Here is a 54,687-nt window from a genome sequence, read left to right as displayed (position 1 = left end):
GGAAGGCGTTGGAGCGGACGCCCCACTTCTCCCAGGCCTCCAGCGACTGCATGGCCGCGGCGTACTCGGAGTCGCTGAACGCGCTGTGCGTGGCCTCGGTCGTGAAGGTCTGCACGAGGTTGTACCAACGGCCGGCCTTCGTCACGACGTCCCGATAGGCGGATTCGTGCTCCACGAACGCGGTCGGGTCGCCGATCGCGTGCACCGACAGCACCGGGATGTCGATCTTGCCGGTGAGGTCGCTGTCGTACGCCAGCTCAGCACGCGCGGCGGGGTCGGCGGCGAAGCGTTCGACACCGGCGTTCAGCGCCTTGTCGTCGTGCGAACCCTTGTACACCACACCAGCGTTGCTCCAAGGATTCCGGTCGCCCAGCCGGAGGTGCACGATGTCGCGGAACGTGAACGTCGCGAAGTTCAGGTGCGAGTTCAGCGTCTCCTCGGGGATCTTCGTGACCGAGAGGATGTCGTCGAGCTTCTGCTGCTGCTCGGGCGTGCGGCTACCTGCCACGCCAAGGCATTCCTCGATCCGGCCGCGCAGCCCGGCGGTCGTCATCGTGGAGCCGGGACGCAGGCCCTGCCACAGCGGGTACTGCGCCTCGGACGGCCGCGGGTGGTTGCCGCAGTAGTACTGGTAGACCACGCGCAGGTCGACGCGGTAGTCGTACCCGCGCGAACCACCGGCCATGACGCCACTCGTGAGCAGCGCCGCGTCATAACCCTTGTACAGCTCGATGGTCTTGGCGGCGACGTTGCCGCCCCACGACTGCCCGTGGATGTACACCTTGTGCGGCTTGAGCATCGCGCTGACCATCTCGCGCAGGTTGTCGGTGTCCTCGGCCGCCATCCGCGTCCCGTAGCCGCCGCGCCGGTACGAGGTGCCCGCCCACGCGTAGCCCTCCTTGACCATCACGGACCAGCGGTTCAGGTCGTCCCGCGTGCGCTCCGGCGTGGGCTCGCCCAGGTCGGGACCGCCGTGCGAGTGCACGACCAGCGTCTTGTTCCACTTCTTCGGCACGGCGATCGTGTAGTACGCGCCGTTGGGATCCCGGCCCTCGTAGCAGGTGGTGCCGGCGGGGACGTTCTCCGGGCACGGTGCGGTCGGAGGCAGGTGCACCGGCGACGTGAGACTCGCGGTGAGTGCGAATGCCAGCAGGACGTTCATGGCGGGAATCGTCAGTCCAGCTCGGCAAGTGGTCCAGCTCACTCACCCAAACTTGGGATTTCCCTGACGTTACGAGCGAGTCACGCGGCGGAAGCGAGCGCTGTTCAGCACGTGCCGCGCCCACGCGTGGTCGGCCGGGTCGTCGTGCACGCACGTCACGACGAGCATCTCGCCGAACCGCGCGACGTGGCCGTGGAACTCGTGCCGCGTCACGCCCTCCGAAGTGGTCGTGAGCCACAACGCGTGCCGTAGCTCGACGCCGTCGCGCACGAGGAACTGCTGGTCCTCAGGCACGGAAGGCGCGCCCTCCAGCGCGAGCTCCAGGAACTTCTCCGCCGACGTTCCGATGGCCCTGCGGACGTCCACGAACACCGCGCGGCCGGGACCGGCGAAGCGCAGGCCCTCTTCGAGCACGTGCGGGGTGAGGCCCGCGGTCCGTTCGATGCTCCACTGGCCGGGCAGCTTCTGCCGGATCGAGACCGGCAGTTCGACCAGGTAGCCGCTGAGCACCTGGTCGCGGTCCCAGGTCGTGCCGAGCAACGGGTGCTGGACGTATTCGGGCAGGTCATCGGGCTCGCGGACCTCGGCGATCACCTCGGCGCCGCGCAGGCCGTCCCACGGCTTGACGTCGTGCGCGAACGTGCCGGTGAACCTCAGCGAGGCGTAGCCGGGGCCGTCCCACGAGTCGGCCGCGTGCCGGGCGTCGTCTGGATCGACCCGCATCCAGGCGCCGAACCACAGCTCCAGGTCGCCGGTCAGCTCGACCGGAAGCACACAGCGGGCGTACGCGGCGTCGTCGGTCAGCAGCACGTTGCCGCCGGCCAGGAGCGTGGGGGAGCGGACGCCGGGAGGCAGGCCCAGGTCCAGGTCGATGGCGCCGGAGTCGTCGGTCTCGGTGCCGCAGCACGCGCAGGCCGTCACCCGATGTACCGGACGCTGTTGAGCACGTGCTGCGCCCACGCCTTGTCTGCCGGATACCGGTACACGCAGCGCACGGAGATCATCGTGCCGGGACGGACGACGTGCCCGTGGAACACCTGCTCCTCGTGGCCGTCGATCACCTCGCTGAGCCAGAACGCGTGACGCAACTCGGGGCCGTCGTGCGACACGGAGTGCTCGGCGCTCGCGGGGTAGCCGTCGAGGACCGCGCCCAGGAAGTCGCTCACGCTGCCACCGGTGAGGTCGGCGTAGACGTCGAGCGCCACCCGGCGGTCCGGGCTCGTGAACCTGACCGTGCGGCCGTCGACCACGCAGCGCATGCCGTCGGTGCGTTCGATGGTCCAGACCTCGCCGAGCGTCTCGCGGACGGGGATCGGCAACGGGTGCCGGATGCGGCACAGCACCTCGTCGCGGTCCCATTCCCGCTCCAGCACGGGGTGCGAGGTGAAGTACGGCAGCTCGTCGGTGTTGAGCACCGCCGCCTCGACCGGGACACCGAGCAGGTCCCACGGCTTGATCACGTTCGCGAACGTGCCGGAGATCCGCAGGTTCGCGTACTGGTCGTCGTTGTCCCACACGGCGTGCGCGTACATCGCGTCGACTTTGCTGATCTGTGTCCACGCGCCGAACACGATCTCGGTTCCGCCGGTCAGCCGAACCGGGAGCAGGCAACGGATGTAGGAGTCGCCGTCCGGTCCGACGAGCAGCCCGCCCGTGGGCGCGCCGAGTTGCTCGCCGGGCACGCCGAGCAGTTGCTCCGGACGGTTGAGCCTGTAGTCGATGCGGTCCGTAGAGGTGATCTCGGCTCCGCAGCATCCGCATTGGACGGTCATGCGGCCACATGCTAGAGCTCGTCGTCCGCCAGCAGTCGAGAGCGCACCAGAAAACGTATTCCAAGCGGTGCCTCCAGTGAGAAACCGCTCCCACGGCCGGGCACGACGTCGATCGTCAGGTGCGTGTGGCTCCAGTACTCGAACTGCGCCGCGGACATCCACACAGGAATGACGAACCCGTCCACCGCGAGGTCCCCGAGGTGGACGTCGGACGAGCCGGTGCGGAACTCCCCGGCCAGGTAGCACATCGGGGCCGAGCCGTCGCAGCAGCCGCCGGACTGGTGGAACATCAGGTCGCCGTGCTCGGCCCTGAGGCCGCGGAGCACGTCCGCGGCCTCAGAGGTCAGTGCGACGCGGGGCATCAGAAGAAGCCCAGGGCGTTCGGGGAGTAGCTGACGAGCAGGTTCTTGGTCTGCTGGTAGTGGTCGAGCATCATCTTGTGGTTCTCGCGGCCGATGCCGGACTGCTTGTAGCCGCCGAACGCCGCGTGCGCCGGGTAGGCGTGGTAGTTGTTCACCCACACGCGGCCCGCCTGGATGTCGCGGCCCGCGCGGTAGGCGACGGAACCGTCGCGGGACCACACGCCGGCGCCCAGGCCGTACAGGGTGTCGTTGGCGGTCTTCATGGCGTCGTCGTAGTCGGAGAACCGGGTGACCGAGACGACCGGGCCGAAGATCTCCTCCTGGAAGATCCGCATCTTGTTGTCGCCCTCGAAGATCGTCGGCGTCACGTAGTAGCCGCCGGACAACTCGCCACCGAGGTCGGCGCGCTCGCCGCCGGTGAGCACGCGGGCGCCTTCCTGCTTGCCGATGTCGATGTAGGACAGGATCTTCTCGAGCTGGTCGTTGGACGCCTGGGCGCCCATCATCGTCGCGGTGTCGAGCGGGTGGCCCTGCTTGATCGCGCGGGTCCGTTCCACGGCGTCGCCCATGAAGCCGTCGTAGATGTCGCTCTGGACCAACGCCCGCGACGGGCACGTGCAGACCTCGCCCTGGTTCAGCGCGAACATCGTGAAGCCTTCGAGTGCCTTGTCGTAGAAGGCATCCCGCTGCGAAGCCACGTCGGAGAAGAACACGTTCGGCGACTTGCCGCCGAGCTCCAGCGTGACGGGGATGATGTTCTCGCTGGCGTACTGCATGATCAACCGGCCGGTGGTCGTCTCGCCGGTGAACGCCACCTTCGCCACGCGGCGCGAGGACGCGAGCGGCTTGCCCGCCTCGACGCCGAACCCGTTGACGATGTTCAGCACGCCCGGCGGGATGAGGTCGGCGATCAGTTCCATCAGGACGTGGATCGACGCCGGCGTCTGCTCGGCCGGCTTGAGCACGATCGCGTTGCCCGCGGCCAGGGCGGGCGCGAGCTTCCAGACCGCCATCAGGATCGGGAAGTTCCACGGGATGATCTGCGCGACGACGCCCAGCGGTTCGTGCAGGTGATAGGCGACCAGATCCTCGTCGATCTGCGAGATGCCGCCCTCCTGGGCACGCAGGGCGCCCGCGAAGTAGCGGAAGTGGTCGACGGCGAGCGGCAGGTCGGCGGCGAGCGTCTCGCGGACCGCCTTGCCGTTGTCCCACGTCTCCGCGACCGCGAGCATCTCCAGGTTGGCCTCGATGCGGTCGGCGATCTTGTTGAGCACGTTGGCGCGCTCCGCGACCGACGTCCTTCCCCACGCGCGGGAGGCGCCGTGGGCGGCGTCCAGCGCGCGTTCGACGTCCTCCGCGGTGCCGCGGGCGATCTCGGTGAAGTCCTCCCCGGTGACCGGGGTGGGGTTGGCGAAGTACTGGCCCCTGGCGGGCGGCACGTACTCGCCTCCGATGAAGTGGTCGTACCGGTCGCGATAGGTGATCACGCTGTCCGGTTGTCCTGGGGCCGCGTACTTCGCCATGGGGCCTGCCTTCCGCGTCGTTGCGAACAGGCGGCGAACGTAGAACCCGCAACGTTTCACCCACGTTGCATCCGATCGGAGTAGCGCCGGGCTTGCCGGTGTGGTGCTACGGGCTGCATCCTGGACCAATGGACCCAGTCGAGCTGGGTGCCGCGCGTCCGGTGATCTTCGAGTCGTGGCGGCGCTCCCTTGCCGCGCGCGTCGACCCGGACAGGCACGAGGCGCCGGTCGTCTACGCGCCGGACGAGGTCGCCGACCTGCGTGGCGCGCATCCGCTCGCGGCGACGGTCCCGCTGCTCACGCACACGTTGTCGATGGACGACACGATCATGATCGTCACCGACACCCGCGGCCACGTCCTGTGGTGCGAGGGCGACAACGGGGTCCGCCACAAGGCCGAACGCGTCCACCTCACCGAGGGGGCGCGCTGGAGCGAGGACGTCATCGGCACGAACGCGATGGGCACCGCGCTGGCGACCGGCAGGTCCGTCACCGTGCACTCCCGCGAACACCTCGTGCGCACCTACCACGGCTGGACGTGCGCGGCGAGCCCGATCCACGACCCCCACACGGGGCTGCTGCTGGGGGTCGTCGACGTCAGCGGGCCGCTGAAGACCATGCACCCGGCCGTCGCGCAGCTCGTGTCCGCGGCCGCCCGGCTGGCCGAGCACCACCTGGGGCAGTTCGCGCCGCGGCAGCACGTGCTCACGCTGAACTTCCTGGGCGGGTTGCACGCCGATCTCGACGGACGGCCGCTGGGCCTGACGCTGCGCAACGCGGAGGTGCTGACGGCGCTCGCGCTGCACCCCAAGGGACTCACGGCCGAGCAACTCGCATTGTTGCTCTATGGTGAACGTGGGAACCCGACCACGGTCCGCGCGGAGCTGCATCGGCTGCGTGCGCAGCTCGGTGGTGTCCTGTTGACGAGGCCGTATCGGCTTGATGCGGTGGTGCGCGGCGACTTCCTCGACGTGCGGACGGCGTTGCGATCCGGCGACGCCGGTAAGGCCACCCGGCACTACAGCGGTGATCTGCTACCCCGTTCGGACGCTCCGGTGGTCCGCGAGGAACGCATAGACCTCGCCGCCGCGGTGCGCAAGGGCGTGCTGGAGCGGGGAGATCTCGACGCGCTGCTGTCGTTCGCGGACAGCGGGGAGGACGCCGAGGTGCTCGAACGCCTGCACCTGCTGCTCCCGGTCACCGATCCTCGTCACGCTCTCGTCTCCTCGCGCCTGCGAAGGGCGCTGGAATAGGCTTTCCCGCAAGGGGAGGGCAAAAGTGAAGCAGTGCATCAACTGCATGACCCGGTTGCCACGCAAGGAGGTCACCGAGGTCGCGTGGTGCGCTTTGTGCGCGCCGTGCCTGCAGGTTGTGTCCGACCAGATGAAAGTGCTGCACGACAGGCCAGGTGGTGCGCCCGTGCAGATCCAGCAGTGCGGCTGGTGCGGTGTCGCGCGCTCGTGCGGCGTCGGCTGGCGCACGAGGTGCCTGGTGTGCCTGGACGACAGGTCGGTGCCGGATCCGGCGGTGCAGAAGATCGCGCACCGGCTGGAGCTCGACGGCACCTGGCGGGAGAACTCGGAGTTCCTCGCCGCGACGACCGTGAAGGTTCGCCTGGCCAAGTACTTCCGGCCCGGCTGGACCGTGCTCGCGACGGACGTGCACGGGTTGCCGTGGACCGGATTCCGCTGGCTCACCAAGTCGCACGGCACGTGGGGACGCGATGACGAGAGCGGCGAAGTGCGGCAGCTCAAGCGCTTGCGCGGCGAGGAGAACCTGCTCTACCTGATGCGGTACGGGAAGGTGCTCAAGTTCGGGCGCGGGACCGCGGACCGGGTGGGCGCGCACGTCGCGCAGGGCGCGGTGCCGGTTCTGGTGCTGTCCGCGCCGAGCCAGCAGGTCGTCGTCGCCAGGGACCGCCTCAAGCGCGCGCATCGCAGCGAGATGGTGTCGCAGCGGACGCCGGTGGACCTGTTCGCGGTGCTGCCGGACGGCGACGACGTCACCGATCAGTTCCCGCGGAGCTGACATCAACTGATCCGCAGCGGGTAGCCCGTCGTCGTGGACGAGATCGTGGTGGTCGGACAGGTGGCGCGGGACCTGGTGCTCGTCGTGGACGAGGTACCGGGTCCCGGCGCCACGGCGCCCGTGCGGGAACGCCGGGAGATGCTCGGCGGCAAGGGCGCGAACATCGCGGTCGGCCTCGCGCAGCTGGGCGCGCCGGTCGCGCTCGTGGGCGTGGTCGGGGACGACGACGTCGGCGCACGCCTGATCGCGCGGGCGGGGGCCGACGGGATCGCCACCGATGCCGTGGTCAGGCGGCCTGGGTGTCGTACGGCGCTGTTCGTGGACGTGGTGGCCGACGGCTGGCGGTACCTGGAGGACGTTCCGGACGAGGTGCTGCTGCGCGAGGAGGATCTGCCCGCCGACCTCATCGCACGTGCGGGCACCGTCGTGGTGCAGCTGCAGCAACCGCCCGAGGTGGCGCTCAAGGCGGCACGGGCGGCGTCCGGGCGGGTGGTGCTCGACGGCGCGCCCGAACGGCTGCGAGACGAACTGCTGGCGTGTGCCGGCGTGGTGCGCGCCGATCACCGCGAGGCAGAGCTGCTGACCGGCCGGAAGATCAAGAGCGCTGACGACGCCGTGCGCGCTGCCCGCGAGCTCATGCCGAAAGAGCTCGTGGCGTTCGCCGTGGACGGTGTGGGCAATGTGTTCGTCTGGGACGGGGGAGAACTGGTGTTGCCCCTGGGGGACGCCGACGTGGTCGACACGACCGGGGGCGGGGACGCGTTCGTGGCGGGTCTGACGTTCGCTCTCACGCGTGGAGACGGCCCGGCCGAGGCGGCGAGGCTCGCCGTCGACGCCTCCGGGGCCACCGTGACGCACCCCGGCGGCCGGCCGAACCTCACCGCACGCTGATCAGGCGCGTTATCGTTGACACGTCCAGTGAGGGGAGGGGTCCGCGTGCGAGTGCTCGCCGTTGTGCTGTTGCTGCTGCTCTCGGCCACGCCCGCGCATGCCGCGACAGGCACGTACGTGCGCCTCGGGCATTTCTCGATGGACCAGGCACGGGTCGACGCCACGCTCGACGGCGTCAAGCTCGGCACCCTCGACTACGCCGAGCTCTACGAGTACCGCCGGGTCGAGGCGGGGGAGCACGTCGTCGAGTTCCGCACGGCCGGGGCCGATCCAGGGAGCCCGGTGCTGCGGTCGGTGCTCGTGCAGGCGGGCGCCGGCAAGGCGTACACGGTCATAGACATCGCGTCCTCGATGAAGGTCCTAGAGGACGACGTCAGCCTGCCGCCGAACGGGCAGGCGCGGCTGCGGGTGATCAACGCCGGTGACGCCGAGATGGACCTGCTGCGCGGCAGCGTGTTCGTGCACCGCAACGTGCAGGCGAACTCCACGACCGGCTACGTCGTGATGCTACCCGGCAAGGACGGGCTGCAGGTGCTGCCGCGCGGGAAGGACTCCACGACGCTGGAGGCCACGCTCGAACCCGGCGGCGTCTACTCGATGCTGGTCAGTGCGCGGCGGATCGAGCTGCGCACCGACGCCAAGGGCGCCGAGGTCGTGCCCGGCGGCGGGCAGGAGACCGGGTTCGGCGGCATGGCGGGCGGCTGGGACTGGCTCACCGCGCTCGTGATCGCGCTCATCGTGGGCGCCGCGATGTTCTCGGTGCGCGGCCGGCTGTTCCGGTTCGGCTGATGGCCAAGGGCAAGCTCCTGATGGGAGCGGCCGTGCTGGTCACACTGATCTACGTGGTCAAGGGTCCCGGCGCGGACGAGGCGCCGGAACCGGTCACGGTGCTGATCCCGTCGATCGGGGTCGACACCTCGCTGGAGGCGTTGAAGGTCGACTCCGCGGGGGTGCTGGAGCCGCCGACGCGCGCGGACAAGGCCGGGTGGTACGCCAAGGGCGTCGCGCCGGGCGACGCCGGTCCGGCGGTGATCGCGGGGCACGTCGACTCGAAGACCGGGCCCGGTGTGTTCTTCCGGCTGCCCGAGCTGCGGCCCGGCGCCGAGGTGCTGGTCGAACGCGAGGACGGCAGCAAGCTCACGTTCGTCGTGAGCAGCACCCGCACGACGGAGAAGACCGCGTTCCCGACGGACGCCGTGTACGGGCCGACGCCGTTGTCGGAGCTGCGGCTGGTGACGTGCGGGGGCGAGTTCGACCGGGTCGCGGGCAGCTACCGCAACAACGTCATCGTGGACGCGGTGCTGAAAGTCTGACGGTCTCGTCGGCCCACCTCGTCAGCAGCGTGGTGTCGTGCGAGATCGCGAGAACTCCCGCGTTCGATTCACGTTGGTAGGCGCGGATCACGCCGACCAGCGCGGCTGTCGTGGAGGCGTCCAGCATCGTCGTCATCTCGTCGCAGATCAGGTAGCGCGGGTTCAGCGCCAGCGCGCGGGCCAGGCAGGCGCGTTGCAACTGGCCGTCGCTGACCTCGTGCGGACGGCGGCCCAGCAGGTCGTCGGTGAGCATCACCAGCGAGGCCAGTTCGTCGACGCGGTCCTGGTTCCTCAGCGGCTCCGCGATCGCCTGGCGGAGGGTGAAACGCGGGTCGACGGACAGCCGGGGCTGCTGGAAGAGCACGCCGATCCTGGTGCGTTGAGTCGCCTGGAACCGGAACCCGGTGACGGTTTCGCCGTCGATCTCCACGGTGCCGGCGAACGGCTTGTGCAGCAACGCGAGCACACGGGCCAAGGTGGACTTCCCGGACCCGCTCGGCCCGGCCAGGCCGACGGTCTGTCCTGGCCGGACGGTGAGACTGATGTCGGTGATCACCGGGTCGCGGTAGCCGGCGGTGATGCCGTTCGCGGTCAGCACGGGCGGTGGCACGCGACGGCGTGCGGGTCGTCGGTGAGCACGGGACGGTCCTCGCAGATCGCGGTGGCCTGCTCGCAGCGCGGGGCGAACGCGCAGCCCGCGGGCAGGTCGGTGAGCAGGGGTGGCTGGCCGGGAATCGGCAGGAAGTCCCGTTCCGGCAGGGCGTTGGCGAGTCCGCGGCTGTAGGGGTGCTTCGCGTTGTCGAGCACCTCGTGGGCCGGGCCGACCTCCACGATCCGTCCCGCGTACATCACCGCGATCCGGTCGGCGATCCGGTGCGCCGCGGCGAGGTCGTGCGTGATCAGCAGGACGGCGTGGCCGTCGTCGACGAGCCTGCGGAACTCGTCCAGCAGCCCGTCCACGAGATCGCGGTCGAGGCCGGTCGTCGGTTCGTCGGCGATCAGCAGCCACGGATCACCGACGAGCGCCAGCGCGTTCGCGACGCGCTGCGCCATGCCACCGGACAGCTCGTGCGGATGGCGGTCGAGGTGTTCGGGGAGCAGACCGGCTCTTTCCGCCGCCTGAAGAGCGTTTCCCCCGAGGACCCGCGCGGCCTCTTCGAGCTGGGAACGCGCGGTGCGGACCGGCGTCAGGTGGCTCGCCGGGCTCTGCGGGATGAGGCCGATCTGCCGGCCACGGATCGTGGTCGCGAGCTCGTGGTCGGTCGCCGCGAGCAGGTCGACGTCGCCGAGCCGCGCGCTGCCGCTGGTCTCCGCGTTGCCGGGCAGGAACCCGAGCAACGCCGACGCCAGCACCGTCTTGCCGCAGCCGCTCTCGCCGACCAGCGCCACGCACTCGCCGGGCCGGATGCGCAGCGACACGTCGTTCACGGCCTCCACGGTCGCGCCCTTGAGCGCGAACCGCACCGACACCCGGTCGATCTCCAGGTTCACCACGTCAACTCCGTGCGCCGCTTGGGGTTCAGCCGATCCCGCCACACACCGCTCACCCCGGACACCGCCAGCGTCGTGATGATCAGCAGCAGTCCCGGCGCCAGGGACATCCACCAGCCGCCGATCAGCAACGAGCGCTGGGCGTCGTTGATCATGTTGCCGATGCTGGCCGCGTGGGGCGGCAGACCGAGGCCCAGGAACGACAACGCCGTCTCGTGCCACACCGCGTGCGGCACCATCAGCGTGGTCGCGAGCAGGACCTGCGGGGCGACGTTCGGCAGCAGATGCCGGGTCATCACCTGGAGTCTCGAAGCGCCACCGACGATCGCCGCGTCGATGAACGGCCGGGTCCGCAGCGACAGCACCTCCGACCGCACGATCCTGGCGGCGGTGAGCCAGTGCGTGAGCGCGATCGAGATGATCACGGCACTCAGGCTCGGCCGCAGGATCGCGACGATCACGATGCCCAGCAACAGATGCGGCACCGAGGCGATCGCGTCGACCACGCGCATCATGATCCGGTCGAACCAGCCGCCGATCGACCCCGCCAGCGCCCCGACCGCCGTGCCGACCAGTGCCGAGATCAGCGCGGCGACCACGCCGACGGTGAGGGAGACCCTGAGCGCGTAGACGCAGCGCAGCAGCACATCGCGCCCCAGCTCGTCCGTGCCGAACAGGTGCGAGGCGGACGGCGGCTGGTTGGCGATCGCGAGATCGACGTACTGCTCGTTGAGCTCCACGAACAGCGGCACGACCAGAACGGTCAGCGCGACGACCCCGAGGATGATCGCGGACGGCAGGAGTCGCCACTTCGGTGAGCGCGGCGGGCTCGCGGCGGTGAGGCGGCTGCGCGGGGCAGGACGCCAGAGCAGGTCAGCCATCGAGCGCCACCCTCGGGTCGGCCAGCGCGTACAGGACGTCGGCCAGCAGGTTCCCCAGCAGCACCACGCCCGTCGCCATCACGGTCAACGCGCCCAACAACGCGAAGTCGACGTTCAGCGCCGCCTCCACCGTCGCCCGCGCGATGCCCGGCCACGAGAACACCGTCTCCACCAGCAACGCCCCGGTGATCAGCTCGGGCAGTCGTGCGCCGAGGAGGGTCAGGAACGGCAGCAGCGAGGTGCGCAGCGCGTGCCCCGACACCACCAGGTGGTCAGGTAGCCCACGAGCCCGCGCTCCGATCACGTGGTCCTGCGTGAACGACTCGAGGAGGTTCTGCCGCACGAACAACACGAACCACGGCGCCTGCGAGATCGCGAGCACCGCCACCGGCAACACCATGTGGACCGCGACCCCGCCGACGGACGGCGGTTCGGAGCCCGTGGTCACGCCGCCACCGGGAAGCCACCGCAGCTGCAAAGCGAACACGTACAGCACCGCCAGGCCGAGCCAGAAGACCGGCGCCGCCTCGAGCGCGTAGCAGCTGCCCGTGATCGAGCGGTCGAGCCACGATCCCTGCCGCCACGCCGCGAAAGTGCCCAGCACCAGTCCGAGCACCAGCGCCAGCGTGAAGCCGACCGACACCAGCAGCACCGTCCACCCGAGACGATCGCCGATCACCGCGGACACGGGTTGCTGCAACGACAGCGAGTCGCCGAGGTCGCCCGCCAGAGCGTGCCGCAGCCACGCCCAGTACTGGGCGACGACGGGTTCGTCCACGCCCCAGTTCTCGCGCAGCTGCGCGACGCGTTCCGGGGAGGCACCGATGATCCGGACGCCGAAGTAGCGTTCGACCGGGTCGAACGGGCTGGCCTTGGCCAGCACGAACAGCGCGAAGCTGACCACGAGCAGCACCGGGACCGCGAAGGCCAGGCGCCGCAACGTGAATAGGCCGACCGACCGGGTCACGACTTCGGCGTCCAGCGTTCGAGGTTCCACCACACCGCGTGCACGAGGCCGTGGTCGTGCGGCTCGACCTGGGTCTCCTGGCCGTTCCACTTGTCGCGCAGCACGTAGGTGTGGTCGAGGAACACCAGGAACGCCCAGGCGGGATCGGCCGCGTAAGCCGTCTGGAACTCGTCGTAGGCCTTCTTGCGCGCGGCCGGGTCGAGGCTTCGGCGCGCCGTGTCGAGGGCGGTGTCCACAGTGGAGTTCTTGTACAGCGTCATGTTGACGTAACCGGACTGGCCCGCGTAACGGGAGTGCAGCAACGTGTACGCGGCCGTATCCGGGTCGTACGGGTCGCCGCCGCCCCACACCGCCGCCGCTTCCCTCTGGCGTTGCAGCATGATCTCGAACGTCGTGGCCTCGACGGGCGCGTCGATGCCGAGCTTCGCGATGTCGGAGGCCGTGGCGAGCGCCAGTTCCTTGCGCAGCACGTCCGGCGCGGGGTAGAGCACCGGCAGTTTCGCCGGCTGGCCGTCCTTCGCGCGCTTGCCGTCCGCGCCCTTGCGCCACCCGGCCTCGTCCAGCAGCTTCTCGGCCTCGGAGACGTCGTAGCCGAACGCGGAACTGTCGTCGTACCAGTCCTTCAGGTACGGCGAGATCGGTGTGGACGCGGGCTTGCCGGAGCCCGCCAGCACGGCGTCGATCATGGCCTGGCGGTTGATGCCGAGGTTGATCGCGCGCCGGACCTGCGGCGACGAGGTGAGCGGCAGTTCGGACGGGATGCCCAGACCGCGGTAGTCGGCGGACGGGTTCTGCACGATCCTGTAGCCGGACCGGTCGCGGTAGGTCTGGGCGAGCTTGGGCGGCAGCACCGTCCCGTCGAACTCGCCGGCGGCCATGCGGGTCGCGCGGGCGTTGTCGTCCGGCACGAAGACCACGGTCACGGACTTGATCGCGGGCGCGCCGCCCCAGTACTTCTCGTTGGCCTTCAACACCATCCGGTCACCCTTGCGCCACGACTCGACCGTGTACGGGCCGGTGCCGACCGGGGCGGTGTTGAACGGCGCGCTGTTGATGTCCGTGCCCGTGAGCTTCGCGGCGGGCACGATGCCGAGCGCGAGTTGCTGCGCGAACGGGGCGTACGGGTAGGAGAGCGTGAACTCGACGGTGCTCGCGTCGACCGCGTTCACCTCGGTCAGCGCGTCGAACCGGGAGGCGATCGTGGAGTTCACCTTCTTGTCCAGCACGGACCTGAAGGTGAACACGACGTCGTCGGCGGTCACCGGCGTGCCGTCCGAGAACGTGATGTCCTTGCGCAGCTTGGCCGTCCACGTCAGGCCGTCCACTGACGCCGTCGGCAGTTCCGCGGCCAGCGCCGGTTTCAGAGCCAGCGAGGCGTCCCGCGTCACGAGACCGTCGAAGATCTTCGCGGCGCCGTCCGGGGCGTAGCCGAGCACGGGGTTGAGGTTCTCCGGCTCACTGCCCGCGCCGATGACGATCGACGTGGCCGGCCCGGTCGTCGCGCCGTCGGGAGACGAGCACCCCGCCACCAGGACGAGGGCCACCAGAACAGCTCGCCGCATGAAGATCCTCCCCAGAAGTCCGTGTTGCCGGGAGCAGCTAACAGCAAAGGACTTGCAATAGGCAAGATCTTGCATCTGTGCGCTCAAGCCGGACTCATGCCAGCATCGAGACATGACCAACGGAGTGCATACCCACGAGCACAGTCACGGCGACACGACTCACACGCATCCGCATGGGGAACACGCGCACGATCACGTCGAGCATGAGCACACCCATACGCACGACGGAGAAACGCACTCACACACGCACGTGCATGACGCGGGTCACGTCGAGGAGCACTCGCACGCGCACTGAGTTCAGTGTGATTCGCGGGTGACTTCGCTACCGCTGGAGCCGATCAGGAAGTCCAGGTCGGCTCCGGTGTCGGCGCCCAGCACGTGGTCGACGTAGAGCCGTTCCCAGCCGCGCTTCGGTGCCGCGAAAGCCGAGGTCGTCGCGGCGTTCGGGGTGCGGGACAGGAAGTCCGGCGCCTCCACGTCGATGCGGCGGTTCTCCACGTCCAGCACGATGACGTCGCCCGTGCGGACCAGTCCGAGTGGCCCGCCCGCCGCGGCCTCTGGTGCCACGTGCAGGACGACCGTGCCATACGCGGTGCCGCTCATGCGTCCGTCGCAGATCCGAACCATGTCGCGCACGCCCTGTTCCAGCAGCTTCTTCGGCAACGGCATGTTCGACACCTCGGGCATGCCGGGGTAGCCACGCGGGCCGCAGCCCCGCAGCACCAGCACGGAGTCCGCGTCCACGTCGAGATCCGGGTCGTCGATGCGGGCGTGGAAGTCCTCGATGCTGTCGAACACCACGGCCCTGCCCCGGTGCTGCAACAGATGCGCCGACGCGGCCGCCGGTTTGATCAAACATCCTGATGGCGCCACATTGCCGCGCAGGACCGCGATCCCGCCCTCGGCGATGATCGGCTCCTGGCGACTCCTGATCACCTCCGGCTCCCAGATCGGCGCGTCGTCCAGGTAGTCGACGAGCGGGTTGCCGGTGACGGACAGGGCCAACGGATCCAGCAGGTCGCGGACTTCGCGCAGCACCGCCAGAAGCCCGCCCGCGCGGTGGAAGTCCTCCATCAGGAACCGGCCCGCCGGCTGGAGGTCGACCAGCAACGGCACGCCCGAGCCGATGCGGTCGAAGTCGTCCAGCGTCAGGTCGACGCCCAGCCGTCCCGCGATCGCGAGCAGGTGCACCACGGCGTTGGTCGAGCCGCCGATCGCGGCCAGCGCCACGATCGCGTTGTGGAAGTTCGCCTTGGTGAGGAACGTGCTGGGCCGCCGGTCCTTCTCGATCAGCTCGACGATCAGCCGCCCGGTGCCGTGAGAGGCTTCAAGCAGCCTGCTGTCCGGCGCCGGAGTGCCCGCCACGCCGGGCACGGTGGTCCCCATGGCCTCCGCGACCAACGCCATCGTCGAGGCCGTGCCCATGGTGTTGCAGTGGCCGCGGCTGCGGATCATCGCCGACTCGGAGCGCGCGAACGCCTCCTGCGACAACGTGCCGGCGCGCACCTCCTCCGACAGCCGCCACACGTCCGTGCCGCAGCCCAGGGGAGTGCCGCGGAACGTACCGGTCAGCATCGGCCCGCCGGGCACCACGACCGCCGGGATGTCGACGGACGCGGCGGCCATCAGCAGCGCCGGAATCGTCTTGTCGCACCCGCCGAGCAGCACCACGCCGTCGACGGGGTTGGCGCGCAGCATCTCCTCGGTCGCCATCGCGGCCATGTTGCGCCACAACATCGCGGTGGGGCGGACGTTCGTCTCACCCAGCGACACCACGGGCAGGTTCAGCGGGATGCCGCCGGCCTCGTACACGCCGTTGGAGACGGATTGCGCGACCTCGTTGAGGTGCGCGTTGCACGGCGTGAGATCCGACGCGCTGTTGGCGATCGCGATCTGGGGCCGGGAGAAGGCGTCGTCCGGGACGCCGCGGCGCATCCAGGCGCGGTGGATGTAGGCGTTGCGGTCCTGACCTGCGTACCAGTGCTCGCTGCGTAATCCCACTGCGCGCCTCCTAGCGGTCCTCTCCGACCTTAGCTACATCGGCAGGTCGGGCGGGAGTTGCAGCGCGATGGTGATCAGCGAGTGGACCCGGTTCGCGATCACCGACAGCAGGCCGTGCATCGCGGGCGACGCGGCGTCGGCGGCCTCCTGGAGGGTGCGCAGGTCCGTGTCGATCTGCCCGAGGACGGCCGCGGTGTCGGCGGGGGCGGCGGTGAACGCGCGGGCGATGTCCTCCAGGGGAAGACCGTGGACCTCCAGGCGTTGCACTAGATGGATGCGGTCCACGTCGTCGCTGCGGTAGAGGCGGTAGTTGCTCGCGGTGCGCTGGGCCGGGCTGATCAGGCCCAGCGTCGTGTAGTAGTCGACGGTGCGGATGCTCACGCCGGCGCGGGCGGCGAGTTCGCCGATCTTCAGCAGCGCCTCGGCCACAGCGGTCACCTCCCGGTCACCGAAACCATACAGTGCCACGTGCTACTGTTGGAACATGCCTGATGAAGCCGGTGTAGACGGCTGTAGTACTTGGCCGGGTGCGTCTTGTTGATCGCATCCGGCTTGCTCGCCATCGTGGTCCTGACCGTGGCCACGGGGTATTTCGTGGCTCAGGAGTTCGCGTACATGGCGGTCGATCGCGGCCGCCTGCAGCAGATGGCCGAGAGCGGCTCGAAGGCCGCCGAGCGTGCCTACCGCGTGACTCAGAAGCTCTCCTTCATGCTGTCCGGCGCCCAGTTCGGCATCACGGTGACGGCGTTGCTCGTCGGCTATGTGGCCGAGCCGCTGCTCGGCACCGGGCTCGGCGTGCCGGGCTCGATGGTGATCGCGCTGGCCTTCGCCACCTTCGTGCAGATGGTGCTCGGTGAGCTGCTGCCGAAGAACCTCGCGATCGCGCGGCCCGAACAGCTGGCGCTCGCCCTGAGCTCGTCGACCCTGGTGTACCTGAAGATCGCGGGCCCCGTGATCCGGCTGTTCGACGCGGCCGCGAACCGGCTGCTGCGCGCGATCGGCATCGAGCCCGTCGAGGAACTGCCGCAGGGCGCGACGCCGGAGGACTTCCGGCAGATCGTCGAGGAGGCGGGGGAGCAGGGGCACCTCGACGCCGAGCTGACCCGGCTGCTGGAGCACGGCATCGGCTTCCGCGAACTGGTCGCGGAGCAGGCCATGACGCCGCGCGTCAACGTCCACACGGTGCGGTTCGACGAACCCGCCGGTCGCGTGGTCTCGTTGCTGGACACCGGGAACTCGCGTTTCCCCGTGACCGGTGACGACCTCGACGACCTGCGCGGCGTCGTCGGGCTGGCCGAGGTGCTGACCCTGGCGCCCGAGGAACGGTCGGCCGTCGCGATCGGGAAGATCGCCTCGCCCGCGCTGGTCGTCCCGGCGACGCTGCCGTTGCCCGCGGTGCTGGAAAGGCTGCGGACCGAACGCCGTCAGCTCGCCTGCGTGGTCGACGAGTTCGGCGGGTTCGCCGGCGTCATCTCGCTGGAGGACCTGGCGGAGGAGCTCGTCGGCGAGATCCACGACGAGGACGACCGGGTGGCCGACATGATCGAGAAGGTCGGCGACGACTGGCGCGTGCCCGGCCGCATGAGGCTGGACGAGGTCGAGGACGTCACCGGCGTCGAACTTCCGGCCGACGACTCGTACGACACGGTGTCCGGTCTGGTGCTGCACCAGCTGGGCCGCATCGCCGAGGCCGGCGACGAGATCGAGATGAACGGAGTGCGCCTGGTGGTCACCACGGTGGCGCGCAACGTGCCCGACTCGGTGGTGTTGTCCCGATGAGCATCGTCATCTCCCTTGTGCTGCTGGCGTTGAACGGCTTCTTCGTGGCGGCCGAGTTCGCGTTGATCGCGTCCAAGCGGCACCGCCTGGAGCAGGCCGCCGAGACGTCCCGGGCGGCCCGCGCCGCCGTGGCGGGCGTTCGTGAGCTGTCGCTGATGCTCGCGGGCGCGCAGCTCGGCATCACGCTGTGCACGCTGGGTCTGGGCGCGCTGGCCAAACCGGCCGTCGCGGACCTGCTGGAACCGGCTTTGAGGCTGACCGGCCTGCCGGACGCGTTCGCGTACGGCATCGCGTTCGCGATCAGCCTGGTGCTGGTGGTGTTCCTGCACATGGTCGTCGGCGAGATGGCGCCGAAGTCGTGGGCCATCGCGCACCCCGAGCGGTCCGCGCTGATCCTGGCGCTGCCGTTCCGCGCGTTCGCCCGCTCGGTCCGCTGGCTCCTCAGCGGACTGAACTCGGTGACGAACGGCATGCTGCGCCTGATGAAGGTCGAGCCGCAGGACGAGCTGGCGCAGGCGCACCGGCCGGACGACCTGCGGATGCTGCTGCGCCAGTCCGCGGAGCACGGCCTCATTCCCGAGGCCCAGCAACGGCTCCTGACCAGGATGCTGCAGGTCCAGCGCACGACCGTGAGCGAGGTGATGGTGCCGGTCGCGGAGACGTCGGCGGTCACCGAGCACACCACCGCGCGGGAGATCGAGCGGCGCAGCCTCCAGTGTGGACGGTCGCGCTTCCCGGTCACCGGCCTGGACGGCCGGTACGTCGGACTCGTGCACATCCGCGAGGCCATGCGTGCCACCGCCCGCGGCGAGGATCCGACGGCTCGTGAGCTGATGGGCCCGGTGCTGACGCTGCCGGCGTCGATGCCGGTGGCCCAGGCCGTGACCGCGATGCGTGCCGAACGCTCGCAGCTCGCGCTCGTGGGCGAAGACGAAGTCGTGGGTATCGCGGCACTGGAAGACCTCCTCGAAGAGCTGATCGGTGACTTCGAGGACGAAACCGACACCCGTCCGGTCAGCATCCGCTGACCGGAGTTTCCTAGAGAGGGAAACACAAATGTTCAAGCGGATGCTCAGCGCCTTCGGCGTCGGTGGCCCGTCGGTCGACACCGTGCTGGACTCGCCGCACGCCACGCCCGGCCAGGTCGTCACCGGGCAGGTGCGCATCCAGGGTGGCAGCGCGGACGCCGAGATCGGCCAGGTCGTGCTGTCGCTCGTCACCCGCGTCGAGGTCGAACGCGGTGACCACGAGTACGGCGGCGTGTCCGAGTTCCTGCGGGTCGTCGTGCAGCAGGGCGTGCGGGTCGGGGCCGGTCAGCTGGTCGCGATCCCGTTCCAGCTGCCGATCCCGTGGGAGACCCCGATCACCGCGGTGGGCGGCGGCCAGTTGCCCGGCATGACCGTGGGCGTGCGGACCGAGCTCGTGATCGCGGGCGCGCCGGACAAGGGCGACCTCGACCCCGTGCTCGTCCACCCGCTGCCGTCGCAGGACGCGGTGCTCAACGCGTTCGGGCAGCTCGGTTTCTCGTTCCGCAGCGCGGACGTCGAGGCCGGCCGCCTGCACGGGGTGCCGCAGGAGCTCGGTTTCTACCAGGAGATCGAGTTCTTCCCGCCCGCCCAGTTCGCCGGTGCCGTCCAGCAGGTCGAGCTGACGTTCGTGGCGAACCCGCACGAGCTGTTCGTGATCCTGGAGGCCGACAAGCGCGGCGGGATGTTCTCGTCGGGCGGTGACGCGTTCGGGCACTTCCGCCTGTCTCACCAGGAGGCCGAGGTCGCGGACTGGGCCTCGTCCATCAACGGATGGCTGTCCCAGGTCGCGCAGCGCGGCGGCGGCATGCAGGGCTACGGCCAGCACGGTCACCACGGCGGTCACCACGGTCGCGGTGGGATGGGCATGGGCACGGTCGTCGCGGCCGGTGCCGCGGGTCTCGTCGGCGGCATGGTGGTCGGCGAGATGATGGACGACGCGTTCGAGGACTTCGGCGACTTCGGCGGCGAGTAGGGGTTTGCGCTCCGTCCACCGGGGTAACCGCGCCATGCGTCAAGCAGTCGGCGTTGCTACCCCGGTTGGACGGAGGGCGGTGACGACGTGATCGCGCTTGATTACGCGTTGAGGGTCACGCGGGAACTCGGCTTGAGCGGTGAGTCGTCGTGTGTGGACCGGCACAAGCCACTGCGCGTGTACATCGCTGTGGAGGGCAGGCTGCCCGATCATCCCGACCACGACGTCGCGCTGCTGTGGACCTCGGGTCACGGGTGGGCGATCGCCGTCGAGGACGGCGCGGAGCTGACCGTGGTGGCGCACCTCGGTGGTGCGGTCGAACCCCCGCCGCGCACCGTCGCCCGCTGGGTGCGGCGGATGCTGGGTCAGAGCAACTCGGCGGACACCGTGAGTCCGGCGTCGCACGCCGGGCAGGTGGCCTGACCGAAGAAGTACCGCAGGACGCGCGCGACCTTGTCCTGACCATGCGCCGCAGCCGTTTCGCAGGCCCGTCGCCCGATGCCGTCGAGCGTCGTGGGATCGGCGGGCCGCAACGGCCGCTGCGCCTCGGCGGTCTTGCTGATGCCCTTGGCGGGGAGGATGAACATCGGCGTGTCGCACTCAGGGCACTCGATCTCGTACTCCTCCTCGGCCACTCCCCATGCCATGGCGTCCGCCTGGTCCAGCAGGCCTTCCAGGACCAGCACGCCTTCCAGCAGGTACTCGTAACCGTCGTCGGTCACGGGCAGGAGGTCGTTCGCCCTGGCCAGCAGCGTGGTGATCGCGGCGGCGTGCTCGGTGCGGACCTCGTCAGGGCCGTCCGCGACGATTCCCGCCGCGAGCAGAACCGCGTCGAGGCTCGCCATCTCGGCGAGGTGGGGGAGCGCGGCGTAACTGGCGGTGTAGCTGGTGCCCTGATGGCACAGGGCGCTCCACAGCTCGCTCCACGCCTCCTGGTCGTCCGCGGAGGCGCGGTCCAGCAGCGCGGGGACGTCCTGCGCGGTGCCGTAGGCGTGGTGGAGCGCAGACCAGTCCGTCATGCCCATGATCAGATCACGGGCATGACGGACCGGTGAGCGGAATCAGTTAGACGGAGACCGTCTCCTGCTTCTTCTTCTCGGCCGGCAGTTCGTCGAGCGCGGTGCCCTCGACGTCGAGCTCCGGCAGCCAGCGCAGGAACTTCGGCAGCCACCAGGCGCGCTCACCGAGCAGCGCGAGCGCCGCCGGCACGAGCACCATGCGGACCACGAACGCGTCCACGAAGATGCCGACGGCCAGGGCGAACGCGATCGACTTCACGGTCGCCTCGCCGGCGGGCACGAAGCCCGCGAACACCGAGAACATGATCAGCGCGGCGGCCACGACGACCGGGGCGGCCTGGCGGAAGCCCGTGGTGATGGCCTCCAACGGCTTGGCGCCGCGGTGGTGCGCCTCGTGCATCCGGGACACCAGGAAGATCTGGTAGTCCATGGCGAGGCCGAACAGGATGCCGATCACCAGGATCGGCGTGAGGCTGATCAGCGGGCCGGTGCTCTCGAGGTTGACCGCGCCCGACAGCCAGCCCCACTGGAACACCGCGACCGTGGCGCCGAGCGACGCGCCGATGGTCAGCAGGAAGCCGAGCACACCGACCAGCGGCACCAGCAGCGAGCGGAACACCAGGACCAGCAGCACGAGCGCCAGGCCGACGACGACCGCCAGGTAGATCGGCAGCGCCTTGTCCAGGGACGTGGCGACGTCGACGCTCACCGCGGTGGCACCGGTGACGTAGGCCTTGCCACCCTCCACATCGGACAGTTCGGCACGCAGGTCGGCGACGAGCTTCTCGGTCTCGGTGCTGTCCGGGCCGGACTTCGGGATCACGGTGACCAGCGCGGCGTTGCCGTCCTGGCTCGGCTGCGCCGGCGTCACCATCGCGACGTCGGAGAGCTTGGCGAGCGGCTCGGACGCCTTGGTGGCCGTCGCGGCGGCACCCTGGCCCTCGAACAGGACGATGATCGGGCCGTTGAAGCCCTCGCCGAAGCCCTTCGCGAGGATCTGGTCGGCACGCTCCTGCGTGGAACCGGCCGGCGGCTTCTGGATCAGCGTGGTGTCCATGGACGCCACCGGGATCGCGACGATGCCGAGCGCCACGACCGACAGCAGCAGCGCGACGACGCGGTTGCGGGTGATCGCACCGGCCCAGCCGCGGATGACACCGCGGTCCTTGGGCTCGACCGGGTTCTCGACGGTGGCGGAGCGTTCCTTGCGGGTCAGCACGCGGCGGCCGAGCATGCTCAGCACCGCGGGCACCAGCGTGATGGCGATCAGGACCGACACGACGATCGTGGCGGCGGCCGAGACACCCATCTGCGTCAGGAACGGGATCCCCGCGATCGCGAGGCCCACCAGCGCGATCACCACGGTCAGACCGGCGGTGACGACGGCGGAACCGGCGGTACCGACCGCGGTCGCGACGGCGTGCCCGACGTCGGAGCCCCGGCGCAGTTCCTGGCGGTAGCGGTTGATGATGAACAACGAGTAGTCGATGCCGACCGCGAGCCCCAGCATCGAGGCGAGGATCGGCGTGGTCGACTGCAGGTCCATGAACCCGGTGGCGATCGTGATGCCGAGCGTGCCGATACCGACGCCGATACCGGCGCTGAGCAGGTTCATGCCCGCGGTCACGAGCGAGCCGTAGGTCAGCGCGAGCACGACCAGCGCCAGCACGACACCGACGGCCTCGGTCGGGCCGCCGACGTGCGGCGTCTCCTGCATCGCGGTGCCGGTGACCTCGACGGTCAGCCCCGCCGCGCGCGCCTTGTCGACGGCCTTGGTCAGCTCGGCGCGCTGCTCGTCGGTGACCTCACCGGGCTTAACGTCGTAGGTGACGGTGCTGTAGCCGACGTTGACGTCGCGGTTGACGCTCGGCGCCGCCGGGTCGAGCGGGTTCGTCGCCGACCGCACGCCCTTGAGCGCGGACTCGTCGGCCACCAGGTCGGTGATCGCCTTGACGTGCTGCGGCAGCTTCTGGCCGTCCGGGGCCTGCACGACGACCTTGGCCGACGCGGTCTCGCCGGAGCCGAACTTCTCCTGGATGCGCTCCAGGGCGGTGGTCGACTCCTGGCCGGGGATGGACATCGAGTTGGACGTCTCACCGCCGAGCGTGAACGCGCCGACGCCGGAGCCGATCAGCACGAGCAGCCAGATCAGGACGACCGGAAGGCGGTGCCGGTACGCACCGAACCCCAGTTTGTAGAGCAGTTTCGCCATGATGGTCAGGCCTCCTGGTGCCCGAGTGCGTCGAAGCAGGTAGCGAGGATCAAGGGACGCCATGTCGTCTTGTCACCCTGTTGGTTGGCCAGCAGGGTGAGCACGGCCATGGAGCTCAGCGCGCCGACGATGCGGATCGCGCGGGGCAGTTCTTTCTCGGGGTCGATGACGAACATCTCGTTGAGGAGCAGCTCGTCCTGCGCCTGCTGCGGGTCCTCACCCGGCGCCGTCATCGTCCGGAACAGCAGCGAGACCAGACCCGGCCGGTCCAGCGCGTGGTCGGTCAGCAGTTCCAGTACCCGCCGGTCCCGCTCAGGCCCGGCGGGCAGCGGCGAGACCAGGTCGAGAACGTGCATCGTGAGCACACGGCTCTGCTCCCACGCCGCTTCGAAGAGAGCGTCCTTGCTCGGGAAGTGGTGCAGCAGGCCGGCCTTGGACAGACCGACAGCGTCCGCGAGCGACTTCAACGAGGTCTGCTCGAAACCGTGCCGCGCGAAGAGCGCGGCGGCGGCGTCGAGGATCCTCTCGTCGACTCCGACCTTGGGCTGTCGTGGCATGTCGCCGACTTTACGACGTTTACCGACCGGTTCGGTAGGTTTACCGACCGAAATGGTCGGTGGCGTTCGTCACCACAATGGGTGAGTGATCGAGTGTCGAGCTGTCGTCGAGGTGACTGGTGGTGACACCGTCGCGCTGTCCGCGCGGATGAGCCGTGAGGAGTTCGACGCCGCGCTCGCCGCCATCGCCGACTACGGGGCGGACGACGTGGCGGGACTGGGGCGATCTGCTCGACGGCAAGGAGTCGTGGCTCAGGCACTCCCGGCCTCCCGGGGTGGAGTTCGCTCAGGACGTGGCGGGTGCGGCAGTGGACGCCCGACGGGCTGGGCGACGAGCTGGCCGCGCGGTTCGACGAGCACTTCCACATCAGCGCGCCGCTGTGAAGTCCACTGGTGTGAGAATGGCGCGATGTTCGTCTTCGACGCGGAGCTCTGGATCTGGGACGCCCGCCGCACGGAAACCTGGACCTTCGTGACGCTGCCCGAGGACGTCTCGGACCAGATCCGCGACGTCGCCACGCCCGGTCCCGGCTTCGGCTCCGTGAAGGTCCGGGCCGGAGTCGGCGCCAGCACGTGGTCGACGTCGGTGTTCCCGGACAAGCAGTCCGGTTGTTACGTGCTGCCGATCAAGGCCGCGGTGCGCAAGAAGAACGACGTCGGGCCGGGCGACGTCATCGAGGTGACGGTCGAGCTGGTCTAGGCGCTCCAGTCGATGTCGGCGTAGATCGCGGCGTGGTCGCTGGCCGCGTGCACCTCGTTCGTCATGGTTTCGTAGACGTCCCAACGGTTCTTGGTCCGCGGGCCGCGCCACACTCCCTTGCGGAAGACGCCGCCGCCGGTGGCCTTGGCGAACAGTTCCGGGGTGAGCAGGACGTAGTCGATCTTGCCCTTCTCGTTGACGCCGCGATAGGTGCCGAGCCGGTGGTCCCAGTCGAAGTTCTCGTGCTCGCTGATGTCCCGCAGGCCCGTGCGCTGGAACAACGGTCGCAGCGCCTCGCTGTCCGCGGTGTCGTTGAGGTCGCCGACGACCGCGATGTGCTCGTGGCCCTCGTCGCGCAGCCGGTTCACGATGCGGGCGATGCGGACGGCCTGACGGAAGCGGCGGCGGGCACCAAGAGGGTCGCCGGGGGCGCCGTAGCCCTTGGACTTCAGGTGGTTCACGAGCACGACGACCTCGGGGCCGGCGGGCGTACGCACGTGGTACTCGGCGCAGTCGCGGGAGAAGATGGTGCCCGAGCTGTCCCGCGCGTACACGTGCGTGCGGATGGTGATGACCTGATGTTCTTCTCGCGTCAGCAATCCGACGTTGATGCCGCGCTCGTCGTTGCCGTCGATGAGGTGGACCTCCTCGTACGGGGTCCAGCCGACGTGCTTGAGCATGCTGGCGGAGAACATGTGCAGCAGTTCGCGCGACTCGGCCTCGACCACGCCGAGGACGTCCGCGCCGACGTCGCGCATCACCTGTGCGGTGTGCCGCGTGGCGAGTTCGCTGATGGGTTCGGTGGTGAGCTCCACCCAGCCGACCCAGGACTCGCGTCCGCTTGCCACGACTGAGGTTTCGCCGGTGCGGTGCCGCGCGAGGAAACGGCCGCGGATGCGCCGCAGGATCGCGTACTTGCTGCGGTCGCTCCTGAGCAACTCCAGCGTCGTCAGTTGTTCCTTGAGCTCTTCCTTGACTTCCGGCGTGTAGGTCTCGGCGGCGATGAGTTCGTTGAACCGGGCGTGGGCGGCCAGAGTCGGGGCCGCGTGTTTGGTGGCGTTGCGGCCCATCACTTTGGGGCGTTCGAACATGTTCTCCACGTTGAACGACCCGATCCGCGTGGTGCTCACGACTTCAGGGTCGCATGTGGAGGAACGTGTTCGCCCTGGTCCGCTCGGGTGATCTTTCGCTGCGCCGATGGTGGAGGGCCCCGGTGGCTGGGCTGCCGGATGTGGTGGGGCCCTCCGCGAGAACGACTTTGCCCGTTTGGCCGAGGACGAACCTAGGATGAACCTTGAATCCACTGGCTGAGGGGTGATCTTGGAGTTCGGGCTGCTCGGCGCCGTCGAGGTGCGCGACCGGGGTGAGCCGGTCGAGATCGGCCACGTCCGGCAACGGTCTGTGCTGGTCGCGCTGCTGATGGAGGAGGGACGGCCGGTTCCGGTCGACCGGCTGCTCGACCGCGTCTGGGGCGAGCGGGCGCCGCTGCGGGCGCGCGAGACGCTCTACGGCTACGTGTCAAAGCTCCGTAAGTTCTTGGAACTGGACATCGAGCGCTCACCGGCCGGATATCACCTCACGGTCGATCCGGCGCAGGTCGACCTGTTCCGCTTCCGGGCTCTCGTGCGCGATCGGGACTTCGACGCGGCGCTCGGACTGTGGCGAGGGCAGGCGCTGGACGGGCTCGAGTCGCCGTGGTTCGACGCGCTGCGCGAAAGCCTGCACGCCGAACGCGTCGCCGCCGAACTGGACCGCAACGACGTGGCGCTCGCGGACGGGCGCCACGCCGCGCTGCTGCCCTCGTTGCGGCAGCTGGCCGGTGAACGCCAGCTCGACGAACGCCTTGCCGCGCAACTGATGCTGGCGCTGCACCGGTCGGGCAACGACGCGGAGGCGTTGCGGCACTACGAGATCGTGCGCCACCGCCTCGCCGACGAGCTGGGCGTCGATCCGAGCAAACCGTTGCAGGACATGCATCAGCGGATTCTCAACGGCAGTGTGGAGGAACGCGCCGCCGGACCTCGGCAGCTGCCCGCGCCGCACCCGTGGTTCAGCGGCCGCACCGGCGAACTGGCCGCGCTGGGCTCGGCGGGCACCGTCGTGATCACCGCGATCGGCGGGACGGGCGGCATCGGCAAGACCGCGCTGGCGCTGCACTGGGCGCACCGGCACCTGGCCGAGTTCCCGGACGGCCAGCTCTACGTGAACCTGCGCGGCTTCGACCCGTCCGCCGGGCCGACGCCGCCGGAGACGGTGCTGCGCGAGTTCCTGGAGGCGCTGGGGGAGGAAACGATCCCGGCGGGTCTGGACGCACGGGCCGCGCGCTACCGCAGCGTCATCGCGGGCCGGCGGATGCTGGTGCTGCTCGACAACGCCCGCTCCACCGAACAGGTCGTGCCGCTGCTGCCGGGTTCGGACGCGACGGTGCTGGTCACGAGTCGCCTCAAGCTCGCAGGGCTGGTGGCCGCGCACGGGGCACGCTCGGTGTCGTTGGACGTGCTGAACCCGGCCGACGCCCGCGAGTTCCTCGTCGCCAGGCTGGGCGCCGAGCGCGTGGCGGCCGAACCCGAGGTGGTCGCGGACCTGGTGAGCTGGTGCGGAGGCCTGCCGCTGGCGTTGTCGATCGTCGCCGCGCGGGCCGCGATGGAACCGGACTTCCCGCTGGCCGCGTTCGCGGGCGAACTGCGCGAGCAGCCGCTCGACGCGCTGGACGCGGGCGAGATCGGCACGAACCTGCGGACGGTGTTCTCGTGGTCGGTCGCGGCGCTGTCGGAGGAGGCGGCGCGCGCGTTCGGCCTGCTCGGCACCGTCGGCACGGCGGACGTGAGCCTCGCGGCGGCCGCGGCGTTGCTGGACCGCACGGTCGCGCGGACGCGGATGGTGTTGCGGGAGCTGGAGAACGCGCACCTGGTGCACCAGCACGTGCCGGGCCGGTACCGGATGCACGACCTGGTCGGCCTGTACGCGGCAGACCTTCCCGCCGACGCCGGTACGCGGCTGGCCGACTTCTACGCCGCCACCGCACGCGCCGCCGCGCTCGCTCAGGAGCCGCACAAACCGTTGCCAGAACACGAAAGCAGCCACACGCTCGGGTTCGAGAGCAACGCCGCCGTGATGGCGTGGTTCGACGCGGAGCACGCCTGCCTGGTCACCGAGCAACGGCAAGCCCTGGAACGCGGCGCTTTCGACGTGGCCTGGATGATCGGCCGCACGCTGAACAACTACCACCTGAGGCGCGGGCGCACGTTCGACGACGTGGAGGCCTGGCTGGCGGCGCTGCGGGCGGCCGAGGCCATGGGGGACGAGACCAAGCAGGCGACCGCGCACATGTGCCTCGGCGCGAACTACGTCGAACTGGGTCAGTCCGCGTTGGGACACCAGCACTTCGAGCGCAGCCTGGAGTTGTTCGCGGGCAACGACGACCCCGTGGCGCACGGGGCCGCGCACCGGTCGATCGCGTGGGCGGCCGAGTTCGAGGGCGACCTGGAGAAGGCGCTGGAACACTCGGTGCTCGGGCTGGAGAAGTTCCGCGTCGCCGGGTCGGAGGTCCGCGAGGCCGAGTCGCTGAACGAGGTCGGCTGGCGGTACGCGTGCCTGGGCCGGTACGCCGAAGCCCGGACGTTCTGCGAGGAGGCCATGCTGCTCAACACCAAGCTCGGTCACACGGAGGGGATCGCCGCGACGCTGGACAGCCTGGCGCACATCGCCCGCCACGACGACCGTCACGCCGACGCGATCACGCACTACGGCGAGGCGCTGGCGCTGTACCGGGAACTGGACAACTCCGCCGAGCTGGCCACGGTGCTGGAGCACCTCGGTGACGTGCACGCCGAGGCCGGTGAGGACGTGCGGGCGCGCGAGCATCGGGAACGCGCTCTGGAGCTCTACCGGGAGCAGGGCCGCGACGCGGAGGCCGCGGCCCTGGAAGCCCGCATCTAAACGCCTGGTCAGAGGTCTTGTCCGAAACCTCAGTGGCTCGTGGGCGTTTGCAAGTACCACCGACTCTTGATCGAACCGTCGTCAACTACCCCCAACCTGGTCTTCGCCCGCCCGTGCCCTGGGACCCGAGAGACCTGTTGGTAGTAGAAAAGTGCCTGTTGATCTCGAGTTGGTGGTACTTGCAAACGCCATCAGGGCGAGTAGGCAACACAACTTCCGTTTAGACCCGGCTCATCTGCCGGCCGCTCTCGATCAGCTCGTCGGTGAACGAGTCGAGCGCCTGGGCGAAGTCGCGCTGGTCCGGCTCGTGCCAGTCCTGCAGCTGGTCGAGCAGCCAGCGCCGCCACGCCCGCACGAGCTGCGTGAACACGTCCACGCCCTGGTCGGTGAACCGGTAGCCGTCGTCGCCGAACGCCAGGTGCCCGGACCGCACGAGCGCCTGCGCGGTCGGTTCGAAGATGCCGCCGGGCACCTTCGTCATCTCGGCGATCTCGTCGAGCGTGGCGACGCCGTCGTCCGTCGACGCCCGGTACACGCGGCCGAGCAGCCAGGCCTGTTCCAGCGGCAGGTCGACGCCGGACCGCCGGAGCACGGCCAGGCCGGGATCCTCGTCGGACTTCGAGACGACCGTCGAGACCAGCTTGCGCAGTTCGTCGTAGGAGTTCGACGGAGGCGCGGCGAAGCTCTCGCCCACACCGCTGTTGCCCGCCGCGGCGGCGCGGGACGTGTCGCGCAGCTGGACCTGCGGCAGGAAGAACGCCACCGCGAGTGCGACCAGGCCGATCGGCGCGGCGATCAGGAACATCATCTGCACGGTCTCGGCGTACCCGGCGACGATCGGCGCCCTGATCGCGTCCGGCAGTGCGTGGACCGCCGCCGGACTGGCGATGGCGCGCGGGTCGACGCCCGGCGGGATCACCAGGTGCTTCGGCAGCTGGTTGGCGTAGATCGTGCCGAAGATCGCGACGCCGAACGAGCTGCCCATCGTGCGCAGGAAGCTGATGCCGGACGTGGCGACGCCGAGGTCGGTGTAGTTCGTGGTGCTCTGCACGACGATCACCGGCACCTGCATCACCAGGCCGATGCCCGCGCCCAGCACCATCATGAAGGCGCCCATCTCCCAGTAGCTCGTGTTCGCGTCCAGGAGGGACAGCAGGAACAGGCCGATGGTGAGCCCGACCGAACCGACGATCGGGAAGATCCGGTACTGGCCGGTGCGGCTGATCGTGTTGCCGGTGAGCAGGGCCGTCGACATGAGGCCGACGATCAGCGGCAGCATCCACAGCCCGGACGCCGTGGCCGACTCGCCACGCACGTACTGCAGGTAGATCGGCAGGTACGTGATGCCGCCGAGCATCGCGAACCCGACGACGAAGCTCAGGATGCCCGACACCGTGAACACCCTGCTGCGGAACAACCTCATCGGCAGCATCGGCTCGGCCGCGCGTTGTTCCACGAGCACGAACGCGACCAGCAGCACGATCGATCCGGCCGCCATCCACAGGATCGTCGGCGACGTCCACGCGTACTCGGTGCCGCCCCAGCTCGTGACCAGCGTCAACCCGGTGGCGGCGAGGGCGATCAGCGCGATGCCGGCGTAGTCGATCTTCGGGCTGCCCGCCGCCCTGATCGTGGGCAGCGCGGCGATCGCGACCAGCACCACCGCGATGCCGAGCGGGATGTTCACGTAGAACGCCCAGCGCCAGCTCAGGTGGTCGACGAACAACCCGCCGAGCAACGGCCCCGCCACGGTCGCGATGCCGAACACCGCGCCCGCGAAGCCCTGGAACTTGCCGCGTTCCTTGAGCGGCACGACGTCCGCGATGATCGCCGTCGAGGTGACCATCAACCCGCCGGCGCCCAGGCCCTGCACCGCGCGGAACGCGATGAGCATGCCCATCGACTCCGACCAGCCCGCGAAGAACGACCCGATCAGGAACAGCGCGACGCTGACGACGAAAGTCTTCTTGCGCCCGTAGAGGTCGCCGAACTTGCCGATCAGCACGGTCATGATCGTCTCGGCGAGCAGGTACGACGTCACTACCCACGACAGGTGCGCGCCGCCACCCAGGTCCGCCACCATCGTGGGCAGCGCGGTGGACACGATGGTCTGGTCGAGAGCGGCCAGCAGCATGGCGAGGAGGACGGCCGCGACGACCAGGTTCCGCCTGCGAGTGTCGATCATCTCGGGCACGCAGGGGATGATCGCGCAGGTTGGACGACCTCGCAGGGGGAGGAACCCGATGGGGGCCAAGGCCGCTTTGGTGGCGTTCGGCGACGTGCGGGCGGCGGTGCGCGGCGGTGGTGTGCCGGATCGTTCGGCGGCGGAGGCGGTGGTCCGGGCGTTGCGGCCGGGCTGCGCGGTCGAGCCGGTCGGAGACGGCGAACTGGTGGACGAGATCTACCCCGGTGACGGGTTCGCGTACGTCGCGGTGTTCCCGGATGCCACGATCGTGTGCGATCAGGAACTGGCGACCGTGCCCGTGCCGGAGCACGTCCTGGAGTTCGCGGGCGATCGTCCGCTGCGGGTGTTCGCCCAGCACTCGGGTTCCGGGTGGCTGGCGTTCGCCGAGTGGGCAGCCGACGGCACGCTGCTCCGGTCGCACCACGCCGAGTCGCACGACCAGTACGAACTCGCGGACGCGGTGGCGTTGGAGATGTTCGGCTTCACCGCGGAGAGTCCGCCTGACGACGTGGTGCTGCACGGTTTCCGCGTGACTCGGCCGGACCAGCCTGAACTCGACGCCGCGGTGGCCGAGATGGTCCGGCACGGCCCGCGGCGGACGACGATCGGGCCGGACGGCTCGCTGGTCCCGATCACCGAGCCGTCCTAGGCTCGGGAGCGATCACCAGAAGGAGGCCGTCTTGATCTTCATCACCGCCAAGTTCCGCGTCCTGCCCGAGCACGCCGAGGCGTGGCCCGAGATCAGCAGGAGCTTCACCGAGGCCACCCGCGCCGAGCCCGGCTGCCTGTGGTTCGACTGGTCGCGCAGCCTCGACGATCCGACCGAGTACGTGCTGGTCGAGGCGTTCCGGGACGGCGACGCGGGCGGCGCGCACGTGCAGTCGGAGCACTTCCGCAACGCCCAGAAGGAACTGCCGCCGCACCTCGCGGAGACGCCCCGGATCGTCAGCCAGTCGGTGGAGCAGGACGACTGGTCGCTGCTCGGGGAGATGGAGGTTGCGCCACGCGGGTGAGCCTTGCCCGGATCGTTTGGTGCAGAGGGTTCGTCCGCCCAGGATGGGCGCCATGGACGCCTTCCTGGAGTTGTCCGCCGAGCTGACCGGATTCTCGGCGGACGAGCTGAGGTCGACCGGACTGGTCGAGCAGTACCGCGCGCTGGCCGACGGCGCGCCGGAGAACGAGATCATCCAGCTCTGGTACACCGGGGTCTGGCGCGGGGTGATCCCGGGCGAGCGCGCCTACGCGGAAGGCCTGGCGTGGAAGGCGGCCGGGGTCGCCGCGCCGGGGACCCGCGCGGCCGGGTTCGGCAGCTGGGAGCAGAGACCCAGAAGAAGCGTCCGGTGAGGGCCGTGGTCGTCGGCGCGGGGTTCGCCGGCTCGCTCGTCGCCAAAGTGCTGGGGGACAACGGCTTCCGCGTGACCGTGCTGGAAGCGGGTGCGGAGGCGAACCAGGACGCCGTGGCCAGGTACCGCCAGGCGCTCGTCAAGTCGCCGCTCACGCCGTACCGGCGGACCGCCGCCGCACCGTCGAGCGACTACCTGATCAACACCGGGCCGGACGGCTACTCGAGCCCGTACCTGCGGATGAACGGTGGCACCGGCACCGCCTGGACCGGGATCACGCCCCGGATGCGCCCGGACGACTTTCGCACCGCCGATCTCGGGCACGGCCGGAACTGGCCCGTGAGCTACGCCGATCTGGAACCCTTCTACCGCGCGGCGGAGTGGGAGATCGGGATCGCGGCCGACGCCGATGAGCAGCGGCAACACCTTCCCGTCGCCGACGGCTACCGCTATCCCATGCACGCCTTGCCCCGCACGTACCTCGACCACGCCATCGCGTCCGTTGTGGACGGTGCGTGGTTCGACGGGCGCGAACTGCTCGTCGTCGGCACCCCGCAGGCGCGCAACGGGATCCCGGTCCAGGGCTATCGCCCGGACGGGCATCAGTGCACCGGCTACGCGAGCTGCGTGCCGATCTGTCCGGAGAACGCCAAGTACACCCCGCACCGGACGCAGAAGCAGTGGTCGGCCGACGTCGAACTGCGCACGAGATGCGTGGTGAACCGGGTGCACGCCGACGAGTTCGGGCGCATCACCAAAGTCAGCTACCAACGCTACGAGGACGACACCTCCGGCAGGCACACGCGGCACGAGGAAGAAGCCGACGTGGTCGTCCTCGCCGCGCATGCCGTCGAGAACGCCAAGCTGCTGCTCATGTCCGGGCTCGCGAACAGCAGCGACCAGGTCGGCCGCAACCTGATGGACCACCCCGCGCTGCTGATGTGGGCGCTGATGCCGCAGGCGGTCGGCCCGTTCCGCGGTCCAGGCTCGACGACGGGCATCGAGGCGTTCCGCAGTGGTCCGCAACGTCGGGTGAGAGCCCCGTTCCGCATCGAGATCGGCAACTGGGGCTGGGGCTGGTCGGCCGGGAGCCCCGACTCCGACACGGCCGAGTTCGTCGCCGCGGGACTCAGGGGCAAGGCGCTGCGAGAGGCGGTGGCGGACCGGGTCGGCCGGCAGTTCGCGTTGCAGATCGAGGTCGAGCAGGAGGCCGATCCGGCGAACCGCGTCACGCTGGCCGGCGACCTCGACGCGCTGGGCAACCCGCGGCCGTCGATCCACTACGGACTGTCGGACTACGTGAAGGACGGCCTGCTGGCCGCGAAACGGGTCTCCAGCCGGATCTTCGAGCTGCTCGGCGCCGACGACCACACCTCGTACAAGCCGGACGACGAACGGTACTTCGAGCACGACGGCGAACCGATGCGCTGGTGGGGTGCCGGGCACGGCGGCGGCACGCACGTCATGGGCACCTCACCGCACGACTCCGTGGTCGACCAGTGGCAACGCTGCTGGGACCACCCGAACCTGTACGCGGTGGGGTGCGGCAGCATGCCGTCGCTCGGCACGTCCAACCCGTCGCTGACGATGGCCGCGCTGGCTCTGCGCACAGCCGAGCACCTCGTGTCACGCCGCGTCGAGCTGGGCCAGGCGGCGCACCTCGCGCACGACCGGTGACCGGGTGTGCGCTGACCCTCGCGGCCGGGCCGGGCTGCTACGCGGGGGACGCGGGCCTGCGCTGCGCGCGCTTAAGTAGTTGTCTGCAAAATGTCGAAAGCTCCGTGACGTCGATCGACGCAGGGGTGGCGGCCGGAGCAGGCCGCCAGTCGACAACGAGGAGACGACATGCGGTTCATGCTCATGCACCGGGTCCACGAGGACGACAACGCCTCGTGGGAGCCGAACCCCGAGCTGATCGAGCGGATGAACACGTTCATCGGGAAGCTCAACGCGGACGGGGTCATGCTCGGCGCGGAGGGCGTGCTGAAGCCCGGCGTGGTGGTGCGCAGGCGTGGCGCGGCGATCAGGTCGACCGACGGCCCGTTCGCCGAGGCCAAGGAGGTGGTCGGTGGGTTCCTGCTGGTCAACGCGAAGGACCTCGCCGAGGCCACGGCCATCGCCGAGGAGTACATCACCTGCTTCGCGGGCGTCGAGGAGATGTCGATCGAGGTCCGTCGGGTCGCGGAGTTCGAGGACATCGAGCCCTACCTGACCAAGTAGCTCAGCTCGACGACGAACCATTCGCCGTCCAGCTGACACGGTCCGCCTGGGTGGAGCCGCACGTCCTCGCTGTCCAACGCCACGAGAACGTGCGGCCCCTCCAGGTCCAGAGCCGTGTCCGAGACCGTGCGCACGCTGACGTCGTCGGGCTGGACGTCCAACGGTTCCGGCAGGTTCTCGCCCAGGTCCTTCAGCTCGACCAGCCGGTTGCGGTAGAAGGTCGTGCCGATGTTCGTGAGCCGGTGCACGGGCGACACGGGCCGGTACACGAAACCGCCGCGGTGCTCGGAGATGAACCTGGGTTCGCTGCCGTCGAGCCAGTCCATCCGGCCCTCGGAGCCGTCGATGCTCAGCACGACGTACGGGTTGTGGTGCAGGTGCCACGGGTGGGTCTCGCCCGGTTCGAGCGTCACCTCCCACACCCTGATCACCGGATCGTCGTGCAGCACGCGCCGGCCGACGTCGACGAGCACGATCTCCTCACCGGACGGCGAGATCACGACGTCACCCCGCAAGGCGCACCTCCTGCAGATAGCGGTCCTGGACCGACTGCCAGCAAGCAGCCGTCCACGGTTCTATGTGGGCGATGTGTCCGTCCGGCCGCAGCAGCACCACGACGTCGCCGAAGCGTTCACGCACCGTGTCGCCCGGATCGAAGTAGGCGTGCGAACGCAGGCCCGAGTGCGGAGCGTCCCACCGGCTCACGACGACCTGCTTAAGCCCAGCAGGCCCGTCGGCGGGAATGAACGGCCGGCGGCGCGCGTCGGTGAGGTGCAGCGCGACGAACGAGTCGCGGCACAGCTCGTGCAGGTGGATCGGGCCGCGCAGGCCGAAGACCCGCAGGTCCGGGGCTCGGTCGCCGACGCGCAACGGCCCGGTGCGCGTCATCGACCAGTCCGCGCCCAGCCGCACGCCGAGCAACGTCCGCGTCATCGCGTCCTGCCACCCCGCGACGGAGTCCGAGCGCCGGTCCATCACGGCACGGGCCGCCTCCGCCAGCGCGCCCGAACCGTGCACGGCCACCGGTCTCTGCTCGGCCTCGTAGCCGTCGAGCAGGGCCTCCGAAGCCCACCCGCGCAGCACCCACGCCAGTCGCCACGGCAGGTTGGACGCGTCGAGCACGCCGGTGTTCAGGCCCAGCGCCCACATCGGCGTGATCAGGTGCGCCGCGTCGCCCAGCAGGAACACCCGGCCGTCCCGCCACGACGACGCGACGCGGTGGTGCACGGTGTAGACGTTGCTGCCCAGCACCTCCAGCGAGTCGACCTCGCCGATGAAGTGCCGCGCCTTGTCCCGCAGTTCGTCCGGCCCCGGCTCGTCGCGGCCGGACGCGAGCGGGAACACGAACCGCCAGCAGTGCGGCTGCCGCACGAGGACCATCCACTCCTCGCGGTCGCCGAAGTAGGCCAGGTACGGGTAGTCGCGCGGGTGGGCGATGTCGAGGTCGCACACCAGGTCGACCAGCATGTACCGCTGCTCCAGGGTGTGCCCGTCGACCTCCACGCCGAGCCGTTCCCGCACAGTCGAGCGCCCGCCGTCGCAGCCCAGCACGTACGCGGCCTCGTAGCCGACGATTCCGTCCGGAGTGGACAGTTGTAGCGTCACGCCGTCCTCGTGCTGCGCGAAGTCCACCAGCCGGTGTCCCATCCGCACCGTGCCGGGGGCCAGCGCCGACGCGAGCACCGGCTCCAGTTCGTGCTGCGGAACGTTGACGACGAACGGAAACCGCGTCTCGCCGGCCAGTGCCGAGGTGAGCACGCTCCCGGTCGACTTCCCGGTCGCCCGGTCCACCTCGCCGATCTCGTCGAGCCGCAGCGACGCCTCCAGCACCGGTCCCAGCGCGTCGTACCGGTCCAGCACCTCCAGCGTGCGCGTCAGGATCGTGCCCGCTCTCGTCTCCGCAGACAGCTCGTCGCCGGCCTCGAAGACGACGACCGGCACACCGTGCGCGACCAGCCCCAACGCGGTGATCAACCCGATCGGGCCCGCGCCGATCACGGCCACCGGACTATCGGACGTGTTCATCAGTCCTCCCCGACCTCTATGTTCGACCATGAGGGAGCCTTCGGGGGAGGGAACATGAGGAAAGCGTTTTCAGTCGTACTCGCCGTTCTGCTGGCCGTCACGGCCTGCGCGGCGCCGGCCGGGCAGAAAGCTCTGCAGAAGGTCGGCTACCTGACGTCGTTCGGCACTTTCGGCCGGGACGCGTACGTCTACGTGGCGAAGGAGAAGGGGTTCTTCGAGGAGGCGGGCCTGGACGTCACGATCACGCCGGGCACCGGCAGCGTCGACGTCCTGAAGCTGGTCTCGGCCGGGCGCGCCGACTTCGGCATCGCCGACTTCACCGCCACCGCGATCACCACGGCGAAGGAGAAGCTGCCGGTCACCGTGCTGGCGGCGATCCAGCAACGGTCGCTGGCCGCGATCGTCGCCCTGGAGGGCAACGGCATCAGCAAACCGGCCGACCTGGTCGGCAAGAAGATCGGTGACCAGCCCGGGTCGACGAACCAGGTGATGTTCCCGGTCTACGCGAAGGCGGCGGGCATCGATCCGGCGAAGGTCCAGTTCGTGCCGTCCGCTCCGCCCGCGTTGCCGCAGTTGCTGGCCGCCGGACAGGTCGACGGGATCGGGCAGTTCGTCGTCGGCAAGCCGCTGATCGAGGCCGCGGCGAAGGGCAGGAAGGCGGTCGTGCTGCCCTACGGCGACCTGGTTCCCGATCTCTACGGCAACGCGCTCGTGTCGTCGAAGGACGTCGTGCAGAACAAGCCGGAGCTGGCGCGCACCTTCATGACGGCGCTGCTCAAGGGCCTCGAGTACTCGATCGAGCACCCGGACGAGGTCGGCCCGATCCTCAAGAAGTACCAGCCGACCCAGGACGCGGACGTGGCCAGTGCCGAGGTCGGGCTGATGGCGCCGTACGTCAGGCCGTCGGACTACAGCGGACGGGTCGGCGGGATCACCGAGGCGCGCGTCGCGAAGATCGTCAGCACCCTGGTGGAGGCCGGTGCGATTCCGGCGGGATCGTTGGCGCCCGGCGACTTCGTGTCCTTCGGGAGTTCGCCCAAGTGATCAGTCTGAGTGGAGTCTCGCACTCCTTCGGCGGTGTGCACGCGCTCGACGGCATCGACCTGGAGGTGGGCGAGCACGAGTTCGTCGCGGTGATCGGGCGGTCGGGCTGCGGCAAGTCGACGCTGCTGCGGCTCGTCGCCGGCCTGCTCACGGCTGCGCGAGGCCGGATCCTGGTGGCCGGTTCGCCGGTCACCAGGCCGCGCGGGGACGTCTCGGTGATGTTTCAGCGGCCGGCGTTGCTGCCGTGGCGGACGGTGCTGGCCAACGTGCTGCTGCCGACCGAGATCCTCGGCCTGGGTGATCAGCGGGACCGCGCGCACGAACTGCTGGAACTGGCCGGGCTCGGCGGGTTCGAGAAACGGCTGCCGCACGAGCTGTCCGGCGGCATGCAGCAACGGGTGTCGCTGTGCCGGTCGTTGATCCAGAGCCCGCGGGTGATGCTGATGGACGAGCCGTTCTCCGCGTTGGACGCGATCACCCGCACCGAGCTTTCCGAGGAGCTGCAACGAGTTCAGCTCGCCCGGCCGCGCGCCGTCGTGTTCGTGACGCACTCCATCGACGAGGCCGTCCTGCTCGCCGACCGGATCGTGGTGCTCAGTCCACGACCCGGCCGGATCCACCGGATCGTCGACGTGGGTCTGCCGAGGCCGCGTGCACTCGGGCAGATCGAGCTCGACGAGGTGAGCCGGGAACTGCGCGGGCTCCTGGTGACCGCATGAGGACCGCGCTGCCGGTGCTCGGACTGCTGGCGATCATCGGGCTGTGGTGGCTCGCGACGATCGTGTTCGGGATCGAGCCGCTCCTCGTGCCGTCGCCGCCCGACGTCGTGGCGTCGTTCCTGGAACTGCCCGGCTACCTGCTCGAACAGGCGCTGATCACGTTGTGGGAGGCCGTGTCCGGCTTCGGACTGTCCATTGTGATCGGTGTGCCGCTGGCGCTGCTCATCGTCGGGTCGAGCGTGCTGGAGCGGATGTTCTACCCGCTGCTGGTCGCGCTCAACGCCGTGCCGAAAGTCGCCATCGCGCCGATCGTGGTGGTGTGGTTCGGGTTCGGCATCTCCTCGAAGGTGCTCATGGTCGTGCTGGTGTGCATCTTCCCGATCGTCATCTCGACGGCGTCCGGCATGAAGTCGACGCCGAGCGAACTGGTCGAGCTGTTCCGGTCGCTCGACGCCACCCGCACGCACGAGTTCTTCAAGCTGCGCCTGTGGCACGCGTTGCCGCAGATCTTCGTCGGCCTGAAGGTGTCGATCACATTGGCGGTCATCGGGGCGGTGATCGGTGAGTTCGTGGGCGCCGACGCCGGACTGGGTTACGTGATCACCGTGTCCGGCGGCAGCGCCGACACCTCGCTGGCGTTCGCGGCGATGGCGCTGCTCGCGATCATCAGCGTTGCGCTCTTCTACGGCCTGACCTGGGCCGAACGCAAGCTGGTGCCCTGGTCCGAGGAACACCGGGTGCTCTAGCGGGCCAGGAGTTCGCCGTGCTCGGCGGCGCCGCCGAGGTGCCCTGCTGAGCGTGAATCACCCAGTCGACGTTCTGGGTCGCGCCGCTAGTTCGCCCCACCGCCGGCGGCGAGGCGCATCAGGTCGGAGTCGAGGTCGATCGTCAGCTCCGTACCGCCCGCACTGCCGTATTCGTGCTGGTAGCTGCCCCACGACTCGTCGCGCACGGTCTTCTCGAAGCCGGAGGTCATGAGCGCCACCAGTTCGAGGGCTGCCCGGTCGATGCGCTTGTTGAGGCCGTTGTCCTGCCAGTCCTCGGTCGAGGCGAACAGGGCCGTCGGCACCACGACCGTGCGCAGGTAGGCGAACAGTCCGCGCATCTGGTCGTCGACGACGAGCGCGTGCCGGGCGGTGCCGGCGGTCGCGGCGAGCACGACGGGCTTCGCGATCAGCAGGTCGTTGTCGAGGATCTGGAAGAACGACGTGAACAGCCCGCTCGCGCCCGCCTTGTAGACGGGGGTGCTCGCGACGATGCCGTCCGCGCGCTGCAGGGTCGCGATGGCGGTCTGCAGCTTGGGGCCGATGTGGTTGGACACCAGGGCGTTGGCGATCTCGGAGGCGAGTTCGCGCAGTTCGATCACCGTCGTGCCGACGGTCTGCGCCCGCTTGCCGGCGAGGGTGGTGACCCGTCCGGCGACGCGGTCGGCGAGCAGACGGGTGGACGACGGGTCGCTCGTGCCGGCGGACACCACCACCAGCTGGAAGTTCTGGCCCATTACTCCTCGCTCTGGCTGAGCTTGCCGGTGATCACGGCGAGCTGTTCGAGTTCTTCCGGCGTCAGCACGTTCAGTGCGCGTGCGACGCTGCGTGCGTGGGGGCTGCCGATCTGCTTCTGGGTCTCCCGGCCCGCTGGGGTGAGCGACAGGCGCACACCCCTGCGGTCGCCGGGGTCGGGGCAGCGGTCGACGTAGCCGCGGTCGACCAGGCGGTCGACCATGCGGGACAGAGCGGGCTGGCTCAGCAGCACGTGGCGGTTCAGCTCACTCATCCTGAGTGGACTGTCGCACTTGGACAGCTGGTACAGCACGTCGTACTCCCGCATGGTCAGGTCGCCCCAGATGTCCTCCGCGTTGAACTGCTTCATCAACACGGAGTACGCCTTCATCAGGGACTCCCATGCCTCGTTGGCTCTGGTCACTGCGAGTCCTGGTACGGCGAGCCACCCGTGACGTTGTCACCCCGGTTGGCGTTCGGCTTGGGCTGGCGGACCGGTCCGTCGCCGTACTTGTCCTTGACGCGCCCGGCGTGCGTCGGCGGCTTGGCGGTCTCGGGGTCCTGCCGCGCCTCCATCTCCTTGCGCAGCACCGGAACCACCTCCTCGCCCAGCAGGTCGAGCTGGTTGAGCACCATCTTGAGCGGCAGACCGGCGTGGTCCATCAGGAACATCTGGCGCTGGTAGTCGCCGAAGTGCTCGCGGAACGTCAGCGTCTTGTCGATGACCTCCTGCGGGCTGCCGACCGACAGCGGCGTCTGATCCATGAAGTCCTCCATCCGCGGGCCGTGGCCGTAGACGGGCGCCTCGTTGAAGTACGGGCGGAACTCCTTGAGCGCGTCCTGCGACCGCTTCGCGATGTACGCCTGACCGCCCAGGCCGACGATGGCCTGCTTCTCCGTGCCGTGGCCGTAGTGCGCGTACCGCTGGCGGTAGAACTTGATCAGCCGCATGTAGTGCTCTTTCGGCCAGAAGATGTTGTTCGCGAAGAACCCGTCACCGTAGAACGCGGCCTGCTCGGCGATCTCCGGCGTGCGGATCGACCCGTGCCACACGAACGGCGGCAGGTCGTCCAACGGCCGCGGCGTGGAGGTGAAGCCCTGCAACGGGGTGCGGAACTTCCCTTCCCAGTCCACGACGTCCTCGCGCCACAACCGGTGCAGCAGGTTGTAGTTCTCCAGCGCCATGGGCAGGCTCTGCCGGATGTCGGCGCCGAACCACGGGTAGACCGGCGCGGTGTTGCCGCGACCCAGCATCAGGTCCATGCGACCCTTCGACAGGTGCTGCAGCATCGCGTACTCCTCGGCGATGCGCACCGGGTCGTTCGTGGTGATCAGCGTCGTCGCGGTGCTGACGATCAGCTTCTCCGTCTTCGCCGCGATGTGGCTGAGCAGCACGGCCGGCGCGGACGAGAAGAACGGCGGGTTGTGGTGCTCGCCGATGGCGAACACGTCGAGCCCGACCTCTTCGGCCTTCTCCGCGATCTGCACGATCGCGTCGATGCGCTCGGCCTCGCTGGGGGTCTCGCCGCTCACCGGGTCCCTGGTGATGTCGCTCACCGAGAAGATTCCGAACTGCACGGCACCCGCCTCCTTCTGATCTGTACTATCTCGTGACTAATGCGTTTGCATCTACTCTAACGCCTGGGTGCCCTGCCTATTCCCAGCGCCCTGATCGCAGGGCGCTGGAGGCGGGGGACACCCGCTTCAGTCACGGCGGAGCCGGGGACCGGGGAACGAACCGACGCCGCCCTCGTCGTGGCGGCGCTCGGCTGTTCCGCGTCAGGCGAGCAGCGACGCCACGCGTTCCGCGGTGGCCACGCTGGACTGCGGGTTCTGGCCTGTGACGAGCTTGCCGTCCACGATCACCGTGCTCGACCACGGCTCACCCGGCGCGAGCCGTGCGCCGAGTTCGGCCAGCCTGCCCGCGACCGAGTAGGGGACGTTCAGGCCGCCCTGGCGCTCCTCCTCGTCGCTGAACACCGCGATCTCCTTGCCGGCGAACACGAACGTGCCGTCCGCGCGGACCGCGCTGAGCAGCCCGGCCGGTCCGTGGCACAGCGCCGCGACCAGCTTGCCGCCGTCGTGGAAGTCCGCGAGCAGCTTGCCCAGCGAGGTGTCGAACGCCAGGTCGGCCATCGGACCGTGTCCGCCGGGCAGGTAGATCGCGTCGAAGTCGGCCGCGTTCATCGACGCCAGCACGGCCGGAGCGCGCAGGTCCTCCAGTGACGCGACGGCGTCGTCGAACCTGCCGTCGAGGCTCGCCTTGTCCACGGTCGGCACCACGCCGCCCGGTGTGGCCAGCGTGACCTCGACGCCGGCCTCCCGCAGCACGCGCACGGACTCCACGACCTCCTCGGCCCAGTACCCCGTGGGGTGGCTCGACCCGTCCGCCAGCGTCAGCGAGTCGGCGCCGCTCACGACCATCAGTAGCTTCTTCATGTGCTCCAGGACATCACAGATCAGCAGAACGTGAAGGCTGAGCTATAAGATGACTTATGGCTGCGAGGGTGACGGACCTGGATCTGCTGGTGACGTTCCTGGAGATCTACCGGGGCGGCTCGCTGACCAGCGCGGCCACCAGGCGGGGGCTCACCCAGCCGGCGGTGAGCGGGCAGCTCGCCAGGCTGGAGAAGGAGCTCGGCGCGCCGCTGTTCGTGCGGGGCAGCCGTGGGGTCACGCCCACGCCCCGGGCCGACGACCTGGCCCGGCGCGTCGGCACCCACCTCGACCAGCTCACCGCCGCCCTCGACCCCGCACCGGCGCTCGAAGGCACGGTGCGGCTCGGCGGAGCGGCCGAGTTCATGACGACCCGCGGCATGCCCGCGCTCAGTCCGCTGACCCAGCGCGGCCTGCGGCTGGAGATCACGCTCGGCCTGGCGAACGACCTCCTCGCCGGGCTGAAGGCCGGGCAGCTCGACCTCGTGCTGTCCTCGGTCCGTCCCGGAGCGGGGCTCACCGCGATGCCGTTGACCGACGAGGAGTTCCTGCTGGTCGGGCCACCGCTGCTGGCCAGGACCGTGGACCAGCTGCTGCTCGCGCGCGACCCGGCGCGCGCCCTCGAACACCTGCCGCTCGTCGCCTACTCCGGCGAACTGCCGATCATCCGGAGGTACTGGCGCAGCGAGTTCGGCGCACGACCCAAGAACGCCACCGCTGTCACCGTGCCGGACCTGCGCGCCGTGCTGGCCGCCGTGATCGCCGGTGCGGGCGTGTCAGCCCTACCGCGCTACCTCGCCGAACCCGCGCTCGCCGCCGGATCCGTCGAACAGCTGCACCACCCGGAGGTACCCCCGCTCAACACCCTCTACGTGGCCACCCGCGGCACGACGACCCCGGCGGCCGACGCGGTCGTGGAGCACCTGAGGTCACGCGACTGGGGCGCCCTTTAGACGCTGCGGAGAACCGAGACCACGATGCCGAGGATCACGGCCTTGTCGCCGTCGATGACGGGGTAGGCCTCGTTGCGCGGTTCGAGGAACACGTGGCCGTTGCGGCGCTGGTACACCTTCACCGTCGCCTCCTCCTCGATCATCGCGGCGACGATCTGCCCGCTGTAGGCCTCGTGCGTCTGCCGCACCACGACGGTGTCGCCGTCGCAGATCGAGGCGTCGATCATCGAGTCGCCGCGCACGCGCAGCGCGAACATGTTGCTGCCCCGGCCGACCAGCCCGCGCGGCAGGTTCAGCACCTCGTCCACGTGCTCGATGGCGGAGATCGGCGTACCGGCGGCGATGTCACCGACGACGGGCACGGAGATCGAGTCCTCCGAGACCATTCCGGGCGCCAGCGGCGCGCCGCTCAGGAAGACCCGCACGTCCATCGGCCGCGTCACGGATCCGCCGCGCTTGAGGAAACCCTTGTCCTCCAACGAGGACAGGTGCTTGGACACGCTGGAGGACGACTTCAGGCCGACCGCCTCGCCGATCTCGCGGGTGCTGGGGGAGTAGCCGTGCTCGACGACCCAGTCGCGAATGGCGACCAGGATCCTCTGCTGGCGCTCCGGCAGCTCCGTCGTGTCGAGCTCAAGATCGTCGTAGGCGGTCATCGGTCAGATACTAGTAATGGGTTGCCAGACACGATCGGGTGGCCGTTCGATCATGCGATGACCTCTGTCCGGGTAGGAGAACTCGTCCGGCTGCGCGGCGTCGAACCGGAGGACTGGGAGGCCTTCCACCGGTTCGACGACAACACGGACGAGATGCGCAGGGCGGACCGCGTCCACCCGCCGCGATCCGCTGCCGGGCAACGGGAATGGGCGCAGAAACGGGCGTTGATGGAGCCGGCGGACGACAAGATGATGCTCGCGGTCGAGTCGTTGGCGGACGGCGCGCTGGCCGGGATGGTGACGACCAGCGAGATCGACCATCGCGCGGGACGGTTCGCGTACGGGGTCGCGATCGGCACCGAGCACAAAGGACGCGGCTACGCGACGGAAGCCGTGCGGCTGCTGCTGAACTTCATGTTCGGCGAGCGCCGGTTCCACAAGTGCGAGGCGAGCGTCTGGGCCTTCAACGACGCCTCGATCTCGTTGCACCGCAAGCTCGGCTTCACCGAGGAGGGCAGGCTGCGCGACCACGAGTTCTTCGTCGGCCGCCACCACGACGTGGTGCTGTTCGGGATGACGGCCGCCGAGTTCGCGGCCCGGCACCCGTACCCGAGCGAGATCTGATCGGCTCCTCCACGATGTGGCGGTGAGCACACGTCGGGAACGCTCCTGGGACCTGCGGCCAGGTAGGTCTGTGCGAACCCAGGTGGCGCCCGTGGCGCTGACACCAGAAGTGGCGCCGGCCGTGCTGGACGAGGCGGCGCTGCTCAGTCTGTACGAGTCGACGGCCGAGCGGTTGCACCGCTACGTGGCCAGGCGGGTCGGCACCGACACCGCGCAGGACGTGGTGTCCGAGGCGTTCCTGGTGCTGTGGGACCAGCGCGCCGGGCAGACCTACGAGGCCGACGCGATCCGTGCCTGGCTCTACGGCGTGGCGACGAACCTGCTGCGCAATCACGTGCGTGCCGAGGAACGCAAGCTGCGGGCGTGGAGCAAGGAGTACACGGCCCGCACCGACGAGGCCGACATCGGCGACCGCGTGAGTGCTGTGGCGGACGCCGACGTGCTCGCCGGTCCGCTCACCGCCTGGCTCGCCGAACTGCGTGTCGAGGAACGCGAGGTGTTGCTGCTGAACGCGTGGGCGGACTTCACGCCGACCGAGATCGCCGTGGCGCTCGATGTCCCCGTGGCCACCGTGCGCACCCGGCTGCACCGCGGCAGGGCACGCCTGCGCACCCGTCTCGCCGCGACCGACCACGACTTCACCGAGGACAGCCATGTCTGAGCCCACCCAGCCCGAGACCCTCGACCGAGTGCTCGACGCCGCCCTTTCGCGTGCTGGTGACGAGCCCGTCCAGTTCGACGTGGCAGCAGGCAGGAGCGCGCTGGCCGCCGCCCTGAAGTCACGCGCTGAAGTGGCCGAGCCGATCGCGGTCGGCGCTGAGCACCGGCCGCGCAGGCGGGTCCGGTGGCTCGCCGCCGCGGCCGCCGTGGCCGTGCTGACCGGCGGTGGCCTGGCCGCGTCGACCGTCGACCTCACCGGCGTCGGCAGCAACTCCGTGAGTGCCGCCGAGGAGCTGATCAAGGCAGCGGACCTCGCGTCCAGGGTGGTCGACCGGCCGCTCGCCCCCGGCCAGTTCCGCTACGTGCGCAGCCGCTACGAGGGCATCACCGTGGAGCTCGGTTCCAAGAAGGCGACCTACAGCGAGATCGTCCAGGAGCAGTGGATTCCCGCCGACCGCCGCGACGAGTGGCTGTTCCGCAACCAGAACGTCTCGACGAAGTGGCTGGAAGGGCACGAGGGCGACGGCCGGGCGGACTCCGGATCGGCGTTCAAGGACGGCCAGGAGTTCCGCGGTAAGTGCGGCAACTACTCCTACTACGCCGAGGGGCAGCCGGACCGCTGCACGAACGGGACGTTCTACAACCCGACGCCGGAGTTCGTCGCGGCGCTGCCGAAGGACCCGGCGGCACTGCTGGCCAAGCTGAAGGAGGCGGGACAGGCCGGCGACTCGGGTGCGTTGCTGCAGGCCGGCGAGGCGCTCAACTCGGGGCAGTACCCGGCGGAGGTGCGGGCGACCATCTTCCGCGCGCTCGCCCTGCTGCCCGGCCTGGTCGTGACCGACAAGAAGGCCAACCTCGACGGCAAGGAAGGCGTCGCGCTCGGCATGAAGTACTTCGACGACTTCACCGAGATCATCATCGATCCGGAGAACGGTGACTACATCGGTCGCCGGGCGACCGTGGCCGAGGACCAGCCCGACGACAAGGGCGGTCTGGAGAAGGGCACCGTCCGCAGTTCCTCCGCGGTGACCACGAAGATCGTGGACGCGCAGGGCGCCCGCTAGTGGCGCGTCTCGGAACGGTGGCGAGGTGATCCGCACTCAGCAGGGCGCCTCGCGGCACCGCCCCCACGCCCCCGTACAACCAGTACGAGGGCGTGGGGGCGGCACCACGATGCACCCGTCTGACCGCGAATTCCCCCGGCACCGTTCCGAGCCACACCACTAGCTTCTCCCGCCGTTCGGGCCGCGGGAGAGACATGCAACCCTGGGGTTGCGCATCCTCGGGGGGATGTGCAACTCTGGGGTTGCACTTATTGGCGGAGTTGGGAGTTGTCGTGAGCGTGGACCGGATCGAACGCGAGACCGTGATCGAGGCACCGCTGGCGCGGGTCTGGCAGCTGGTGACCGAACCGGGGTTCTGGGTGGCCTCCCAGCCGTCCGGCACCGCGGTCGAGGGCGAGACGACCCTCTGCAAGAACGAGCAGTACGGCGACTTCCCCGTGCGGGTCGAGACCGTGACGCCGCAGACCTACGTGTCCTACCGCTGGGCCAGCGCGTTCCAGGGGAAGGAACTGGGCGCGGACAACACGACGCTGGTCGAGTTCACCCTCACGCCCGAGGGGTCCGCGACTCGGTTGAAGGTCGTGGAGAGCGGGTTCTCGCAGCTCGCGGGCTCGGAGGAGCTGCGCGCGAAGGCTCTGCGGGACAACACGGGCGGCTGGCCCGAGGTGCTCGACGCGTTCGCGAAGAAGGCCGAAAGCTAAGTTGAGCGCGTGCCCAAATCAGCCGACCGCGGCCGCCGCACCCGTGAACAACTGATCGACGCCGCCGCTGGGCTGGTGGGCGAGGTCGGCTGGGGTGCGGTGACCACGCGGCTGGTCGCGGAACGGGCGGGCGTCAACGCCGCGCTCGTGCACTACCACTTCTCGTCGGTGCAGGAACTGCTGTCGACGGCCGCGCTGCAGTTCGCCGCGAAGGCGCTGGCCGAGTCCGCGGAGGCGCTGCGATCGGTGTCGCCGGCCGAGGGCGTCGAGCGGATCTTCGCGGACCTGACGCGCTTCACCGGCACGGATCCCGAGTCGTTGCTGCTGGCTGAGGCGTTCCTGGCCGCGCACCGGCTGCCCGAACTGCGGGCGGGGCTGTCGGCGCTGGTCGCGGAGTTCCGGACGCGGGTCGCCGAGTGGTTGCGGGAGGCGGGCGTGCGGGACGCCGCCGCGGTGGCTTTGTTGCTGGGGGCGGCCATCGACGGGCTGGTGCTGCACCGGGCGCTGGACTCGTCAGTCGACTTCCGCGTGGTCGCGGGCCCGTTCCGGCGCCTCGTCGCGGGCTGACCAGCGGGGCTCGCCACCGGCCTCGGCGAACGCGGTCAGCGCCTCGACCAGCCCGTGCCGCAGGTGCTCCGGCATGCGCGCGACGATCCTGCTGATCTCGGCACGACGGCGGGCCATCACCTCGGTCACGACCCGGCTGCCCTCCTCGCTCGCCACGACCACGACCTCGCGTTTCGTCGCGGGGTTCGGCGCGCGGTCGACCATGCCGGACGTGATCAGGCGGTCGATCATGCGCTTGGCCGTGGACGGGTTGACCTCCAGGAGGTCGGCGAGCGCGGTGAGACTCATCGGGCCTCGGCTGTCGAGCAGGACGACCATCCTGAACTGCGGCAGCGTGAGCGTCTCCTCGACGGCCGCGAGCGATCGCGCCGACACGGCTACCAGCAGGCGGGACGCGGTGAGGACCGCGTCGGTCAGGTCATCGGCATCGCTCACCCGCCTAGTTCTACAGGGCCCGCGTTCGGTAACGAAACGATAAAGATTGCACTGTGCAACGGTCGGCGGGCCTTGGGCTGTCCGTACCTCTCGGCATGCGGATACTCCTCGTCGCTTTGCTGACAGTGCTGCTCGGCGCGCAGCCCGCGTTCGCGCAGCAGGATCTGGGGCCCGACTACGTCCAGACGCAGTTCGGGCCGATGGGTCCCGCCGGGCGCGATCTGCTGCAGAAGGTGGCACTGGCGGGGTTGTGGGAGGGGCCCTCCGGGCGGATGGGGCTGGACAAGTCGGCCAATCCGAAGGTGCAGGAGGCAGGGCGGCACCTGATCGAGGGGCACGCCGACCTGGACCGGCGCACCGTCGAGCTCGCCCGCACGTTCAACGTTCAGTTGCCCACGCAGCCCAACGAGTCGCAGCAGGGCTGGCTGAACGAGATGCAGGCCGCGCCCGCGCGCAGTCCCGAGTTCGACCGCGTGTTCGCGAACCGGCTGCGGGCGGCGCACGGCGTGGTCTACAAGTTCCTGGCCACCGTGCGCACCGGCACGCGCAACACGGCGATCCGGGACTACGCCAAGGTCTGCATGGACACCGTGCTCGACCACATGACCGTGCTCGAAGCCACCGGGTTGGTCGACTTCGCCGACACCGAGGCGATCCCGCTGGCGCTCGTTGCGCAGCCTTCGTCGATCGCGCCTTCTGCTCCAGTGGGCGTGCCGCAGCGGAACACCCAGTACTCCCAGCAGCAACAGCAGGCCGACGGTGTCCCCGACGGCCTGATCGGGCTGGGTGTGCTGGCGCTGGTCGTGGCCGGTCTCTGGTTCTGGACGAGTGGCCGGAGCAGTCGGCGGATGCACTCGTAGCGCTGGATTGGGCCTGTGCCCAAGTCGAATGCTCAGGCGCGTGCGTTGATCGTCGGAGCGGGGATCGCCGGGCTCACGTCCGCGTGGCTGATCAGGGTGCGCGACCTGGCTGTCCGGTCGTGCGGAACCTGATCCGCGGCCCGGTCATACCGGCCGTCGACGGGGTGCTCACACCCGCAGCACCCGCAGGCACAGCCGCCTGAGCACCTCGCGCAGCTCGTCGTCGGTCAGGTGGGGGAACGCCGCGATCACCGGGCCGACGTCGCTCGTGAGGAACCACGCCGCCCGCTGGTCGTCGGTCGGCTCGTCGCCGAACAGCAGCTGCATGGCCTTCTGGGCCAGCCTCGCCAGCTCGGCGTTGATCCTCTCGTTGCGCCGCACGCTCGGATCGGTCTGGCCGAGCGGCGACAACGCCCTGTTCGCGACGACCTGGTCCACGAACCCCGCGACCACGTACTCGGCGCGGGCCCGCCTGCCCCTGATCTTCGCGGTCTCGTCCAGCATCGTCTCGAAGAACGCGATGCTGTTGTCCAGCAACGCTTCCAGGATCGCCGACTTCGTGCGGAAGTAGTAGTAGACGTTCGCCTTCGTCACGTCCATCTCGTCCGCGATCGTCTGCAACGACGTCGCGTCGTACCCGTGGGCGGCGAACAGCTTGCGTGCGGTGACGAGGATCGTCGCACGGGTGCGTTCGGCTTGCGCTGCACGAGTCATGCGGCGATGGTACAGTCGATTTCATTAGCCGATCGGCTAATGAAACTGGAGGTAAGTCGTGACTGTCCTGGTGACCGGTGGCACGGGGTTCGTGGCCGGCTGGACCATCGCCGCGTTGCTGGAACGCGGCTACGACGTGCGGACGACCACCCGTGGTCGTCGCCCGGCAGTGCACGGCCGGTACGAGGTCGTGCAGGCCGACCTGACGTCCGACGCCGGCTGGGCCGAGGCGATGAAGGGCGTGCGGTACGTGCTGCACGTCGCGTCACCGCTGTCCGGCAGCGCCGACCTGGTCGGACCCGCGCGCGACGGAACGTTGCGGGTGCTGCGGTTCGCGGTGGAAGCAGGCGTGGAACGGGTCGTGATGACGTCGTCCTGCGCGGCGGCGACGCCTCCGGAGGGCTCGACCGGTTCGTTCGACGAGACGGTGTGGACGGACCCGTCGGGCGTGGGGATCGACGAGTACCGGCGTTCCAAGCTGCTGGCCGAGCAGGCGGCGTGGGAGTTCATGCGCGACAAGGACACCTCGCTCGTGACGGTGCTGCCCGGCGCGGTCTTCGGCCCGGTCCAGTCGCGCGACAACTGGGGCTCGGTGCGGGTGATCGAACGCATCGTGGGCGGCATGCCCGGCGTGCCGCGCGTCGGCCTCAACATCGTCGACGTCCGCGACGTGGCCGACCTGCACATCCGGGCCATGACCGCGCCGGACGCGGCGGGGGAGAGGTTCATCGCGGTCAGCGAGTTCATGTGGATGGCCGATGTCGCGCGGTCGCTGGACGCGCCGTCCCGCGAGCTGCCGAACTTCGTGGTGCGCGCGGTCTCGTTGGTGGCCAAGGACATGCGGCCGCTCGTGCCCATGCTCGGCCGCAGCTACTCCTACTCGCACGCCAAGGCGTCCTCGATGCTCGGCTGGGCACCTCGCCCAGCCCGCGACACCGTCGTGGAGTGCGCGGCGTCGCTGCGCTAACGAGCGTCGTAGGCCTCGCGGTTGGTGAGCACTTCGGCGATGTGCTCCTCGGCCCACTGGCACAAGGCGAGCAACGGCGCGTGCAGCGTGAACCCGAGCTCCGTCAGTTCGTACTCGACGCGTGGCGGTACCTCGGCGTGCACGTGCCGGGTGACGAGCCCGTCGCGTTCGAGGTCTCGCAGGGTCTCGGTGAGCACCTTGCCGCTGATGCCGTCGAGCCGCGTCCTCAGGGCGCCGAACCGCATGCGTCCGTTGCCCAGCACCGACACCGCCATCGCCGTCCACTTGTTCGCGATGCGTGCCAGGCTCGAGCGCGACGGACAGGTGGCCAGGAGCACGCTCCAGTCCGGCGTGGTCTGTGACATGGCGCACATCCGTCCATTGGTTACGTTGAGGTAATTGGTCACCTTCGGTGAGCATAGTTCAACCGCAACGAAAGGGAGACCCATGACCACCCCGCTCGCCGTCGCCACCACCTACTTCGAGGCCCTCGAGTCCGGTGACTTCGCCACCGTCGCCGCCCAGTTCGCCGACGACGTCGTGTGGCATCAGCCGGGTGACAACCGGTTCTCGGGCGTGCACCGCGGCAGCGAGGCCGTCGGGGCCATGATCGGCGGCATGATGTCCGTGTCCGAGGGCACGTTCTCGTTGAAGCGCAACGCTCCGCTGATGGTGAACGGCGACACGGTGGCCGTGACGGTGCACTGGACGGCCAAGCGTTCCGGTGCGGAGATGGACGGCGTCGGCGTCGACCTGATGCGCGTGGCCGGCGGCAAGGTCGTCGAGGTGTGGCTGTTCACGGCCGACCCGGCGGAGGAGGACGCGTTCTGGGGCCAGGGGTGATTTCGGCGCGTCCCGCCACCCGTTCGGGCTAGATCACGACAGACTGTGCGGCGTGGAACGGGATCGCAGGTGGACGGACAAGGGTGAGGCCATCGGGCACGGCGTGAGCTGGCTCGCGCGGTGGAGTCTGCGGACGGCACTGGCCGCGCTCGGCTTCTGGATGGTGTTCTGGCTGATCGGGACGCTCTGGGTGGTCGTCATGCCCGTGCTGCTCGGGCTGCTGATCACGACGGTGCTGTGGCCGCCGGCGCGCTGGATGATGTCGAAGGGGCTGAACTCGGCGCTGGCGGCGACGATCGTGCTGATCGTCGGGCTCGGCGTGCTGGGCGGGGTCATCGCGGCCATCTCGTCGTCGATCGCGTCCGGTGTGCCGGAGATCGCGCAGAGCGCGCAGAAGGCCGTCACACAGCTGCAGGACTGGGCGAGCGGCCCGCCGTTCAACCTGAAGGGCAGCGACCTCGACCGGCTCATCTCGCAGGGCGTCGAGCAGATCAAGTCCAGCATCGGGTCGATCGCCGGCGGGCTGCTGACCGGGGCGGGCGCGGTGACGTCCGGCGTCGTGACCGGGCTGGTGGCGCTGCTGCTGGCGTTCTTCTTCGTCAAGGACGGCACGCGGTTCACGCCGTGGGTGCGCGGCCTGATCGGCGAGCGCGCCGGCGGGCACGTGACGACGGTGCTGGAGCGGGTCTGGGTGACGCTCGGCAGCTTCATCCGCAGCCAGGCGATCGTGTCGCTGATCGACGCCATCTTCATCGGGGCGGGCCTGCTCATCCTCGGCGTGCCGCTCGCGGTCCCGCTGGCCGCGCTGACGTTCCTCGGCGGTTTCATCCCGATCATCGGCGCGTTCATCGCCGGTGCGCTGGCCGTGCTGGTCGCCTTGGTGAGCAACGGCCTGACCACGGCCATCATCATGCTGATCATCGTCATCGTGGTGCAGCAGGTCGAGGGCAACGTGCTGCAGCCCATCCTGCAGTCGCGCAGCCTGCGCCTGCACGCGGCGGTCGTGCTGCTCGTCGTCACCGCGGGCACGTCGCTGTACGGCATCGCGGGCGCGTTCTTCTCCGTCCCGGTCGCCGCCGCCGTGGCCGTCGTGATGCGCTACCTGGGCGAAGTGATCGAGGCCAGGTCCGTAATGGTCACGTCACAACCTGACGGGGATGAACCAGGCGAGACCGAACGTTCTCCTGAGTGAACCCGTGTACTGCCCGGAGAGGTTCGGAACGCGGCTGGCGGCGGTAGGCCTTTGAGTGCGGTGTGACCGCGGTGGTGATTGTAGAGATGCAGCCACCGCGGGAACGCCTCACGGCGCTCGGTCTCCGTGCGGTAGGGGCGGGTGCGTTTGTGGGTGACCCCCGGCGTCGGCCAGGGTGTCGCGCCAGAGCCGGGAGCGATAGCAGGATCCGTTGTCGGTGAGCACTCGTTCGACGGTGATTCCGTTGCTGTAGAAGAAGGTTTGTCCTCGTTGCCAGAAGGCGGCGGCGGTTTCCCTGGTCTCGTCGGCGAGGATTTCGGTGTAGGCCAGGCGGGAGTCCTCGTAGGCGGGTTCGACCAGTTGCGCGGCCCCGATCACGGCGGCGCGTTCGGGCGGCTGGAACACGAGGCTGTTGAGCCCCCGCACCAGCGCCGGGTTCGGCAGGTTCGGGATCCGCGTATGGAAGAAGTCCTCTTAGAACTTCCGCGACTTCTCCGCGAACCGCAGGTTCGGCGCCGAGTACAGGTGGCCGCGGAGGTCGTCCAGTTTCGTCTGACACGAGAACTCGATCCGGGTGTACCCGCGGTCCCCAGTTCGATCGCCGAACGCGTTGATGTTCGTGCCCAGCACGGCACCGTGCCCTCGGAGCCAGGCCTCCAGCGGCCGATGCCGTTGGGACCCGCGACCATTACCGCGTGCGTCCGCATCACTAGCTCGCTCTTCACCTGAACGCCATAGCGTCCGAGCACCAGCAGTGCGATGACGATCAACTCAAGTGCGCGACAGGACGGAAGTGCAGACCTGATGTGATGAAGGCGGCGTATTCCCTCGGAACAGGCCTTGGACAGGGACGAGGGGCCGTCCGGTGGACGGCCCCTCGTAGGCGTGCGCGGCAGAAGCGTGCAGCGCGACGATCTCTACTGCTTGCCCAGTTGCCATTCCGGTCGGACGTAGTGGCAGGTGTAGCCGTTGGGGTAGCGCTCCAGGTAGTCCTGGTGCTCCGGCTCGGCCTCCCAGAAGTCCGAGGCCTGGGTGACCTCGGTGACAACCTTGCCCGGCCACTTCCCGGAGGCATCGACGTCCGCGATGGTCTCCTCGGCGATGCGCTTCTGCTCGTCGGTCTCGAAAAAGATCGCCGATCGGTAGCTGGCGCCGATGTCGTTGCCCTGACGGTTGCGCGTCGACGGGTCGTGAATCTGAAAGAAGAAGGCCAGGATCTGCCGGTAGCTGAGCTGCTCGGGGTCGAACGTGATCTCGATGGCCTCGGCGTGGTTGCCGTGGCGGCGGTAGGTGGCGTTCGGCGTGCTGGGGTCGCCGGTGTAGCCGACGCGCGTGGAGACGACGCCGGGGTGGCGGCGGAACAGGTCCTGCATGCCCCAGAAACAGCCGCCCGCGAGAACAGCCTTCTCCGTCACAGTGTCACTCCTCTTCTCGGGTTCACTCAGGAGAACGTTCGGTCTCGCCTGAATCATCCCCGTCCAATTATGACGTAACTATTATGGCCACGTCCGAGCACGCCTCGATGACGGAATCGTCCCGGCGCTCGAGTTCGGCGACGCCACGACCGACCGGCCTGCCGAGGTCTCTGGCGGTGCGTCGGCGAACGGCCTCACAGGGGCGTAGGGGTCGTAATGGACTTCCCAGAGCCCGCGCTTGCCGGCCAGCCCGGAGTGCTGCCGCCGCAGGTCGCCCAGTGCCCGGCAGTCGTAGGTGCGGTAGTCGATCCGGATGCCGTAGTCGTTGATCGCCCGCCACTTCACCGGCAGCAGTTCGAGGTAGTCGGTGCCGGTCAGGGTGAGCGGCAGGTAGCCCGCGATCGCGACCAGCGCGGCGTAGCGCTCGTTCGGGGTGAGCATCCGGCGCGGGGCGTGCGGGTCGCGCAGGGCGTCGTGCGGGCGGTGCTGCCAGCCGACGATCAGCCACTCGTCGAGCAGGTCTTGCAGCTGGTCCAGCGTCCAGACCGGCGTGACGTCGCGTCCGCGCTGCTGGGTGTTCGCGGCCTTGAACCCGGCGACGTGCTGCGCGAACAGCGTCTTGATCGCGGTGAACGTCGCCTCGACCACGGCCTTGTCGGTGGGGGTGTCCTTGCGCGTGGGCTGGATGGAGATCCCGAGACGTTCGCAGGCGCGGGCGAACGTCTCGGAGACGAACACCCTGCCATGGTCGATCACGACCTGCTCCGGGACGATGACCGGCCGCGCGGCGGCCTCGCGCATCCGCGCGTCGATCGTGAGCAGCCGTTCGTGTGGCAGCCGCGAGGCCGACATCCGCAGCGCGTCGGCCCAGCCGGGCCGCATTGGTTCCGGGACCAGCATTTTCGCCAGCAGCAGCGCCGCGTCGACCGCCTTGGTGCCGACCGGGCGCAGCACAGCGGCGGCGATGGTGCGCGAGGCGACGTCGACGGCGATCGTCAGATCCGCCCGGACCGGGACGCCCTCGGCTGCGAAGACGAGCACGTCGATCGGCGTGGAGTCGATCTGGACCTGCTCACCGGGACGGGCCGCCGCCGTCGCGGTGAACGCCCCGGACGGCCGGTTCGCCGTCTGCCGCCGCGTCACCGCCGAGCCGAACGTGTGCCGCCCGATCGTCATCCGCTCGACCGGGTTTACGAACTGCGTCTGTTCCTCGGCGGTGCGGACCCCGCCGACCCCGTGGTCGACACGGCAGGGAAGGTGCAGAACGCCCTGGCGAACTGGCTCACCGCCATCGGGCCACTGCCGCCGCTGGTCGTGCTGGTGGCGTTGCTCGCCGGTGGCGCGCTCCTGGTGCGCCACCGCAGGGGCCGCAACCCGAAGGCATGATCCTCACGACTCCAGGCAG

Annotated in this window: 61 protein-coding genes and 1 pseudogene (2 of these 62 only partly in view); 30 read left to right on the top strand and 32 right to left on the bottom strand. The window is 69.5% G+C overall.

Annotation, left to right across the window (positions count from 1 at the left end; all coding sequences use genetic code 11):
• The 5 genes from ACIRG5_RS21370 to adh all read right to left on the bottom strand — a co-directional run.
• On the bottom strand, window positions 1-1,162 hold the 5' portion of the coding sequence (locus tag ACIRG5_RS21370) for an alpha/beta hydrolase family protein (RefSeq protein WP_402907014.1). It extends 110 nt beyond the left edge of the window; the window shows 1,162 of its 1,272 coding nt (coding positions 1-1,162); the start codon lies at window positions 1,160-1,162; the stop codon falls past the left edge of the window.
• Window positions 1,163-1,231: 69 nt separating this feature from the next.
• Window positions 1,232-2,083 carry a hypothetical protein gene (locus ACIRG5_RS21365; protein WP_402907012.1) on the bottom strand — a complete coding sequence of 284 codons (852 nt, stop codon included), beginning with the start codon at window positions 2,081-2,083 and terminating at the stop codon, window positions 1,232-1,234.
• Window positions 2,080-2,934 (bottom strand): hypothetical protein, encoded by an 855-nt coding sequence (locus ACIRG5_RS21360; RefSeq protein ID WP_402907010.1) that lies wholly within the window; start codon window positions 2,932-2,934, stop codon window positions 2,080-2,082. Before ACIRG5_RS21360 ends, ACIRG5_RS21365 begins: the two co-directional genes overlap by 4 nt.
• Before the next feature lie 11 nt (window positions 2,935-2,945).
• A complete protein-coding gene (locus ACIRG5_RS21355) occupies window positions 2,946-3,296 on the bottom strand; it encodes a DUF779 domain-containing protein (protein WP_402907008.1) in 351 nt (116 codons plus the stop codon).
• A complete protein-coding gene (gene adh / locus ACIRG5_RS21350) occupies window positions 3,296-4,819 on the bottom strand; it encodes an aldehyde dehydrogenase (protein ID WP_402907007.1) in 1,524 nt (507 codons plus the stop codon). The genes ACIRG5_RS21355 and adh overlap by 1 nt, the downstream gene beginning before the upstream one ends.
• Window positions 4,820-4,947: 128 nt before the next feature.
• On the opposite strand from adh, the gene ACIRG5_RS21345 reads away from it, so the two are divergent.
• From ACIRG5_RS21345 to ACIRG5_RS21325, 5 genes are read left to right on the top strand one after another with little or no spacing between them, the layout of a single operon-like run.
• On the top strand, window positions 4,948-6,072 hold the full coding sequence (locus ACIRG5_RS21345; protein ID WP_402907005.1) for a GAF domain-containing protein: 1,125 nt from the start codon (window positions 4,948-4,950) through the stop codon (window positions 6,070-6,072).
• A 25-nt stretch (window positions 6,073-6,097) separates the two neighbouring features.
• Complete coding sequence (locus tag ACIRG5_RS21340; RefSeq protein WP_402907003.1) at window positions 6,098-6,847, top strand: hypothetical protein; 750 nt, start codon at window positions 6,098-6,100, stop codon at window positions 6,845-6,847.
• A 33-nt stretch (window positions 6,848-6,880) separates the two neighbouring features.
• Window positions 6,881-7,738, top strand: a complete 858-nt coding sequence (locus ACIRG5_RS21335; RefSeq protein WP_402907001.1) for a PfkB family carbohydrate kinase — start codon at window positions 6,881-6,883, stop codon at window positions 7,736-7,738.
• A 45-nt stretch (window positions 7,739-7,783) separates the two neighbouring features.
• Entirely contained in the window at window positions 7,784-8,527 is a 744-nt protein-coding gene (locus ACIRG5_RS21330; protein WP_402906999.1) for a DUF4397 domain-containing protein, read from the top strand.
• Window positions 8,527-9,051, top strand: a complete 525-nt coding sequence (locus ACIRG5_RS21325) for a class F sortase (RefSeq protein ID WP_402906997.1) — start codon at window positions 8,527-8,529, stop codon at window positions 9,049-9,051. Before ACIRG5_RS21330 ends, ACIRG5_RS21325 begins: the two co-directional genes overlap by 1 nt.
• Here ACIRG5_RS21325 and ACIRG5_RS21320 read toward each other — a convergent pair.
• The 7 genes from ACIRG5_RS21320 to ACIRG5_RS21290 all read right to left on the bottom strand — a co-directional run bounded on the left by ACIRG5_RS21320 (window position 9,023) and on the right by ACIRG5_RS21290 (window position 16,382).
• Window positions 9,023-9,661, bottom strand: a complete 639-nt coding sequence (locus tag ACIRG5_RS21320) for an ABC transporter ATP-binding protein (protein ID WP_402906995.1) — start codon at window positions 9,659-9,661, stop codon at window positions 9,023-9,025. The two genes, ACIRG5_RS21325 and ACIRG5_RS21320, sit on opposite strands and share 29 nt — an antisense overlap.
• Window positions 9,643-10,545 carry an ABC transporter ATP-binding protein gene (locus tag ACIRG5_RS21315; protein ID WP_402906993.1) on the bottom strand — a complete coding sequence of 301 codons (903 nt, stop codon included), beginning with the start codon at window positions 10,543-10,545 and terminating at the stop codon, window positions 9,643-9,645. The genes ACIRG5_RS21320 and ACIRG5_RS21315 overlap by 19 nt, the downstream gene beginning before the upstream one ends.
• The gene (locus ACIRG5_RS21310) at window positions 10,539-11,423 is read right to left on the bottom strand and encodes an ABC transporter permease (RefSeq protein ID WP_402906991.1); all 885 of its coding nucleotides are present in this window, start codon (window positions 11,421-11,423) and stop codon (window positions 10,539-10,541) included. Before ACIRG5_RS21310 ends, ACIRG5_RS21315 begins: the two co-directional genes overlap by 7 nt.
• Window positions 11,416-12,420 (bottom strand): ABC transporter permease, encoded by a 1,005-nt coding sequence (locus ACIRG5_RS21305; RefSeq protein WP_402906989.1) that lies wholly within the window; start codon window positions 12,418-12,420, stop codon window positions 11,416-11,418. Before ACIRG5_RS21305 ends, ACIRG5_RS21310 begins: the two co-directional genes overlap by 8 nt.
• Window positions 12,387-13,952, bottom strand: a complete 1,566-nt coding sequence (locus ACIRG5_RS21300) for an ABC transporter substrate-binding protein (RefSeq protein WP_402906987.1) — start codon at window positions 13,950-13,952, stop codon at window positions 12,387-12,389. Before ACIRG5_RS21300 ends, ACIRG5_RS21305 begins: the two co-directional genes overlap by 34 nt.
• Window positions 13,953-14,249: 297 nt before the next feature.
• Window positions 14,250-15,953 carry a dihydroxy-acid dehydratase gene (locus ACIRG5_RS21295; protein ID WP_402906985.1) on the bottom strand — a complete coding sequence of 568 codons (1,704 nt, stop codon included), beginning with the start codon at window positions 15,951-15,953 and terminating at the stop codon, window positions 14,250-14,252.
• 33 nt (window positions 15,954-15,986) lie between these two features.
• The gene (locus ACIRG5_RS21290) at window positions 15,987-16,382 is read right to left on the bottom strand and encodes a MerR family transcriptional regulator (protein WP_402906983.1); all 396 of its coding nucleotides are present in this window, start codon (window positions 16,380-16,382) and stop codon (window positions 15,987-15,989) included.
• 108 nt (window positions 16,383-16,490) lie between these two features.
• Between ACIRG5_RS21290 and ACIRG5_RS21285 the strand changes: the two genes are divergently transcribed.
• The 4 genes from ACIRG5_RS21285 (at window position 16,491) to ACIRG5_RS21270 (ending at window position 20,156) form a co-directional block, all read left to right on the top strand.
• Window positions 16,491-17,732, top strand: a complete 1,242-nt coding sequence (locus ACIRG5_RS21285) for a hemolysin family protein (protein WP_402906981.1) — start codon at window positions 16,491-16,493, stop codon at window positions 17,730-17,732.
• Window positions 17,729-18,760, top strand: a complete 1,032-nt coding sequence (locus tag ACIRG5_RS21280) for a hemolysin family protein (protein ID WP_402906979.1) — start codon at window positions 17,729-17,731, stop codon at window positions 18,758-18,760. The genes ACIRG5_RS21285 and ACIRG5_RS21280 overlap by 4 nt, the downstream gene beginning before the upstream one ends.
• Before the next feature lie 28 nt (window positions 18,761-18,788).
• A complete protein-coding gene (locus ACIRG5_RS21275) occupies window positions 18,789-19,733 on the top strand; it encodes a sporulation protein (RefSeq protein WP_402906977.1) in 945 nt (314 codons plus the stop codon).
• 87 nt (window positions 19,734-19,820) lie between these two features.
• Window positions 19,821-20,156, top strand: a complete 336-nt coding sequence (locus tag ACIRG5_RS21270; RefSeq protein WP_402906975.1) for a DUF6292 family protein — start codon at window positions 19,821-19,823, stop codon at window positions 20,154-20,156.
• Here ACIRG5_RS21270 and ACIRG5_RS21265 read toward each other — a convergent pair.
• Genes ACIRG5_RS21265 through ACIRG5_RS21255 form a run of 3 tightly spaced genes read right to left on the bottom strand, consistent with a single transcriptional unit; the run spans window position 20,099 to window position 23,521 of the window.
• Entirely contained in the window at window positions 20,099-20,752 is a 654-nt protein-coding gene (locus ACIRG5_RS21265; protein WP_402906973.1) for a hypothetical protein, read from the bottom strand. The two genes, ACIRG5_RS21270 and ACIRG5_RS21265, sit on opposite strands and share 58 nt — an antisense overlap.
• Window positions 20,753-20,798: 46 nt before the next feature.
• Window positions 20,799-22,964, bottom strand: coding sequence for an MMPL family transporter (locus tag ACIRG5_RS21260; RefSeq protein ID WP_402906971.1), 2,166 nt, complete (start codon window positions 22,962-22,964; stop codon window positions 20,799-20,801).
• Between the two features lie 5 nt (window positions 22,965-22,969).
• Entirely contained in the window at window positions 22,970-23,521 is a 552-nt protein-coding gene (locus tag ACIRG5_RS21255; protein WP_402906969.1) for a TetR/AcrR family transcriptional regulator, read from the bottom strand.
• An 85-nt stretch (window positions 23,522-23,606) separates the two neighbouring features.
• Between ACIRG5_RS21255 and ACIRG5_RS21250 the strand changes: the two genes are divergently transcribed.
• Window positions 23,607-24,221, top strand: a complete 615-nt coding sequence (locus ACIRG5_RS21250; protein WP_402906967.1) for a DUF1905 domain-containing protein — start codon at window positions 23,607-23,609, stop codon at window positions 24,219-24,221.
• On the opposite strand, the gene ACIRG5_RS21245 is transcribed toward ACIRG5_RS21250, so the two are convergent.
• Window positions 24,218-25,351, bottom strand: a complete 1,134-nt coding sequence (locus ACIRG5_RS21245) for an endonuclease/exonuclease/phosphatase family protein (protein ID WP_402906965.1) — start codon at window positions 25,349-25,351, stop codon at window positions 24,218-24,220. The genes ACIRG5_RS21250 and ACIRG5_RS21245 overlap by 4 nt on opposite strands.
• A 190-nt stretch (window positions 25,352-25,541) precedes the next feature.
• On the opposite strand from ACIRG5_RS21245, the gene ACIRG5_RS21240 reads away from it, so the two are divergent.
• On the top strand, window positions 25,542-28,160 hold the full coding sequence (locus ACIRG5_RS21240; protein ID WP_402906963.1) for a BTAD domain-containing putative transcriptional regulator: 2,619 nt from the start codon (window positions 25,542-25,544) through the stop codon (window positions 28,158-28,160).
• Window positions 28,161-28,380: 220 nt separating this feature from the next.
• On the opposite strand, the gene ACIRG5_RS21235 is transcribed toward ACIRG5_RS21240, so the two are convergent.
• On the bottom strand, window positions 28,381-30,345 hold the full coding sequence (locus tag ACIRG5_RS21235; protein WP_402907099.1) for an MDR family MFS transporter: 1,965 nt from the start codon (window positions 30,343-30,345) through the stop codon (window positions 28,381-28,383).
• Window positions 30,346-30,403: 58 nt separating this feature from the next.
• On the opposite strand from ACIRG5_RS21235, the gene ACIRG5_RS21230 reads away from it, so the two are divergent.
• The 5 genes from ACIRG5_RS21230 (at window position 30,404) to ACIRG5_RS21210 (ending at window position 33,908) form a co-directional block, all read left to right on the top strand.
• Window positions 30,404-30,994, top strand: coding sequence for a DUF6928 family protein (locus ACIRG5_RS21230; protein WP_402906961.1), 591 nt, complete (start codon window positions 30,404-30,406; stop codon window positions 30,992-30,994).
• 31 nt (window positions 30,995-31,025) lie between these two features.
• Entirely contained in the window at window positions 31,026-31,358 is a 333-nt protein-coding gene (locus tag ACIRG5_RS21225; RefSeq protein WP_319979923.1) for a putative quinol monooxygenase, read from the top strand.
• 52 nt (window positions 31,359-31,410) lie between these two features.
• Window positions 31,411-31,689 (top strand): hypothetical protein, encoded by a 279-nt coding sequence (locus ACIRG5_RS21220; protein WP_402906959.1) that lies wholly within the window; start codon window positions 31,411-31,413, stop codon window positions 31,687-31,689.
• Window positions 31,686-33,365: a GMC family oxidoreductase gene (locus tag ACIRG5_RS21215; RefSeq protein ID WP_402906957.1), complete on the top strand. Its 1,680-nt coding sequence runs from the start codon at window positions 31,686-31,688 to the stop codon at window positions 33,363-33,365. Before ACIRG5_RS21220 ends, ACIRG5_RS21215 begins: the two co-directional genes overlap by 4 nt.
• Before the next feature lie 168 nt (window positions 33,366-33,533).
• On the top strand, window positions 33,534-33,908 hold the full coding sequence (locus ACIRG5_RS21210) for a YciI family protein (RefSeq protein WP_402906955.1): 375 nt from the start codon (window positions 33,534-33,536) through the stop codon (window positions 33,906-33,908).
• On the opposite strand, the gene ACIRG5_RS21205 is transcribed toward ACIRG5_RS21210, so the two are convergent.
• Both ACIRG5_RS21205 and ACIRG5_RS21200 read right to left on the bottom strand, forming a co-directional pair.
• Entirely contained in the window at window positions 33,893-34,423 is a 531-nt protein-coding gene (locus tag ACIRG5_RS21205; protein ID WP_402906954.1) for a hypothetical protein, read from the bottom strand. The genes ACIRG5_RS21210 and ACIRG5_RS21205 overlap by 16 nt on opposite strands.
• Window positions 34,413-35,933 carry an FAD-dependent monooxygenase gene (locus ACIRG5_RS21200; RefSeq protein WP_402906952.1) on the bottom strand — a complete coding sequence of 507 codons (1,521 nt, stop codon included), beginning with the start codon at window positions 35,931-35,933 and terminating at the stop codon, window positions 34,413-34,415. Before ACIRG5_RS21200 ends, ACIRG5_RS21205 begins: the two co-directional genes overlap by 11 nt.
• A gap of 54 nt (window positions 35,934-35,987) precedes the next feature.
• On the opposite strand from ACIRG5_RS21200, the gene ACIRG5_RS21195 reads away from it, so the two are divergent.
• From ACIRG5_RS21195 to ACIRG5_RS21185, 3 genes are read left to right on the top strand one after another with little or no spacing between them, the layout of a single operon-like run.
• Window positions 35,988-36,977, top strand: coding sequence for an ABC transporter substrate-binding protein (locus ACIRG5_RS21195; RefSeq protein WP_402906950.1), 990 nt, complete (start codon window positions 35,988-35,990; stop codon window positions 36,975-36,977).
• Window positions 36,974-37,696 carry an ABC transporter ATP-binding protein gene (locus ACIRG5_RS21190; protein WP_402906948.1) on the top strand — a complete coding sequence of 241 codons (723 nt, stop codon included), beginning with the start codon at window positions 36,974-36,976 and terminating at the stop codon, window positions 37,694-37,696. The genes ACIRG5_RS21195 and ACIRG5_RS21190 overlap by 4 nt, the downstream gene beginning before the upstream one ends.
• Window positions 37,693-38,442, top strand: a complete 750-nt coding sequence (locus tag ACIRG5_RS21185) for an ABC transporter permease (RefSeq protein ID WP_402906946.1) — start codon at window positions 37,693-37,695, stop codon at window positions 38,440-38,442. Before ACIRG5_RS21190 ends, ACIRG5_RS21185 begins: the two co-directional genes overlap by 4 nt.
• Before the next feature lie 86 nt (window positions 38,443-38,528).
• Here ACIRG5_RS21185 and ACIRG5_RS21180 read toward each other — a convergent pair whose 3' ends face one another.
• The 4 genes from ACIRG5_RS21180 to ACIRG5_RS21165 all read right to left on the bottom strand — a co-directional run bounded on the left by ACIRG5_RS21180 (window position 38,529) and on the right by ACIRG5_RS21165 (window position 41,634).
• Window positions 38,529-39,197 (bottom strand): CE1759 family FMN reductase, encoded by a 669-nt coding sequence (locus ACIRG5_RS21180; protein WP_402906944.1) that lies wholly within the window; start codon window positions 39,195-39,197, stop codon window positions 38,529-38,531.
• Window positions 39,197-39,619, bottom strand: coding sequence for a MarR family winged helix-turn-helix transcriptional regulator (locus ACIRG5_RS21175; protein WP_402906942.1), 423 nt, complete (start codon window positions 39,617-39,619; stop codon window positions 39,197-39,199). Before ACIRG5_RS21175 ends, ACIRG5_RS21180 begins: the two co-directional genes overlap by 1 nt.
• The gene (locus ACIRG5_RS21170; protein WP_402906940.1) at window positions 39,616-40,773 is read right to left on the bottom strand and encodes an LLM class flavin-dependent oxidoreductase; all 1,158 of its coding nucleotides are present in this window, start codon (window positions 40,771-40,773) and stop codon (window positions 39,616-39,618) included. The genes ACIRG5_RS21175 and ACIRG5_RS21170 overlap by 4 nt, the downstream gene beginning before the upstream one ends.
• 201 nt (window positions 40,774-40,974) lie before the next feature.
• Window positions 40,975-41,634, bottom strand: a complete 660-nt coding sequence (locus tag ACIRG5_RS21165; protein ID WP_402906938.1) for a type 1 glutamine amidotransferase domain-containing protein — start codon at window positions 41,632-41,634, stop codon at window positions 40,975-40,977.
• 68 nt (window positions 41,635-41,702) lie between these two features.
• On the opposite strand from ACIRG5_RS21165, the gene ACIRG5_RS21160 reads away from it, so the two are divergent.
• Complete coding sequence (locus tag ACIRG5_RS21160) at window positions 41,703-42,584, top strand: LysR family transcriptional regulator (RefSeq protein WP_402906936.1); 882 nt, start codon at window positions 41,703-41,705, stop codon at window positions 42,582-42,584.
• Here the strand turns inward: ACIRG5_RS21160 and lexA are convergent.
• Window positions 42,581-43,240 (bottom strand): transcriptional repressor LexA, encoded by a 660-nt coding sequence (gene lexA / locus ACIRG5_RS21155; protein ID WP_402906934.1) that lies wholly within the window; start codon window positions 43,238-43,240, stop codon window positions 42,581-42,583. The two genes, ACIRG5_RS21160 and lexA, sit on opposite strands and share 4 nt — an antisense overlap.
• Before the next feature lie 57 nt (window positions 43,241-43,297).
• Between lexA and ACIRG5_RS21150 the strand changes: the two genes are divergently transcribed.
• The 5 genes from ACIRG5_RS21150 to ACIRG5_RS21130 all read left to right on the top strand — a co-directional run bounded on the left by ACIRG5_RS21150 (window position 43,298) and on the right by ACIRG5_RS21130 (window position 46,856).
• Window positions 43,298-43,864, top strand: a complete 567-nt coding sequence (locus tag ACIRG5_RS21150; RefSeq protein WP_402906932.1) for a GNAT family N-acetyltransferase — start codon at window positions 43,298-43,300, stop codon at window positions 43,862-43,864.
• Window positions 43,865-43,934: 70 nt separating this feature from the next.
• Complete coding sequence (locus tag ACIRG5_RS21145; protein ID WP_402906930.1) at window positions 43,935-44,525, top strand: RNA polymerase sigma factor; 591 nt, start codon at window positions 43,935-43,937, stop codon at window positions 44,523-44,525.
• Window positions 44,518-45,588, top strand: a complete 1,071-nt coding sequence (locus tag ACIRG5_RS21140) for a CU044_5270 family protein (protein ID WP_402906928.1) — start codon at window positions 44,518-44,520, stop codon at window positions 45,586-45,588. The genes ACIRG5_RS21145 and ACIRG5_RS21140 overlap by 8 nt, the downstream gene beginning before the upstream one ends.
• 272 nt (window positions 45,589-45,860) lie before the next feature.
• Complete coding sequence (locus ACIRG5_RS21135) at window positions 45,861-46,289, top strand: SRPBCC domain-containing protein (protein WP_402906926.1); 429 nt, start codon at window positions 45,861-45,863, stop codon at window positions 46,287-46,289.
• Between the two features lie 9 nt (window positions 46,290-46,298).
• On the top strand, window positions 46,299-46,856 hold the full coding sequence (locus ACIRG5_RS21130) for a TetR/AcrR family transcriptional regulator (protein ID WP_402906924.1): 558 nt from the start codon (window positions 46,299-46,301) through the stop codon (window positions 46,854-46,856).
• Here ACIRG5_RS21130 and ACIRG5_RS21125 read toward each other — a convergent pair.
• On the bottom strand, window positions 46,803-47,291 hold the full coding sequence (locus ACIRG5_RS21125; RefSeq protein ID WP_402906922.1) for a MarR family winged helix-turn-helix transcriptional regulator: 489 nt from the start codon (window positions 47,289-47,291) through the stop codon (window positions 46,803-46,805). The genes ACIRG5_RS21130 and ACIRG5_RS21125 overlap by 54 nt on opposite strands.
• Before the next feature lie 95 nt (window positions 47,292-47,386).
• On the opposite strand from ACIRG5_RS21125, the gene ACIRG5_RS21120 reads away from it, so the two are divergent.
• Window positions 47,387-48,151: a DUF4142 domain-containing protein gene (locus ACIRG5_RS21120; protein ID WP_402906920.1), complete on the top strand. Its 765-nt coding sequence runs from the start codon at window positions 47,387-47,389 to the stop codon at window positions 48,149-48,151.
• 168 nt (window positions 48,152-48,319) lie between these two features.
• On the opposite strand, the gene ACIRG5_RS21115 is transcribed toward ACIRG5_RS21120, so the two are convergent.
• Window positions 48,320-48,865 (bottom strand): TetR/AcrR family transcriptional regulator, encoded by a 546-nt coding sequence (locus ACIRG5_RS21115; protein ID WP_402906918.1) that lies wholly within the window; start codon window positions 48,863-48,865, stop codon window positions 48,320-48,322.
• Between the two features lie 58 nt (window positions 48,866-48,923).
• Between ACIRG5_RS21115 and ACIRG5_RS21110 the strand changes: the two genes are divergently transcribed.
• The gene (locus ACIRG5_RS21110) at window positions 48,924-49,832 is read left to right on the top strand and encodes an NAD-dependent epimerase/dehydratase family protein (RefSeq protein ID WP_402906916.1); all 909 of its coding nucleotides are present in this window, start codon (window positions 48,924-48,926) and stop codon (window positions 49,830-49,832) included.
• Here the strand turns inward: ACIRG5_RS21110 and ACIRG5_RS21105 are convergent.
• Entirely contained in the window at window positions 49,829-50,197 is a 369-nt protein-coding gene (locus ACIRG5_RS21105) for a winged helix-turn-helix transcriptional regulator (RefSeq protein WP_402906914.1), read from the bottom strand. The genes ACIRG5_RS21110 and ACIRG5_RS21105 overlap by 4 nt on opposite strands.
• 82 nt (window positions 50,198-50,279) lie before the next feature.
• Here ACIRG5_RS21105 and ACIRG5_RS21100 point away from each other — a divergent pair, with 82 nt between their 5' ends.
• A complete protein-coding gene (locus ACIRG5_RS21100) occupies window positions 50,280-50,675 on the top strand; it encodes a nuclear transport factor 2 family protein (RefSeq protein ID WP_402906912.1) in 396 nt (131 codons plus the stop codon).
• A 52-nt stretch (window positions 50,676-50,727) separates the two neighbouring features.
• The gene (locus ACIRG5_RS21095; protein ID WP_402906910.1) at window positions 50,728-51,867 is read left to right on the top strand and encodes an AI-2E family transporter; all 1,140 of its coding nucleotides are present in this window, start codon (window positions 50,728-50,730) and stop codon (window positions 51,865-51,867) included.
• Here ACIRG5_RS21095 and ACIRG5_RS21090 read toward each other — a convergent pair.
• The 4 genes and pseudogenes from ACIRG5_RS21090 to ACIRG5_RS21075 all read right to left on the bottom strand — a co-directional run.
• Window positions 51,817-52,203, bottom strand: a pseudogene (locus tag ACIRG5_RS21090) (hypothetical protein); the annotation flags it as partial. The gene ACIRG5_RS21095 and the pseudogene ACIRG5_RS21090 sit on opposite strands and share 51 nt — an antisense overlap.
• 138 nt (window positions 52,204-52,341) lie before the next feature.
• Entirely contained in the window at window positions 52,342-52,497 is a 156-nt protein-coding gene (locus ACIRG5_RS21085; protein WP_402906908.1) for a hypothetical protein, read from the bottom strand.
• A 287-nt stretch (window positions 52,498-52,784) separates the two neighbouring features.
• Window positions 52,785-53,282 carry a peptide-methionine (S)-S-oxide reductase MsrA gene (gene msrA / locus ACIRG5_RS21080; protein ID WP_402906906.1) on the bottom strand — a complete coding sequence of 166 codons (498 nt, stop codon included), beginning with the start codon at window positions 53,280-53,282 and terminating at the stop codon, window positions 52,785-52,787.
• Window positions 53,283-53,363: 81 nt separating this feature from the next.
• Window positions 53,364-54,458 (bottom strand): hypothetical protein, encoded by a 1,095-nt coding sequence (locus ACIRG5_RS21075; RefSeq protein WP_402906904.1) that lies wholly within the window; start codon window positions 54,456-54,458, stop codon window positions 53,364-53,366.
• On the opposite strand from ACIRG5_RS21075, the gene ACIRG5_RS21070 reads away from it, so the two are divergent.
• Window positions 54,441-54,668 (top strand): hypothetical protein, encoded by a 228-nt coding sequence (locus ACIRG5_RS21070; RefSeq protein ID WP_402906902.1) that lies wholly within the window; start codon window positions 54,441-54,443, stop codon window positions 54,666-54,668. The two genes, ACIRG5_RS21075 and ACIRG5_RS21070, sit on opposite strands and share 18 nt — an antisense overlap.
• A 3-nt stretch (window positions 54,669-54,671) precedes the next feature.
• On the opposite strand, the gene ACIRG5_RS21065 is transcribed toward ACIRG5_RS21070, so the two are convergent.
• Window positions 54,672-54,687, bottom strand: partial view of an SRPBCC family protein gene (locus ACIRG5_RS21065; RefSeq protein WP_402906900.1) — the end only. It continues 416 nt past the right edge of the window; the window shows 16 of its 432 coding nt (coding positions 417-432); the start codon falls outside the window, past its right edge — the gene reads right to left on this strand; its stop codon occupies window positions 54,672-54,674.

The sequence above is a fragment of the Lentzea sp. NPDC102401 genome, assembly GCF_044765805.1.
Classification (GTDB): Bacteria; Actinomycetota; Actinomycetes; order Mycobacteriales; family Pseudonocardiaceae; genus Lentzea; species Lentzea sokolovensis.
The sequence above is the reverse complement of the archived record's forward strand: the minus strand, read 5'-3'. Positions and strand labels throughout refer to the sequence as shown.

Excerpts from the sequence above, each read along its gene's own strand:
- ACIRG5_RS21140 (WP_402906928.1), top strand. The coding sequence starts at position 44,518 with ATGTCTGAGCCCACCCAGCCCGAGACCCTCGACCGAGTGCTCGACGCC.
- ACIRG5_RS21325 (WP_402906997.1), top strand. The coding sequence starts at position 8,527 with ATGGCCAAGGGCAAGCTCCTGATGGGAGCGGCCGTGCTGGTCACACTG.
- ACIRG5_RS21235 (WP_402907099.1), bottom strand. The coding sequence starts at position 30,345 with ATGATCGACACTCGCAGGCGGAACCTGGTCGTCGCGGCCGTCCTCCTC.
- ACIRG5_RS21150 (WP_402906932.1), top strand. The coding sequence starts at position 43,298 with ATGACCTCTGTCCGGGTAGGAGAACTCGTCCGGCTGCGCGGCGTCGAA.
- ACIRG5_RS21280 (WP_402906979.1), top strand. The coding sequence starts at position 17,729 with ATGAGCATCGTCATCTCCCTTGTGCTGCTGGCGTTGAACGGCTTCTTC.
- ACIRG5_RS21200 (WP_402906952.1), bottom strand. The coding sequence starts at position 35,933 with ATGAACACGTCCGATAGTCCGGTGGCCGTGATCGGCGCGGGCCCGATC.
- ACIRG5_RS21165 (WP_402906938.1), bottom strand. The coding sequence starts at position 41,634 with ATGAAGAAGCTACTGATGGTCGTGAGCGGCGCCGACTCGCTGACGCTG.
- ACIRG5_RS21255 (WP_402906969.1), bottom strand. The coding sequence starts at position 23,521 with ATGCCACGACAGCCCAAGGTCGGAGTCGACGAGAGGATCCTCGACGCC.
- ACIRG5_RS21105 (WP_402906914.1), bottom strand. The coding sequence starts at position 50,197 with ATGTCACAGACCACGCCGGACTGGAGCGTGCTCCTGGCCACCTGTCCG.
- ACIRG5_RS21230 (WP_402906961.1), top strand. The coding sequence starts at position 30,404 with ATGGGGGCCAAGGCCGCTTTGGTGGCGTTCGGCGACGTGCGGGCGGCG.
- ACIRG5_RS21345 (WP_402907005.1), top strand. The coding sequence starts at position 4,948 with ATGGACCCAGTCGAGCTGGGTGCCGCGCGTCCGGTGATCTTCGAGTCG.
- ACIRG5_RS21180 (WP_402906944.1), bottom strand. The coding sequence starts at position 39,197 with ATGGGCCAGAACTTCCAGCTGGTGGTGGTGTCCGCCGGCACGAGCGAC.
- ACIRG5_RS21115 (WP_402906918.1), bottom strand. The coding sequence starts at position 48,865 with ATGACTCGTGCAGCGCAAGCCGAACGCACCCGTGCGACGATCCTCGTC.
- ACIRG5_RS21100 (WP_402906912.1), top strand. The coding sequence starts at position 50,280 with ATGACCACCCCGCTCGCCGTCGCCACCACCTACTTCGAGGCCCTCGAG.
- ACIRG5_RS21360 (WP_402907010.1), bottom strand. The coding sequence starts at position 2,934 with ATGACCGTCCAATGCGGATGCTGCGGAGCCGAGATCACCTCTACGGAC.
- ACIRG5_RS21300 (WP_402906987.1), bottom strand. The coding sequence starts at position 13,952 with ATGCGGCGAGCTGTTCTGGTGGCCCTCGTCCTGGTGGCGGGGTGCTCG.
- ACIRG5_RS21310 (WP_402906991.1), bottom strand. The coding sequence starts at position 11,423 with ATGGCTGACCTGCTCTGGCGTCCTGCCCCGCGCAGCCGCCTCACCGCC.
- ACIRG5_RS21265 (WP_402906973.1), bottom strand. The coding sequence starts at position 20,752 with ATGACGGACTGGTCTGCGCTCCACCACGCCTACGGCACCGCGCAGGAC.
- ACIRG5_RS21355 (WP_402907008.1), bottom strand. The coding sequence starts at position 3,296 with ATGCCCCGCGTCGCACTGACCTCTGAGGCCGCGGACGTGCTCCGCGGC.
- ACIRG5_RS21275 (WP_402906977.1), top strand. The coding sequence starts at position 18,789 with ATGTTCAAGCGGATGCTCAGCGCCTTCGGCGTCGGTGGCCCGTCGGTC.
- ACIRG5_RS21075 (WP_402906904.1), bottom strand. The coding sequence starts at position 54,458 with ATGACGATCGGGCGGCACACGTTCGGCTCGGCGGTGACGCGGCGGCAG.
- ACIRG5_RS21185 (WP_402906946.1), top strand. The coding sequence starts at position 37,693 with ATGAGGACCGCGCTGCCGGTGCTCGGACTGCTGGCGATCATCGGGCTG.
- ACIRG5_RS21210 (WP_402906955.1), top strand. The coding sequence starts at position 33,534 with ATGCGGTTCATGCTCATGCACCGGGTCCACGAGGACGACAACGCCTCG.
- ACIRG5_RS21260 (WP_402906971.1), bottom strand. The coding sequence starts at position 22,964 with ATGGCGAAACTGCTCTACAAACTGGGGTTCGGTGCGTACCGGCACCGC.
- ACIRG5_RS21195 (WP_402906950.1), top strand. The coding sequence starts at position 35,988 with ATGAGGAAAGCGTTTTCAGTCGTACTCGCCGTTCTGCTGGCCGTCACG.
- ACIRG5_RS21120 (WP_402906920.1), top strand. The coding sequence starts at position 47,387 with ATGCGGATACTCCTCGTCGCTTTGCTGACAGTGCTGCTCGGCGCGCAG.
- lexA (WP_402906934.1), bottom strand. The coding sequence starts at position 43,240 with ATGACCGCCTACGACGATCTTGAGCTCGACACGACGGAGCTGCCGGAG.
- ACIRG5_RS21220 (WP_402906959.1), top strand. The coding sequence starts at position 31,411 with ATGGACGCCTTCCTGGAGTTGTCCGCCGAGCTGACCGGATTCTCGGCG.
- adh (WP_402907007.1), bottom strand. The coding sequence starts at position 4,819 with ATGGCGAAGTACGCGGCCCCAGGACAACCGGACAGCGTGATCACCTAT.